54 protein-coding genes and 5 tRNA genes (1 of these 59 cut by a window edge) are annotated in these 56,470 nt (G+C 57.0%); 25 read left to right on the forward strand and 34 right to left on the reverse strand.

Annotation, left to right across the window (positions count from 1 at the left end; all coding sequences use genetic code 11):
* Window positions 1-552 carry the 3' portion of an arylesterase gene (locus NMD14_14705; protein XEI32003.1) on the forward strand. 60 nt of this gene lie to the left of the window's left edge, so only the last 552 of its 612 coding nucleotides appear in the window; its start codon lies beyond the left edge, outside the window; it ends in the stop codon at window positions 550-552.
* A 181-nt stretch (window positions 553-733) separates the two neighbouring features.
* Here NMD14_14705 and NMD14_14710 read toward each other — a convergent pair whose 3' ends face one another.
* The 11 genes from NMD14_14710 to NMD14_14760 form a co-directional block, all read right to left on the reverse strand.
* Window positions 734-1,678 carry a chemotaxis protein CheV gene (locus NMD14_14710; protein XEI32004.1) on the reverse strand — a complete coding sequence of 315 codons (945 nt, stop codon included), beginning with the start codon at window positions 1,676-1,678 and terminating at the stop codon, window positions 734-736.
* A 185-nt stretch (window positions 1,679-1,863) separates the two neighbouring features.
* Window positions 1,864-1,939, reverse strand: a tRNA-Ala gene (locus NMD14_14715).
* A gap of 34 nt (window positions 1,940-1,973) precedes the next feature.
* Window positions 1,974-2,049 (reverse strand) — tRNA-Ala (locus NMD14_14720).
* Window positions 2,050-2,097: 48 nt separating this feature from the next.
* Window positions 2,098-2,173, reverse strand: a tRNA-Ala gene (locus tag NMD14_14725).
* A gap of 65 nt (window positions 2,174-2,238) precedes the next feature.
* Window positions 2,239-2,314, reverse strand: a tRNA-Ala gene (locus NMD14_14730).
* Between the two features lie 28 nt (window positions 2,315-2,342).
* A tRNA-Ala gene (locus NMD14_14735) sits at window positions 2,343-2,418 on the reverse strand.
* A gap of 759 nt (window positions 2,419-3,177) precedes the next feature.
* On the reverse strand, window positions 3,178-6,633 hold the full coding sequence (locus tag NMD14_14740; GenBank protein XEI32005.1) for a hybrid sensor histidine kinase/response regulator: 3,456 nt from the start codon (window positions 6,631-6,633) through the stop codon (window positions 3,178-3,180).
* Between the two features lie 323 nt (window positions 6,634-6,956).
* Complete coding sequence (folA, locus tag NMD14_14745) at window positions 6,957-7,448, reverse strand: type 3 dihydrofolate reductase (protein XEI32006.1); 492 nt, start codon at window positions 7,446-7,448, stop codon at window positions 6,957-6,959.
* 18 nt (window positions 7,449-7,466) lie between these two features.
* Window positions 7,467-7,934, reverse strand: coding sequence for a threonine/serine exporter family protein (locus NMD14_14750; protein ID XEI34776.1), 468 nt, complete (start codon window positions 7,932-7,934; stop codon window positions 7,467-7,469).
* A complete protein-coding gene (locus NMD14_14755) occupies window positions 7,931-8,728 on the reverse strand; it encodes a threonine/serine exporter family protein (GenBank protein ID XEI32007.1) in 798 nt (265 codons plus the stop codon). Before NMD14_14755 ends, NMD14_14750 begins: the two co-directional genes overlap by 4 nt.
* A gap of 233 nt (window positions 8,729-8,961) precedes the next feature.
* On the reverse strand, window positions 8,962-9,297 hold the full coding sequence (locus NMD14_14760) for a DUF3135 domain-containing protein (GenBank protein XEI32008.1): 336 nt from the start codon (window positions 9,295-9,297) through the stop codon (window positions 8,962-8,964).
* Between the two features lie 405 nt (window positions 9,298-9,702).
* Here NMD14_14760 and mog point away from each other — a divergent pair, with 405 nt between their 5' ends.
* Window positions 9,703-10,233: a molybdopterin adenylyltransferase gene (mog, locus tag NMD14_14765; protein ID XEI32009.1), complete on the forward strand. Its 531-nt coding sequence runs from the start codon at window positions 9,703-9,705 to the stop codon at window positions 10,231-10,233.
* An 83-nt stretch (window positions 10,234-10,316) separates the two neighbouring features.
* On the opposite strand, the gene NMD14_14770 is transcribed toward mog, so the two are convergent.
* The 7 genes from NMD14_14770 to NMD14_14800 form a co-directional block, all read right to left on the reverse strand.
* Window positions 10,317-10,718 (reverse strand): DUF2541 family protein, encoded by a 402-nt coding sequence (locus NMD14_14770; GenBank protein XEI32010.1) that lies wholly within the window; start codon window positions 10,716-10,718, stop codon window positions 10,317-10,319.
* 179 nt (window positions 10,719-10,897) lie between these two features.
* Complete coding sequence (locus tag NMD14_14775) at window positions 10,898-11,107, reverse strand: YgdI/YgdR family lipoprotein (GenBank protein XEI32011.1); 210 nt, start codon at window positions 11,105-11,107, stop codon at window positions 10,898-10,900.
* 332 nt (window positions 11,108-11,439) lie between these two features.
* Window positions 11,440-13,674 carry a hypothetical protein gene (locus NMD14_14780; GenBank protein ID XEI32012.1) on the reverse strand — a complete coding sequence of 745 codons (2,235 nt, stop codon included), beginning with the start codon at window positions 13,672-13,674 and terminating at the stop codon, window positions 11,440-11,442.
* A 193-nt stretch (window positions 13,675-13,867) separates the two neighbouring features.
* The gene (locus NMD14_14785) at window positions 13,868-14,617 is read right to left on the reverse strand and encodes an oligogalacturonate-specific porin KdgM family protein (GenBank protein ID XEI32013.1); all 750 of its coding nucleotides are present in this window, start codon (window positions 14,615-14,617) and stop codon (window positions 13,868-13,870) included.
* 419 nt (window positions 14,618-15,036) lie between these two features.
* Window positions 15,037-15,366, reverse strand: a complete 330-nt coding sequence (locus NMD14_14790) for a cupin domain-containing protein (GenBank protein XEI32014.1) — start codon at window positions 15,364-15,366, stop codon at window positions 15,037-15,039.
* Between the two features lie 12 nt (window positions 15,367-15,378).
* On the reverse strand, window positions 15,379-15,999 hold the full coding sequence (locus NMD14_14795) for a bifunctional 4-hydroxy-2-oxoglutarate aldolase/2-dehydro-3-deoxy-phosphogluconate aldolase (GenBank protein ID XEI32015.1): 621 nt from the start codon (window positions 15,997-15,999) through the stop codon (window positions 15,379-15,381).
* A gap of 8 nt (window positions 16,000-16,007) precedes the next feature.
* A complete protein-coding gene (locus tag NMD14_14800) occupies window positions 16,008-16,946 on the reverse strand; it encodes a sugar kinase (protein ID XEI32016.1) in 939 nt (312 codons plus the stop codon).
* Window positions 16,947-17,336: 390 nt separating this feature from the next.
* Between NMD14_14800 and NMD14_14805 the strand changes: the two genes are divergently transcribed.
* The 5 genes from NMD14_14805 (at window position 17,337) to NMD14_14825 (ending at window position 23,418) form a co-directional block, all read left to right on the forward strand.
* Window positions 17,337-19,130, forward strand: a complete 1,794-nt coding sequence (locus tag NMD14_14805; protein XEI32017.1) for a hypothetical protein — start codon at window positions 17,337-17,339, stop codon at window positions 19,128-19,130.
* 109 nt (window positions 19,131-19,239) lie between these two features.
* Entirely contained in the window at window positions 19,240-20,988 is a 1,749-nt protein-coding gene (locus tag NMD14_14810; protein ID XEI32018.1) for a hypothetical protein, read from the forward strand.
* Between the two features lie 166 nt (window positions 20,989-21,154).
* On the forward strand, window positions 21,155-21,991 hold the full coding sequence (gene kduI / locus NMD14_14815) for a 5-dehydro-4-deoxy-D-glucuronate isomerase (GenBank protein ID XEI32019.1): 837 nt from the start codon (window positions 21,155-21,157) through the stop codon (window positions 21,989-21,991).
* 71 nt (window positions 21,992-22,062) lie between these two features.
* Window positions 22,063-22,842: a 2-dehydro-3-deoxy-D-gluconate 5-dehydrogenase KduD gene (kduD, locus tag NMD14_14820; GenBank protein XEI32020.1), complete on the forward strand. Its 780-nt coding sequence runs from the start codon at window positions 22,063-22,065 to the stop codon at window positions 22,840-22,842.
* A gap of 66 nt (window positions 22,843-22,908) precedes the next feature.
* Window positions 22,909-23,418: a YgjV family protein gene (locus tag NMD14_14825; protein ID XEI32021.1), complete on the forward strand. Its 510-nt coding sequence runs from the start codon at window positions 22,909-22,911 to the stop codon at window positions 23,416-23,418.
* Between the two features lie 105 nt (window positions 23,419-23,523).
* On the opposite strand, the gene kdgR is transcribed toward NMD14_14825, so the two are convergent.
* Complete coding sequence (gene kdgR / locus NMD14_14830) at window positions 23,524-24,321, reverse strand: DNA-binding transcriptional regulator KdgR (GenBank protein ID XEI32022.1); 798 nt, start codon at window positions 24,319-24,321, stop codon at window positions 23,524-23,526.
* A gap of 362 nt (window positions 24,322-24,683) precedes the next feature.
* Here kdgR and NMD14_14835 point away from each other — a divergent pair, with 362 nt between their 5' ends.
* Window positions 24,684-25,655, forward strand: a complete 972-nt coding sequence (locus NMD14_14835) for a sugar kinase (GenBank protein ID XEI32023.1) — start codon at window positions 24,684-24,686, stop codon at window positions 25,653-25,655.
* A gap of 177 nt (window positions 25,656-25,832) precedes the next feature.
* Here the strand turns inward: NMD14_14835 and NMD14_14840 are convergent, their stop codons facing one another.
* The 3 genes from NMD14_14840 to NMD14_14850 form a co-directional block, all read right to left on the reverse strand.
* Complete coding sequence (locus tag NMD14_14840) at window positions 25,833-26,273, reverse strand: flavodoxin (GenBank protein ID XEI32024.1); 441 nt, start codon at window positions 26,271-26,273, stop codon at window positions 25,833-25,835.
* A 90-nt stretch (window positions 26,274-26,363) separates the two neighbouring features.
* The gene (truC, locus tag NMD14_14845; GenBank protein ID XEI32025.1) at window positions 26,364-27,137 is read right to left on the reverse strand and encodes a tRNA pseudouridine(65) synthase TruC; all 774 of its coding nucleotides are present in this window, start codon (window positions 27,135-27,137) and stop codon (window positions 26,364-26,366) included.
* Window positions 27,134-27,469 carry a YqcC family protein gene (locus NMD14_14850; protein ID XEI32026.1) on the reverse strand — a complete coding sequence of 112 codons (336 nt, stop codon included), beginning with the start codon at window positions 27,467-27,469 and terminating at the stop codon, window positions 27,134-27,136. The genes truC and NMD14_14850 overlap by 4 nt, the downstream gene beginning before the upstream one ends.
* Window positions 27,470-27,746: 277 nt before the next feature.
* On the opposite strand from NMD14_14850, the gene NMD14_14855 reads away from it, so the two are divergent.
* From NMD14_14855 to NMD14_14875, 5 genes are all read left to right on the forward strand, one after another.
* Window positions 27,747-28,787: a DUF3549 family protein gene (locus NMD14_14855; GenBank protein ID XEI32027.1), complete on the forward strand. Its 1,041-nt coding sequence runs from the start codon at window positions 27,747-27,749 to the stop codon at window positions 28,785-28,787.
* A 105-nt stretch (window positions 28,788-28,892) separates the two neighbouring features.
* Window positions 28,893-29,192 (forward strand): DUF3301 domain-containing protein, encoded by a 300-nt coding sequence (locus NMD14_14860; protein XEI32028.1) that lies wholly within the window; start codon window positions 28,893-28,895, stop codon window positions 29,190-29,192.
* 74 nt (window positions 29,193-29,266) lie between these two features.
* Complete coding sequence (locus NMD14_14865) at window positions 29,267-29,503, forward strand: DUF2789 domain-containing protein (GenBank protein XEI32029.1); 237 nt, start codon at window positions 29,267-29,269, stop codon at window positions 29,501-29,503.
* Window positions 29,504-29,587: 84 nt separating this feature from the next.
* Window positions 29,588-29,884 carry a hypothetical protein gene (locus NMD14_14870; GenBank protein ID XEI32030.1) on the forward strand — a complete coding sequence of 99 codons (297 nt, stop codon included), beginning with the start codon at window positions 29,588-29,590 and terminating at the stop codon, window positions 29,882-29,884.
* 3 nt (window positions 29,885-29,887) lie between these two features.
* Entirely contained in the window at window positions 29,888-30,673 is a 786-nt protein-coding gene (locus tag NMD14_14875) for a Zn-ribbon-containing protein (GenBank protein ID XEI32031.1), read from the forward strand.
* A gap of 94 nt (window positions 30,674-30,767) precedes the next feature.
* On the opposite strand, the gene syd is transcribed toward NMD14_14875, so the two are convergent.
* Window positions 30,768-31,316, reverse strand: coding sequence for a SecY-interacting protein (gene syd / locus NMD14_14880; GenBank protein XEI32032.1), 549 nt, complete (start codon window positions 31,314-31,316; stop codon window positions 30,768-30,770).
* Window positions 31,317-31,520: 204 nt separating this feature from the next.
* On the opposite strand from syd, the gene queF reads away from it, so the two are divergent.
* The 6 genes from queF to NMD14_14910 all read left to right on the forward strand — a co-directional run bounded on the left by queF (window position 31,521) and on the right by NMD14_14910 (window position 39,627).
* Window positions 31,521-32,369: an NADPH-dependent 7-cyano-7-deazaguanine reductase QueF gene (gene queF, locus NMD14_14885; GenBank protein XEI32033.1), complete on the forward strand. Its 849-nt coding sequence runs from the start codon at window positions 31,521-31,523 to the stop codon at window positions 32,367-32,369.
* A 210-nt stretch (window positions 32,370-32,579) separates the two neighbouring features.
* Entirely contained in the window at window positions 32,580-34,859 is a 2,280-nt protein-coding gene (locus NMD14_14890; protein ID XEI32034.1) for a hypothetical protein, read from the forward strand.
* Between the two features lie 83 nt (window positions 34,860-34,942).
* On the forward strand, window positions 34,943-36,559 hold the full coding sequence (locus NMD14_14895) for a GGDEF domain-containing protein (GenBank protein XEI32035.1): 1,617 nt from the start codon (window positions 34,943-34,945) through the stop codon (window positions 36,557-36,559).
* Between the two features lie 147 nt (window positions 36,560-36,706).
* On the forward strand, window positions 36,707-38,062 hold the full coding sequence (ppnN, locus tag NMD14_14900) for a nucleotide 5'-monophosphate nucleosidase PpnN (protein ID XEI32036.1): 1,356 nt from the start codon (window positions 36,707-36,709) through the stop codon (window positions 38,060-38,062).
* A 289-nt stretch (window positions 38,063-38,351) separates the two neighbouring features.
* Window positions 38,352-39,305, forward strand: coding sequence for an IS1595 family transposase (locus NMD14_14905; protein XEI32037.1), 954 nt, complete (start codon window positions 38,352-38,354; stop codon window positions 39,303-39,305).
* A 40-nt stretch (window positions 39,306-39,345) separates the two neighbouring features.
* A complete protein-coding gene (locus NMD14_14910; protein ID XEI32038.1) occupies window positions 39,346-39,627 on the forward strand; it encodes a helix-turn-helix domain-containing protein in 282 nt (93 codons plus the stop codon).
* Here the strand turns inward: NMD14_14910 and NMD14_14915 are convergent.
* A protein-coding gene (locus tag NMD14_14915) for an IS3 family transposase (GenBank protein XEI32039.1) occupies window positions 39,620-40,797 on the reverse strand; the annotation gives its coding sequence in 2 pieces (ribosomal slippage) (window positions 39,620-40,539 and window positions 40,539-40,797; 1,179 coding nt in all). The genes NMD14_14910 and NMD14_14915 overlap by 8 nt on opposite strands.
* Before the next feature lie 61 nt (window positions 40,798-40,858).
* On the opposite strand from NMD14_14915, the gene NMD14_14920 reads away from it, so the two are divergent.
* From NMD14_14920 to NMD14_14935, 4 genes are all read left to right on the forward strand, one after another.
* Window positions 40,859-41,773 carry a transposase gene (locus tag NMD14_14920; protein ID XEI32040.1) on the forward strand — a complete coding sequence of 305 codons (915 nt, stop codon included), beginning with the start codon at window positions 40,859-40,861 and terminating at the stop codon, window positions 41,771-41,773.
* A 123-nt stretch (window positions 41,774-41,896) separates the two neighbouring features.
* On the forward strand, window positions 41,897-42,697 hold the full coding sequence (xni, locus tag NMD14_14925) for a flap endonuclease Xni (GenBank protein XEI32041.1): 801 nt from the start codon (window positions 41,897-41,899) through the stop codon (window positions 42,695-42,697).
* A 159-nt stretch (window positions 42,698-42,856) separates the two neighbouring features.
* A complete protein-coding gene (locus NMD14_14930; protein ID XEI32042.1) occupies window positions 42,857-43,864 on the forward strand; it encodes an isocitrate dehydrogenase in 1,008 nt (335 codons plus the stop codon).
* A 118-nt stretch (window positions 43,865-43,982) separates the two neighbouring features.
* Window positions 43,983-44,441, forward strand: coding sequence for a hypothetical protein (locus NMD14_14935; GenBank protein XEI32043.1), 459 nt, complete (start codon window positions 43,983-43,985; stop codon window positions 44,439-44,441).
* 80 nt (window positions 44,442-44,521) lie between these two features.
* Here NMD14_14935 and rlmM read toward each other — a convergent pair whose 3' ends face one another.
* The 6 genes from rlmM to dinB form a co-directional block, all read right to left on the reverse strand.
* On the reverse strand, window positions 44,522-45,616 hold the full coding sequence (rlmM, locus tag NMD14_14940; protein ID XEI32044.1) for a 23S rRNA (cytidine(2498)-2'-O)-methyltransferase RlmM: 1,095 nt from the start codon (window positions 45,614-45,616) through the stop codon (window positions 44,522-44,524).
* Entirely contained in the window at window positions 45,609-46,007 is a 399-nt protein-coding gene (locus tag NMD14_14945) for a DUF423 domain-containing protein (GenBank protein ID XEI32045.1), read from the reverse strand. The genes rlmM and NMD14_14945 overlap by 8 nt, the downstream gene beginning before the upstream one ends.
* 51 nt (window positions 46,008-46,058) lie before the next feature.
* Window positions 46,059-46,688, reverse strand: a complete 630-nt coding sequence (locus NMD14_14950) for an alpha/beta fold hydrolase (protein ID XEI32046.1) — start codon at window positions 46,686-46,688, stop codon at window positions 46,059-46,061.
* Complete coding sequence (locus NMD14_14955) at window positions 46,681-47,601, reverse strand: transcriptional regulator GcvA (GenBank protein XEI32047.1); 921 nt, start codon at window positions 47,599-47,601, stop codon at window positions 46,681-46,683. Before NMD14_14955 ends, NMD14_14950 begins: the two co-directional genes overlap by 8 nt.
* A 283-nt stretch (window positions 47,602-47,884) precedes the next feature.
* Window positions 47,885-50,026 (reverse strand): methyl-accepting chemotaxis protein, encoded by a 2,142-nt coding sequence (locus NMD14_14960; protein ID XEI32048.1) that lies wholly within the window; start codon window positions 50,024-50,026, stop codon window positions 47,885-47,887.
* A 70-nt stretch (window positions 50,027-50,096) separates the two neighbouring features.
* On the reverse strand, window positions 50,097-51,152 hold the full coding sequence (dinB, locus tag NMD14_14965) for a DNA polymerase IV (GenBank protein XEI34777.1): 1,056 nt from the start codon (window positions 51,150-51,152) through the stop codon (window positions 50,097-50,099).
* Between the two features lie 131 nt (window positions 51,153-51,283).
* Here dinB and NMD14_14970 point away from each other — a divergent pair, with 131 nt between their 5' ends.
* Window positions 51,284-51,490 (forward strand): hypothetical protein, encoded by a 207-nt coding sequence (locus NMD14_14970; protein XEI32049.1) that lies wholly within the window; start codon window positions 51,284-51,286, stop codon window positions 51,488-51,490.
* A gap of 111 nt (window positions 51,491-51,601) precedes the next feature.
* Here NMD14_14970 and NMD14_14975 read toward each other — a convergent pair whose 3' ends face one another.
* Window positions 51,602-52,162, reverse strand: a complete 561-nt coding sequence (locus NMD14_14975; protein ID XEI32050.1) for a DJ-1/PfpI family protein — start codon at window positions 52,160-52,162, stop codon at window positions 51,602-51,604.
* A 37-nt stretch (window positions 52,163-52,199) separates the two neighbouring features.
* Window positions 52,200-53,153, reverse strand: coding sequence for a 2-dehydropantoate 2-reductase (locus NMD14_14980; protein XEI32051.1), 954 nt, complete (start codon window positions 53,151-53,153; stop codon window positions 52,200-52,202).
* A 200-nt stretch (window positions 53,154-53,353) separates the two neighbouring features.
* Here NMD14_14980 and NMD14_14985 point away from each other — a divergent pair, with 200 nt between their 5' ends.
* Window positions 53,354-53,836: a YajQ family cyclic di-GMP-binding protein gene (locus tag NMD14_14985; GenBank protein XEI32052.1), complete on the forward strand. Its 483-nt coding sequence runs from the start codon at window positions 53,354-53,356 to the stop codon at window positions 53,834-53,836.
* A 94-nt stretch (window positions 53,837-53,930) separates the two neighbouring features.
* On the opposite strand, the gene NMD14_14990 is transcribed toward NMD14_14985, so the two are convergent.
* Both NMD14_14990 and NMD14_14995 read right to left on the reverse strand, forming a co-directional pair.
* Window positions 53,931-54,788 (reverse strand): outer membrane protein OmpK, encoded by an 858-nt coding sequence (locus NMD14_14990; protein XEI32053.1) that lies wholly within the window; start codon window positions 54,786-54,788, stop codon window positions 53,931-53,933.
* Window positions 54,789-54,944: 156 nt separating this feature from the next.
* The gene (locus NMD14_14995) at window positions 54,945-56,324 is read right to left on the reverse strand and encodes an MFS transporter (protein ID XEI32054.1); all 1,380 of its coding nucleotides are present in this window, start codon (window positions 56,322-56,324) and stop codon (window positions 54,945-54,947) included.
* Between the last annotated feature and the right edge of the window lie 146 nt (window positions 56,325-56,470).

Genomic DNA, 56,470 nt, shown 5'->3' on the forward strand with positions numbered 1-56,470 from the left:
GCCCAGACCCTGCTGGTGCTGGGAGACAGCCTGAGCGCCGGCTATCAGATGCAGGTTGAGCAGAGCTGGCCCGCCCTGCTCAACCAGAAATGGCAAGAGGAGGGGGGCAAGCACACCCTGCTCAATGCCAGCATCAGCGGTGAAACGACGCAAGGGGCGCTGGCCCGTCTGCCCGCCCTGCTGAAGGAGCACAAGCCGGACTGGTTGCTGATCGAACTGGGAGGCAACGACGGCCTGCGCGGTTTCGCGCCGACCATTACCCGCCAGAATCTGGCCAGCATGATCGCGCTAGCCAAGGAGCAGCAGACCCGTGTGGTGTTGACCCAGATCCAGCTGCCCCGCAACTACGGTGCCCGCTATCTGCGCCAGTTCGAGCAGATCTTCCCTGAACTGGCAGAGATCAACGATCTGCCGCTGCTGCCCTTCTTCATGGATGATATTGCGCTGCGCCCTGAACTTATGATGAACGATGGCATTCATCCCACCCCGGCGGCCCAGCCCCAAATCCGCGATAAAGTGGCCCGCTTTATGGAGCCGCTGCTCAGCCAATAAGCCCGCCTCTCCGGCCAATACCCCATAACAAAACATCCCGCCCAAATCGGATGTTTTGGGCAGTCGACGATCTCTGCGTGGCACCTTGATTCAACCAATCCATCGCCAATACCCAATAACAAAACATCCCGCCGAAGCGGGATGTTTTGTTATTGATTGAGCATAACCGGCAGGCAGCTTATCAGCTTTCCAGCACCTGACGCAGCCGCTCCTGCGTGACCCCCACCAGCAAGTCTGGCTGGAACTTGGAGATAAAGCGGTCACAGCCTACTTTCTTGACCATGGCCTCGTTGAAATTGCCACTGAGTGAAGTATTGAGGGTGATAAAAAGATCGGCCATGCGCGGATCACTGCGCACCTCGTGGGTCAGACGGTAGCCGTCCATCTCCGGCATCTCGGCATCGGTGATCATCAAGAGGATCTCGTCGGTCACCTTCTTGCCGGCATCGCACCACCCCTTGAGCAGGGTCAGCGCCTGCAAGCCATCCTGGCACTCGATCACCTCAAGCCCAAGCTGGCCCAGGGTCTCGCGCACCTGATTGCGGGCGGTGCTGGAGTCATCGACGATCAGCACCTTGCGGCCATGCATCTCGGGCAGGATCTCCCGATCCAGCACCTCTTCGGAGATCCGAATGTCATAGGTGATGATCTCCGCCAGCACCTTCTCCACGTCGATGATCTCGACGATCTGATCGACCCCGTTTTCCGGGATGCGGGTGATGGCGGTGAGATAATTGGCGCGCCCGGCCGAACGCGGCGGCGGTAGGATATCCTTCCAGGTCATATTGACGATATGGGCCACCTGCCCCACCAGGAAGCCCTGAATAGTGCGGTTGTATTCGGTGATGATAAGGTTGGACTCGCAGTCGATGGGCATGGGGCGCATGCCGATGGCGCTGCGCAGGTTGATCACCGGGATCGAACTGCCACGGATGTTGGCCACCCCGCTGATATTGTGATGGGAGCCCGGCATCTTGTTGAGATGGGGCAGCTTGACCACTTCCCGCACCTTGAACACGTTGATAGCGAACATCTGGCGGGTGCCGAGACGAAACATCAACAACTCGAGGCGGTTTTCCCCCACCAGTTGAGTTCGTTGATCAACGGAATCCAATATACTCGCCATACGCTGATATCCATCTGATTATGAACCGACTCTATTATAAAGACTGCCCGCCAGGAAAGGCAGACGCATTTTCAACCAGAGCAACGAACAAATTTCATTGTGGAGACGTGTGGGGAAAATAAATGACGGAGAAAACAAAAAGACCACCGTGATGCGGTGGTCTTTTGCTTCTTGTAACAAGAATTTGGTGGAGCTACGCGGGATCGAACCGCGGACCTCTTGCATGCCATGCAAGCGCTCTCCCAGCTGAGCTATAACCCCGATGTGTGTGAATGACTGGAAGCCATTCTGAATTTGGTGGAGCTACGCGGGATCGAACCGCGGACCTCTTGCATGCCATGCAAGCGCTCTCCCAGCTGAGCTATAACCCCAAATTCGGTACTGAATGAATGGTTCTGGCGGCCATTCATCCTAAATAATGGTGGAGCTACGCGGGATCGAACCGCGGACCTCTTGCATGCCATGCAAGCGCTCTCCCAGCTGAGCTATAACCCCACAAAGGTCGGCTTGGGTGACATACACCGCACTGCCCTGGGTATTCAATACAACAATCAAGAATCTGGTGGAGCTACGCGGGATCGAACCGCGGACCTCTTGCATGCCATGCAAGCGCTCTCCCAGCTGAGCTATAACCCCTTTGATTCCAGATTGTGCGAGGAGAATTTGGTGGAGCTACGCGGGATCGAACCGCGGACCTCTTGCATGCCATGCAAGCGCTCTCCCAGCTGAGCTATAACCCCAACTCACCTCGGCGCTGACGAAGTTATCTCCGGCAACGGAGGCGCATGATAGGCATCACCCGCTTTGCTGTCAACCCTAAAATAACCGAGGTTGATTCGTTTAGTCAAAATTGCAGCAGTTCGCTGTTTTTACCAGCAAGGAGCGTGCTATCTCTCTGTTTTATGACACAAATCGGCACAAGCTCCGATGCTCAAGCCCCGATAAGGTGCGGCTGTGAAGCACGTCATCTTCTCGATCCAACACGGCCGCGAGCTGGTCTCTTTGCTGGCTGGTCATCAGGTCTTCCCCCGCCACCCCAGGAAAGCCTTTCCATGAAGGGCATTGCATTTGAAAACCTTTTCCATGATTTTTGTAAATTTACAACACAAAAAGTTGATCTAGCTCACAGATGGCCATAGGATCAAACCGTGACCCAGGTCACACACCATAACCATGAATGACAGAGCGATGAGGTAAACCATGTTTGAGAATCTGGCAGTCCTGTTCCGCCTCAAGGGCGCAACCACCAAAAACACCGGCATTGTAGAGAAAGATGCCTATGCACCGTCCACCCGTGAATACTACTTCCGTTACGGTAAGTAATTGCTGAAAGCCTTTCACGACAAACGTAATAAAACTACAACACACACATCATCACACAGCCCTCGAGAGGTGCTGCCCAGTCCGGGCCAGATGTTCCACGGCCAAACCTGAACTCCACCAAACAAGAATGGGGCCCGCAGGCCCCACTTTTTTTAGTTATTTTGCCTGAGATACCACTATCGCAGCAGCAGGCTGTTCATCAGAGCCCGCAATTTGAGCGGTTTAACCGGCTTGCTGATGTAGCCATACCCCCCTTCGCGGATCTGCGCCTGCAACTCGCTCTTGCGATCGGCGCTGATGATGATCCCTCCCAGCTCGTCGCTACACACCTGGCGCAGCGCAGCCAGCGCCTCCAGCCCGGTCTTGCCGTCGTCGAGGTGATAATCCGAGAGCACCAGTCTCGGCACAAACCCTTCAGCCAGCAGTGCCTCGGCTTCAGCCAGATCGACGGCGCAACGCACCTCGCAGCCCCAACGTCCGAGCAAAGTGCTCATGGCGGTCAGAATGTCCCGCTCATTGTCGATACAGAGTACGGCGACCCCCTCCAACTGGCTGTCGCGCACCACTGGCGCCGCCAGCTGATGGGCTGTGACCGGCCGGGTCGCCAGATTGAGGGTCACCGCAAAAACCGACCCCTTGCCCGGCCAGCTCTGCAGGGTGAGCTGATGACCGAGCACCTGCGAGATGCCGCGGGCGATGGCAAGCCCCAGACCCAACCCCTGCTCCTTGGCGGTGCGGGAGTGATCGAGGCGGGAGAACTCGTCGAAGATCGCCTCCTGCTTGTCTTGCGGGATGCCGGGGCCGTTGTCCCATACCTCGATGCGGATCTTATCCCCCATCCGGCGGCAACCGAGCAGCACCCGGCCACCCGGGTTATAGCGAAACGCATTGGTCAGGAAGTTCTGCAGTACCCGGCGCAGCAGCCGCACATCGCTGTGCACTGCATGCTTGCTCTCCACCACCGAGAAGTGGATCCCCCCCGCCTGCGCCAGCACGCCAAACTCCGCCTTCAGGTTGTCGAACAGATCGCGCAGGGCGAAGTCGAGCTTTTTGGCCTTGAACTTGCCCGCTTCGAGTCGCGAAATATCGAGCAGGTCGGTGATAAGATCCTCGGTCGCCCCCAACGCATCATCGATATGACGGGCGATACGGGCCTGCTCGCCAGCTGCGGGCAGCATCTCCAGCAAGGAGGAGGTAAACAGCTTGGCGGCATTGAGGGGCTGGGTCAGATCGTGGCTGACCGCCGCCAGAAAACGGCTCTTGGAGTGGTTGGCCCGCTCCACCTGCTGGTTCACCAGCAGTAGTTGGCGGTTGAGTTCGGAGAGCTCGTGGGTACGCTCGGCCACCCGCGCCTCCAGATGTTCGTTGGCTTCGCGCAGCACCCGCTCGGCATCGCGAAACGGGGTGATGTCGGTAAAGGTCATGACGAAGCCGCCGGCGGGCATGGGGTTGCCCTGCATCTCGATCACCCGGCCATCCGGGCGCTCCCGCGCAGAGATATGGGCGCTGCCGCGCTTCATAAAAGCGACCCGCCGCGCCACGTGATCCTCGATATCACCGGGGCCACAGAGCCCTTGCTGGGCGTTGTAGCGGATGATCTCCTCGATGGAGCGCCCCGCCTGAATAAGCCCCGGCGGATAGTGGAACAGCTCGATGTAACGGCGGTTCCAGGCCACCAGTTTGAGATCCCTGTCCACCACCGAGATCCCCTGCCCGATATGCTCGATCGCTCCCTGCAGCAGGCCGCGGTTGAAGCGAAACACGTCGGAGGCCTCATCGACGATGGTGGCGATCTCCTCGAGCTGCATGTTGCGCCCCTGCAGGGCAGAGGCGAGCACCAACCGTGCCGACGAGGTGCCAAACACCCCCGCCAGCAGCCGCTCGGTGTGGGCGATCAATTCGGCCGAGGCCTGCATCTGGGGCGCCAGGGTGCCGCCCCGCTCACCGGCGAAGCGGCCAAAGGCGCGCTTGACCCGGCTTGAACCGACAAAGCGGGCCGCCAGCATCTCCAGCTCCTTGACCGAAACCCGCGCCTGATAGAGAGCGGCAGTATCACGGCTCGGCTTGCCGACAAAGTTAGCCGCCTGCAGCCGCTCGCTCACCGCCGGACGGGAGAGCAGGGATCCGGCCACATAGCCAAGCAGGTTGAAGAGCAGGCTCAGGAAGGTGCACCAGGCCCCGAGACTCAGCTCGCGAAACGCAGGCCAGTCAGGCGGCGCCAGCAGCTCGGCCAATGGCGAACCGGCCAGCAAGCCACTCTCCACCAGCAGGGTCACAAACCAGAGGCTCACTCCTAGGCTCAACCCAAGATAGACCCCCTTGCGATTGCCGTGACGCCAGTAAAGGCCGAGCAGCAGGGCTGGCGCAAACTGGGCCACCGCGCCAAAGGAGAGATAGCCGATACGGGAAAGACTGGTGAGATCGCCGAGCCAAAGGTAGAGCCCCCAGGCCGCCAGCAAGATCAGCAGGATGGCGCCACGGCGCACCTGCAACAGCAGCCGCACCAGCCGCTCGTCGCGCCCCTGCCGCCAGAAGCGGCGCAGCAGCACCGGCAACACCAGATCGTTGCTCACCATGATCGCCAGTGCTATGGTGCAGACGATCACCATACCGGTGGCCGCCGAGGTACCGCCGAGGAAGGCCAGCATCGCCATGCCATCGAACCCGAGGGCCATCGGCAGGCTGATCACATAGGTGTCGGAGGCCATGTCGGCCCCCACCCACTGCTTGCCCGCCAGCGCCAGCGGCCAGATAAACAGCCCCATCACGAACAGGTAGAGCGGGAAGATCCAGCGCGCCCAGTGCAGATCCTGCCCCTGATTGTTCTCCACCACAGTCACATGAAACTGGCGCGGCAGGCAGATGACGGCGCACATCGCCAGCACCGTATAGATGGCGAGCTCCAGCAGGTTGCCGGGGCTCACCGCCACCACCTGCGCAAAGAAGTCGCGGGTCACCTGCTCGTGGGCAACGCCGGGTTTGCTAAAAATCAGCCAGAGGGCGAAGCCACCCACCGCGATAAAGGCCAGCAATTTGACCACCGACTCGAAGGCGATGGCCACCACCATCCCCCTGTGGTGCTCGGTGGCATCGAGATGGCGGGTACCGAACAATATGCTGAACAGTGCCAGCAGCAGGGTGACCCCGAGCGCCAACTCGCTGGTGTTGCTGGTCGGGCTGATGCCACCGCTGTTGGCCATCAGCAGATCCAGCCCGGTGACGATGGCTTTGAGCTGCAACACCAGATAGGGGAGGATCCCCATGATGGCGATGAGGGAGATCACCATGGCGAGCCGTTGGGATTTGCCGTAACGGGCGGCGATAAAGTCGGCGATGGAGGTGATGTGCTCGCGCTTGGCCACCAGAATGAGGCGGGCCAGCAGCCGCCAGCCAAACAGAAAGACCAGCATGGGGCCAAGGTAGATGGGCACCGGCGACCAGGGGGATTCACTCGCCTGCCCCACGGTGCCGAAGAAGGTCCAGGAGGTGCAGTAGACCGCCAGCGACAGGCTGTAGAGCAGCGGCTGCCCCGTCATGCGATGCCGCTTGTACTTGTCCGCCACGAAGGCGATCAGAAACAGCAGCCCCAGATAGGTGAGCGACAATCCGATCAGCAGCCATCCCTGGTGCATCGATAACTCCTTGTCTATGTTGATTTTTTGTATACAACCTCGCCAGTCTAGAGAGGCGGCAGCCAAAAGTCATCCTCTTCGGACAGGCTCATGGTGCTGGCGATGCGCGAGGCCACACTGCGGGCCGAACACCAGATGACCGCCCGCGAGCTGGCGCTGGCTCATCGAGGATTATCACAAGATCTGGTAGCGTGCGGGCACTCGGACGAAGTGCTAAGGATGCAGAATCGGGATAATCTGACGCGTCTGACGCAGATGTGCGTGTTCCTAGCGTTCTCTCTTAAGCGTCCCTGCTGTTGCTACGGTTTTGTCGAGAAAAGCAGTCAGCGCCGCTGCCAACTCTCGAAACAGTAGGAGTGCGGGTTCTTCTCGTCGGCAGGGTGGCTCTCGCTGTCGATGCGCAGCCACTGGCCATCGTCAAAAACGGGGAAGCGGGTATCCCCTTCAACGGCCAGATCGATTTGCGTCAGGTAGAGGCAATCCGCACTCGGTAACATCTCGGCATAGAGATGACCGCCACCGATCACCATCAACTCCGCCACCGAGCTGCTAGCCAACAGAGCCAGCGCCGCCTCGACGGAGCCCACCACCTCGATGCCCTCGGCCTGATAGCCGGGATTGCGGCTGATCACCAGATTGCGCCGTCCGGGCAACGGTCGACCGATCGATTCAAAGGTCTTGCGTCCCATCAATACCGGTTTGCCGAGGGTCAGCCGTTTGAAGTGGGCCAGATCGGCAGGCAGATGCCAGGGCATCTGGTTGTCCTTGCCGATCACCCGGTCGCGGGCCATGGCGGCAATCATGGAAATCTTCATGGGGCCTCTCACCGTCTGTCAGATTATGGGGCGGTTACGGTACACGACCAGAGAGGGGATCGCCAAACCGAAACTGAGGGCGCCAACGATAAAGAGCGCCTTGAGGCCGTTCTCCACCGCACTCTGGATAAGCTCCATGCTCACCCCCGAGATATTGAGCTCCACCACCGCAATCATGGTCTTGAACGCATAGCTGCCCGGGATCATCGGAATGATGGAGGCGACGCTGAACACCGGACGCGGCGCCAGCAGACGGCGCGACCAGTAGACACAGACAAAGCCGACCGTGGTCGCCGCCGCCAGCGTCGCCCACTCGATGGGCATACCGTAGTGAATGAGCAAGGTGCGCAGACTGTGAGCCAGCGCCCCGCCCATGGCGCAATATTTCAGCATCCGCGGCGGCACGTTGAACAGCATGGCAAAGCCCACCGCCGGGATGGAGGACCAGAAGGCATCCTTGGCCAGTAACCAGAGCAGATCCGTCATACTTTCCACCCCCAGATCCCGGTCAACGACATGGCGAGAATGATGCCGATGGCAGCGCTGATGGTCAGCAGGGTTGCCGTGCCCCAGCGGGCCAGCCCCATGTTGAAGTAGCCCTTGACCATATCGGAGACAGCATTGATGAGCGGAAACCCCGGCACCAACAGCAGCACGCTGGCCGCCATGGCGAGGTAGGGCTGACTGCCCCAGCCAAAGAAGGTGGCGCTGGAGGAGAGCAAGGTGGCAATAAAGCCGGTGGCAGCAAAGTTGATGAGCGGGCTATGGTGATGACGAGCAATCAGCTGGCGCACCCGCATCGCCACGGCAGACGAGAAGCTGGTCACCAGGAAGATGGGCCAGTCACCGCCAAACAGCAGGCTGAAAGCGCCACAAGAGAGCCCGACCATGGTGACCACCAGCCAGGGGTGATAGTGGAAGGGGACGATGGCTTCGAGGCGCTGGCGCACTTCACGGGCACCAATCAGCTCTTTCTCCGCCATGATGCAGATCCGTTGGATCTCGCACACCACCTGCATATTGATGCCATGTTCACGCACCCGCCGGGTCGTGGTGACACAGCCCCCCTGATAGAGGCTGGTGAGCACGATGGCGCTCGAGGAGATGGCCATTTCGACACTCTCCAGCCCCAGCGCCATCCCCAGCCGCACCGTGGTCTGCTCGATGATCCGGCTCTCCGCCCCGAACTGAGCCAACATCTGGCCCACCTTGACGATAATGCGGGTGATCTCTGTCTGTTGCTCCCGCGACAACACCCGTCTTGGTGTGATACTTCTCATAATCCCTTCGAGTCGTAGCAATAAAAATTTCGGCCATATTAGCCTAACTTTTACTGTTATTCATCCACCCCTATCACAACCTGGTTGATGAGTTATTACATGAAGGGGAAAGATGTTACATTACAAATACATTACGACTAACATTAAAAACCATAACAATCAGGGCGCCATCAACCCCTTTATTTTGCCCCCCCCTATCTCGCTCAAATATCAGCAAGTGGGGTTATTGCAGATTATTTATGACGTCGATAGTCTGCCAGATGGATTATTTTACCACTGCCATCGTTTTCAGGCGGAGAGCCACCCTTTTCTCTGAATTGGATCATTTCGCTGCGCATCACATAAAAGGATTCCCACATCATGTTGGCAATCCGGATACAGCTATCGAGATTGTTTTTCGCCAAGCGGCGCTGGCCATCAATCTTGAACTGCAACCCGCGCAAACGGCGCTGCTGATCGGGGCTCGCTCGTGCAATCAACAGGTCGACCTGCTGCTCCAGGATCGCATCCAGCCGGGAAGGCTCACGCGCAGCCAACTCCTTCAGGGTGTCAAAATCAGGCAACTCCATATGCCCTCCCAGGTAACGCCAAAGGGCAGCACAAGCCTGTGCTGCATCCCTATCTCACACTGAACCCGCGCTCATTCTATTCTCTGTATACGATGCCGATATAAAGGGTTCAATCAACCAGATAGCGACCTTCAGGGTATTATCGATATTGGCAGCATCTCTCTATTTAAATTTCGTTAAGGATCAAACGATTATTTTTATTAATCGGCTCACCGGTTACTTATAAAATTTTGTCTGATGCAATTTGTTTTTTATTGCCTATCAATAAGTGGCAGCTCGCAATTTTCGCTTCATTCGACGCTGGATAATCGGAATCCGGAAGGCTCGACTTTTCTGACGATTTAACTTATCTCACTGATTATGCTATTTTAATTTCCACTTTTATCCGACATTCAAGAGCAGACCATGAGCAAGGCAAAAATCGGTATCGTCACCGTCAGCGATCGCGCCAGCGCGGGCATCTATGAAGACCTTTCCGGCAAGGCCATCATCGACACCCTGAACGCCTATCTGACCTCGGCGTGGGAGCCCGTCTATCAGGTGATCCCCGATGAGCAGGATCAGATTGAAGCGACCCTGATCCGGCTGGCGGATCAGGAGCAGTGTTGTCTCATCGTCACCACCGGCGGCACCGGCCCGGCCAAGCGGGATGTCACGCCGGAAGCGACCGAAGCGGTGTGTGATCGCATGATGCCGGGCTTTGGCGAGTTGATGCGGGCCGAATCCCTCAAGTTTGTGCCGACCGCCATTCTGTCGCGCCAGACCGCCGGACTGCGCGATGACACCCTGATCGTCAATCTGCCGGGCAAACCCAAATCGATCCGCGAGTGTCTGGATGCGGTCTTCCCCGCCATCCCCTACTGCATCGATTTGATGGAGGGGCCTTATCTCGAATGCGATGAAACCGTCATCAAGCCATTTCGGCCGAAAAAATAGCGAACCCGACCATAAAAAATAATGGCGAGCCACGGCTCGCCATTATTTTTTACTCATCTGTGTGCGCAGACAACCTGCATCGATTATTTTCGGCCGAATACTTTTACGCCCGCTTTGCTGCGCTCTGAATTACCGTACACTTCGATTTTTTTCACACAACGACGTGAGCCCAGTGATTTCCACTCGGTCTCTTTATCACTGCTCATATCCCGATCGAAACGAATGGTCTTGGTACGATCACCACCATAGGTCACCACCACCCGATCCAGGGTCAAATCACGCTCCGCCTTCACCTTGATATATTTGGTCTGACGGCAAATCACCAAAGGAATTGTCGCTCCATGATCACCGGCCCCCAGCAAGATTGTCCGCCCCAGCGTGAACTGATCATCGCCAGCTTGGCTAGCAGACGCCACGACCAACAGGATGCCACCCAGCAGGGTGCGCGCGGAAAAACGGGAATTCCAGATAGACATCAAGGACATAACACCTCCAATAAAAAACGGAGTGTCATGATACGGAGCAAACCCTAACAGAAGCTGTATCACTGCTGAATTTGCTGCGAATTTGCTGCGAATGTGCGGAAATAATCAGAGAAAACAGCGCGACTTGCCGGCAAAAATAAAAAAGGCCGCAGATAGCGGCCCTTGCGGCACGACAGCGCTTATCGCTCCAGGATTTGGGTCACATCATCTTTTTTGATCATCACTTCACGCCCTTCATGATCGTAATAGCGATACATGCCGGTACTCTCGTCCAGCTTGGGCTTGCTCTCGGTGGTGATCATCTTGCCATCCTTGGTGCTCATGATGTATTGGGAGCTGCATGCCACCAGCCCCAGGGCGCACACCAGGATCATCATCAGTTTTTTCATAGGCGCACTCTTCTCCTTTCACCCTCACCACGAGGGTGTCATATCCAGCCTACTCCAATCCGACAGACAGTCGGCAATTTGCGCATAAAGTGAGATCACTATCAAAAATCAGCTACTTGCGGCCACCCGGTTTGCCACTGCCACCCGTGCAGAGGACTGCAGCCAAGAGCCAGCCGATCAGAGGCGGGTGATGGTGTGCTTGACGACAACCCGTTTACCTGTCCCTGTTTATCAACGTCCTCTTCCCCACGCTTCCGCGAAGAACCAAAAAAAGGGTCCGGTGACAGGCACCGGACCCAAAGGTCTCACAGGACACAGGAGCTAAATGTGTATCAGGAGGCGTTGCCCGGCTTGATGGTCAGCACGCCAGCGTCGTCACGGCTAAAGCTAAGCTCGCTAGCGCGCATGAGCCACTCCTGACGCAACGCCTTCTCTTCTGCTGCAAACGCCTTGCCTTTTTTCACCTCAACCTGATTACCCAGGTAGTCGGCCAGCTTGTGGGCGTCGCTTCGCAGCGAATGGTTGCTGTCAAAGTGCACGCTCACCTTGCTCTTCGGATAGGGATTGCTGCGCACGATATAGTTGTAACGGGCGTTATCCACGGCCACGTTCCCCTGCAAGTCCAGCGCACCGGTGTTGAAGTTGTCGGTAAAGCCATCCATGTTGTTGGCGATCGCCTGCGAATTTTTGACCACATGGGCCACCGGCTGGCCTTCACCACCGAGCTTAAAGCCGTTACCAATGGTGCCGGTCGGCGCCTGGTGACCAAACGGTAGACCGTTGCGATACGCCACGCTGTTAACAATGGTCACCGGCTGGTTGGGGCCATCTTCAATCTTGTTAAACAGATCCCAACCATCGTCGGCGTTGTTGTAAGCGAGGCAACCGTCAAACAGGTTACCGGCACCGACCCCCAGCTTGGCCGCAAAACCGTCGGCGTTGATGCCGGAATCATCGCGGTTGTTGTACGAATCGCTGTTTAGCACCAGGTTATGGGACGGCCACAGGCTCGCGCTGGTGTAAACGCCGTTGGCGGTGATCCAGATACCGGTGTCGGCATTGTTGCGGGCCACCAGACGCTCGAGGCGGTTGTGGCTGCCGGCAACGCGCAGGAAGGCCGGGTTGTTGCTCTTAAGCGAGCCATCCGGGTTACCGTCGAACACCAGACCATCGAGCGTCCAGTAACTGGCGTTGAGCACCGAGGTGGTCTTGGTAAAGACTGCCTTGTGGCGATTGACCGCCTGCAGGCGCTTGGGCTCGGCCGGCAGGCCGCTTTGCGCAGCAGTCAGCTCAAAGCCCTGATACTCGCCGTCAGCCAGCCAGATGGTGCCACCCGGTTGCAGCTGGGCCAGTGCGGTGGCCAAATCCACCGGAGACGTCTCGGTGCCATTGTTGCCAGCGACCCCGGCTGGGGCCACATGGATAGCACGGGTATCTGCCACCGTCGCCGCTTGCTGGGTGATGGTAAAGGTCTGCTCGACCGCCTTGCCTGTGCTCGGCCCTTCATTGGCGGTAAAGGTCACCTTCAACGCGTTCTCACCGTCTTTCAGCGCCACCGGCAGTTGCAGGAACTCGCCGCCTTGGGCCGGGTGGTCCTTACCATTAAAAGAGACAACCCCGTCATAGTTGGGGCGCAGTTGCAGCAGATAAGAGCCGCCCACGTTGGTGGCGGCAGAGGCGAGCTCAAGGGCTGCAGCATCCTGCACCGCCTTCAGGGCGGTGGCCTGCTTGCCATCCTTGATGGTCTCCCCCAGGGTCAGTTTGGCGTTGTCGAAACGGGCCTTGGCGTTACGGGAGGCAAAGAAGCCGACAAAGGCGTTCTCATCCTGAGTAGTCAGAAAATCCGGGCGATCCGGGGTCTGCTGCTGGGCGTGCAGTTTACCGGCTTGGTCATACCAGGAGAGCAGGAAGCCATCGGCATTGCGCTCCAATTTCAGGTGGAAGCTGGTTTTGCTGAAATCCACCCCCTTTTGGTAGGGCTTGCGCTCAATGGCCACCCCCTTGTTACCCCAAGGCTGCGCTACGCCGCCACGCTGCACCGAGACCAGATTGACCAGATTGTCGTTGGCCTTGTTGGTGGTCAGCGCGGCGTTGAGCAGCATGTTGGAGGCGTGCGGGAACTCTTCAAACCCGGTGGGCTGCGGCATCAGACGGCTCTGACCCAGGCTGTCACGCACAAACAGGCCGGCGCCTTCCTGCGCGTTCGGGGTTTTGCCGTTTTCCGGGCCAAGCTGCAGGATGGTCATGTCCGCTTCCAGCACGAATGCCCGATCTGCCGGGATCTGGCTGTAATAGACGGTCATACCATCGTGAGAGTTGGCCAGCTTGCCACCGCGACTTTCAATCAGAAACGACGGGTAGAGCGGGCCACTGACACCTGGCTTGATGGCGGGGCCATCGTCCTTGAGCTGAACCTGATTCACACCGACCTTGGTCGGCAGAACGTTGGAGGAGAAATTAAGATCGGTCGACTGGCCGAAGGTGAGTGCTTGCCAGCTGCCATCGGCAGCCATCACAGCGGAGCAACCCAGAACAGAGGTCAACAGGGCCAGAGTTTTGATTTTCATCGTGCATTCCTTGTTCGATGTGTCAGGGGCGACACCATCAGTGCAAAGCAGATGACGAGCCTTATTCGAGATAACAGCCCGACACGTTGAAATAACGGAGCATCTCTTGCGATCTATTTTTATCAATAAACCGCACAAATAAATAAAGGCAGCCACTGCGTGGCAAGGGCTGCCTTATTGATGCTGATTGGGATTAGAAGTTGTACTTCAGACCAACGCGGTAGCGGGGGATATATGTATCCTTGTAACCAGGTGTATCACCACGCTCATTACCTTGGATCCAACCAAACTCAACAAACGGCTCCCATTCTTTATTGATTTTGTAGCCTAGGCTCAAATTGTGATCCCAAGTTTTACTCTTGTTAGCAAAACCACCAGAATAGATACCATTACTTCCAGCTGCATCTCGGTCCAAGTCATTATAATCCAACTCGTAACCTACAGTAATTGCGGGAGTCAATTTATAGCCAAGATTAAGAGTCAAATTGTCACGATGTGGCTTATCATAGTTACCATGACCACCTTCGTTTGTCATACGCCAGCGATAGCGCAGACTGGTCGAGAAATCTTTGGTTACATTATAACCAGCTCTGACAAATACCTGATAATCAGATCTTGAAGTTCCACTATCAAGTTGAACACCCGGTTGGAAGGACCATTGGTCGTTCAATTTATATTGGTAATTAAGAGTGAAGACCGAACCATCAGCTTTGATATTGTTAAAGAAATCCAAATAACTTTCGCCTTTCCCTTCATTTCTCCACTTTGCTTCTGCGCCAAAACCAACGCCATTGGCCAGACGATGGCTGATAGCAACGCGATCCTTATGCTCACCCTTATCAGGGGTATATTCATGACGATAGTTAAGAGTTGCAGCATGTGCAGTGGCGGCGGAACCCAGCAATCCCAACAAGGTCAGCGCAGCGATACGGCTTACTTTCATTTAAGTCACCCTTCGTGTTTGTTGTATCTATTGGGGTCATATTAAACAATTGCAAAAATAAAAAATAAGATCTCGCACACATAAAAATGAAACAATATTCCACAAAACTTCAAATAGTGATCCAACTCAACAATCCCAATAAAAAACGCACTATCGTCAAAAGACCTGAGGAAAGAGGATCAGCCAGCGTAAACGCGACCGGGCCTTGCAACATGATGCCAACACCCTAGTGAGGCTCATGTCCGTTGTGTCAGTACCACAAGCCGCTTGGTAGCTACACTCATGCAGACGTGGAGGAAAATCGGGGGCAGGCTGGCAAACGTAGCACCTCTCATCCATCCAATAACGAGAGGCGAATTACACGAAAAAAATCAGGGCGCATCCAAGATGCGCCCTGTCAATTCAATCAGCGATAACGCTTATTTGGCGGCGAGAAAATCTTCCCGCTGCGGCGTAAAGGTATCGAGCAGCACGCCAGCGGCGCGGCAGACACAGCCGTGCACCACATTTGGCTTTTTATAGAGGGTGTCGCCAGCCTTGACCAGATGGGTCACGCCATCGATGGTGAAGTCAAACTCGCCGGAGAGCACATAGGTCAACTGCTCATGGGGGTGCTGATGCAAAGGACCGATCGCGCCGGTTTCAAAATGCACCTCAACGCCCATCATGGTGCCACCGTGGGCCAGGATCTTGCGCTTTACACCGTTACCGAGATCGTCCATCTCGATCTTGTCATTAAATACAAACATCTTGCTCTCCTGTTACAGGGCGGCCATGGCTTCGCGGGCCAGTTCGCGGATGGTGTCCCACTCGCCAGCATCGATCAGATCGCCTGGCACCATCCAGGTGCCCCCGCACGCAAACACGGAGCCAAGGCCCAGGTACTGCTTGATGTTTTGCGGGCTCACGCCACCGGTCGGCATAAACTTGACCGGATACACAGCGCTCAGCGCCTTGAGCATGGCCACGCCACCGGAGGGCTCCGCCGGGAAGAACTTGAGGGTCTTCAGACCCATCTCCATGGCCTGCTCGACCAGACTCGGGTTGTTGACGCCCGGCACAATCGGCATGCCGCGCTGCTGGCAGTAACGCACTGTGGTGGGGTTAAAACCGGGGCTGACCACGAAATCGACACCGGCCTCGATGGCTTCGTCGACTTGCGCAGTGGTCAGCACGGTACCGGCACCAATCACCATGTCGGGGAACTCGGCGCGCAGGTTGCGAATGGCCTGGGCGGCCGCCGGAGTACGGAAGGTGATCTCGGCGCTCGGCATGCCGCCTTCAATCAGGGCGCGGCCCAGTGCTACGGCATCATCGGCATTCTTGATGGCGATGACGGGGATGATTTTGAGCTCGGAGAGTCTTTCAACCAGAGTGGACATGTCATTCCTCATGCTACAGAAACAGGTGAAGTGGGCATCAGGGCCTTGGCAATGATGGCGCCACGATGCTGAATTACGGTGCCCGCCAACTGGTGGGCATAACGGGCGGACTGTTCGGGTGAGCCGCCAGCCAGGCGAATCGCCAGGTATCCGGCACTGAACGAGTCACCGGCCGCGGTGGTATCGACGATCTGTTCGGCCTTGAGCGGCTCGGCAGCCACCAGCAGCGGCTCGGCGGCAGTGATCACCATGCAGGGCTCGCCACCCCGCTTGATGACAATTTCGCTCACGCCCCATTCGCGGCTGCGCTCGATGCAGGCAAGCTCGCCATGCTCGCCCCACAGGGCCAGCTCGTCATCAAAGGTGAGGAAGGCGATATCGGTGCGCTTCATCACCTCGCGATACCAGTGCTGGGCCGTGTCGAGATCTTCCCACAGGCGCGGACGATAGTTGTTGTCAAACACCACCTTGCCGCCACGGGCACGGCAAGTATCTAGCAGCGTCAGTAAACGCATGCGATCGGCGGCCGGCAAAATCGCCAGGGTGATGCCGCTCAGATAGAGATAATCCATTGCGACCAGACGCTCACACACCGCGTCGGTCTGCTCACTTTGCAGCCAGTAACGGGCGGCGGCATCGTTGCGCCAATAGTGGAATGTACGCTCCCCGGTTTCATCGGTTTCAATCAGATAGAGTCCAGGCAACTTGTCTGCCCTGCGCTGCACCAGATCGGTATAGATTCCCTCTGCTTGCCACTGGGTCAGCATGTCACTACTCATGCTATCGCCCCCCAAAGCAGTAACATAGTGCACCGCTAACGATGGGTTAGCGCGACGCAGATACACCGCCGTATTGAGGGTATCCCCTCCAAAACCACGCACGATGCCTTTGCTGTGCTCTGCCAGCTCAACCATACATTCACCAATCACGGCAATTTTGACAGTCATAGGCCCCCCCTTCAGGTAAGCCGCTATTTTATTACTAAAAACGCACGCGTCAAAACAAATGAAATGATATTTCATTTTTTGTGATAGTGCGCAAACCTTCATCTTACCTCGCAAGAAAAGCCTTATCATGCGCTGCCACATCCACACACCATCATGCAAGAGAAAAATGAATTGCCTTTTAAAAATCAGATCAATATCTCAATTTGCAGCATGTCAAATGTCATCATTAACGTTTTGGGAATCTCATCACCTTTTTTTTGGAACGGCGTTTCTAAAATGAGGCATCTTGTTTTAAGTTTCCTAGAAATTTTTAAAGATGCACCTATCGGCAACTCATCACTTTCCTGATGAGGATAGGATTACCCTGAATTGACCTGAGTGAGTGAACCTATGAATACAGATATGTTGGTGGTGGGAGGCTATTTCATACTGATGATCCTCATCAGTGTTGCCTTCAAGAAAATGGCGAGCAAATCAGCCAGTGACTACTTCCGTGGTGGTGGCCGCATGCTTTGGTGGATGGTGGGGGCGACCGCGTTCATGACCCAATTCTCGGCCTGGACCTTCACCGGTGCGGCCGGTAAAGCGTTTAACGATGGTTTTGCTGTTACCTTTGTGTTTCTTGGCAATATCGCAGCTTACATCCTCTCTTACTGGTGGTTCAGCCATCGCTTCCGCCAGATGCGAGTGGATACCCCTACCGAAGCGGTCAATCGTCGCTTTGGCAAAGGAAACGAGCAATTTTTCACCTGGGCGATCATTCCTCTGAGCATCCTCAGTGGCGGTGTCTGGTTGAACGGCCTGGCCATCTTTGTGGGTGCCGTGTTTGGCTATGACATGACCACCACTATCTGGGTAACCGGTCTCTCTGTACTGCTTATCTCCATGTTAAGTGGAGCCTGGGGCGTGGTCGCCAGTGACTTTGTACAAACCCTGGTCGTCGCCGTTATCTCAGTGGCCTGCGCCGCGGTAGCCCTCTTTGCCGTTGGTGGCCCGAGCGAGATCATCACCAAGTTCCCGACCGACTTCATCATGGGGCCGGACATGAACTACGGCGTGCTGCTGGTTGGCTCCTTCCTGTTCTTCATCGTCAAGCAGATGCAGAGCATCAATAACATCCAGGACTCTTACCGCTTCCTCAACGCCAAGGATTCCAACAATGCCCGTAAAGCGGCACTGCTGGCGATGGGCTTAATGGTCTGTGGCACCCTGATTTGGTTCATCCCGCCCTGGGCTATGGCCATCCTGGTACCGGACGCCGCCGCCTCTCACGCAGAGCTGGGTAACAAAGCAAGCGATGCTGTCTATCTGGTGTTTGCCGAGAAGTACATGCCACTGGGCACCATCGGTCTGCTGGTAGCCGGTCTGTTTGCCGCGACCATGTCCTCTATGGACTCCGCCCTTTGCCGTAACGCCGGTATCTTTGTGCGCAGCTTCTGGGCACCGATCATTTGCCGCAACAAACCCATGAGCGAGACCAGCGTGCTGCGTCTGAGCCAGGGGGTAACGCTGATCAACGGTATTCTGGTGATCCTCATTGCCCAGTTGTTTGCCCAACTCAAAGGACTGAGTCTGTTTGATCTGACCATGCGCGTCGCCACCTTGCTGCAATCCCCCATGCTGGTGCCGCTCTTCTTTGGTGTCTTCATTCGTAAAACCCCGAAATGGGCAGCTTGGGGCACAGTCTGCTTCGGTATGTTTGTCTCCTGGCTGGTGATGAATGTGTTCACCGCCCAGTGGGCTGCCGGCCTGTTTGGCGTGGAGCTGACCAAGCGTGAACTGTCTGAGCTGACCACTACCATGACGGTAGCGGCCCACCTGGTCCTGACCGGCGGCTTCTTCTGGGCGACCAGCCTCTTCTATAAAGAGGAGTCCTTCACGGCAGAAGAGCTCAAGCGTACGGCTGATTTCTTCCAGGATGTCGAGACCCCGGTCGTCGCCGATGATGAGCAGGATGAGTTTGACCGTCTGCAGCGCAGCAAGCTGGGTCATATCACCTTGATGATGGGCGCAGGTCTGATGCTTATGGTTCTGCTGCCCAACCCACTCTGGGGCCGGCTGCTGTTCGCCACCTGTGCAGGCGCCATCCTGTTGGTCGGTTATCTGCTTAAGCGCAGTGCGAGCAGCGCACCGCAGGCAAAAACCATACTCAAACCAAGCATGGCAAGCCACTCAACATCATGATCCATTACTAAACCCATTTTTTGTGGCGCCTTTCCAAAGGCGCCCTTTTTCGTTAGCACGACCACAGTGCCACCCCTTCCTCTCTTTTACTGCAAGCAGGCCAACTGCCATGGAGTTCATCGATTTTGCCATCGTCATCGGCTACTTTATCTTTATCGTACTGGCGGCATTAGGTTTTCGCCGGTTCGCTCTCAACAGCCGCCACTTTATCAATGGAGGCAATGCCATGCCCTGGTGGATGGCCGGGGCCACCGCCTTCATGACCCAATTTTCAGCGTGGACCTTCACCGGTGCGGCAGGCAAGGCGTTCACTGACGGCGCCACCATCCTGGCCCTGTTTTGGGGCAATGCGCTGGGCTTTTTCATCGCGGCTCGTTTCTTCGCGGCCCGTTACCGAAAATTGCGGGTAGAAACCCCGATGGATATCATTGCCCAGCGCTTCGGCCGCCCGACTGAACGTCTCTTTACTTGGCTACAGTTTCCACTCTCCACCTTGACGGCGGCCATCTGGCTCAACGGGCTGGCCTATATCATCTCGGCCATCAGCGGCATTAGCATCGCCCCCACCCTGTTGGTAACCGGTCTCTCCATCACCCTTATTTCTGCCAGCGGCGGCGCCTGGGCCGTCAATGCCACCAATGTCATCCAGCTGGTGCTGATCTTGGCCATTACCCTGATCACGGGGGCCTATGCCCTCTGGCTCGCAGGCGGTCCTGGCCCACTCATCAGCCACTTTCCTGGCAATTTCTGGCAGGGCAGCGACATATCACACAGCTCTCTACTGTTGGGATGGGTTGCCATGGTGTTGCTGCAACAGACGGTTTCGACCAACAATGCCAACGCCTGCTACCGCTTCCTGGTCACTCGTAATGAACCGGATGCCCGCAAGGCGGCGCGACTGGCTGGCGTACTGTTCATCATAGGGCCTGTGATGTGGTTCATTCCCCCCTGGTTCAGCGCTGGCCAAGGGGTCGATCTTAATAGCAGCTATCCTCAACTGGGTGCTCAAGCGATCAATGGTGCCTACCTGTACTTCGTCAGCCATATGATGCCAGCGGGCACCCTTGGACTGGCGCTGGCAGCCATGCTGGCGGCCACCATCTCACCCATGAGTACCGCACTCAATCGCAATGCCGGGATCTTTATCCGCAACATCTACCAAGCCCCCCATCACAGTGATGCCCATCTGCTCAAAGCCGGGCGCTGGGTAACCCTGCTCAATGGCCTGCTTGCAACCGTGCTGGCCTGGGTCATCGCGCAGCAAGACTCGATCGGTTTCTTCGAACTGGTTATGGCCATTAGCTCCCTGATCCAAATGCCACTGACCATTCCAGCCTTGCTAGCCGTGATCGTACGCCGCACTCCGGATTGGGCGGGATGGAGTACCGTATTGGTCGGTGCGATCGTCTCAACTAGCCTCCATCTTGGCTTTCACCCCACCCACCTCCCCACCTGGCTGGGTGGCGCAGAGCTCACCCCGCGGGAGGTAACCGATCTGACATTTGCCGTGACGGTGCTGGCTCACCTGGTTGTGACCTGCGGCTTTTTCTTGCTCACTCGTCTCTGGTATCAACCACAAGGGTACCCCCCTCACCGCGCTCGTCAGGTGGCTCAATTTTTTGCCAATCTCAAAAGGCCCCTGCGGCCCTCCGAGATAACGCTTGGCAATCCACAGCAGACCCTGCTGCTTGGCCGACTGTTACTACTGCTCTCGATCCTGATCGCCCCCCTGTTCTTGCTCACAACAAACTACCTGCATGGCCTGATCGCGCTGGCAGTACTACTAGCGGGCATCATCTTGTCTCTAAGCGCTCGTCGGGAAATGCGGTCTATCCACGGCTCAGAGCCCATAAAGTGAAAGGGGTGTCTGACGAACAGAGCAATTTCACAATCTACATCACAAAACATGAAACGTAGTTTCACTTTAATTTGATCGCGTTTTTTTGTTTTGCTATTGTTTCCACATCAAAGGGTGTTCATGACGCGTCATGAACACCAACAATGACCAAGAATTGAGGTTCAATATGCAAATTCGTCAGAGTATCCACAGCGACCACGCCAAACAACTGGACACCCAAGGGCTACGCCGCGAGTTTCTGGTTGAACAGGTGTTTGTTCCCAACGAACTGACGATGACCTACAGCCACATCGACCGGATCGTATTCGGCGGTATCATGCCGGGTCAGGCGCCACTTGCCTTCTCTAGCGATCTTGGCACTGCATTTGGAGTAAGCTACTTCCTCGAACGCCGCGAGCTGGGACTGATCAATATCGGGGGACCCGGTGTGATCGTGGTCGATGGCACCACCTATGAGATCGGTCATGCAGAAGCACTTTATGTAGGACAAGGAGCCCGTGAGCTCAGCTTTGCCAGCGTGTCCGCGACTCAGCCGGCCAAGTTCTACTACAACAGCGCGCCCGCCCACACCCACTACCCCACCCGCAAGGTTACCCAGGGTCAGGCCTCTCCAGCCACGTTGGGCGATGCATCCACCAGCAACCGTCGCACCATCTACAAGTATCTGGTACCTGACGTGCTGCCGACCTGCCAACTGGTGATGGGCATGACCCAGCTGGAAGAGGGCAGCCTGTGGAACACCATGCCCTGCCACACCCACGAGCGCCGCATGGAGGTCTACTTCTACTTCAACATGCAAGAAGAGGCCGCGGTGTTCCACATGATGGGCAAACCAGATGAAACCCGTCACCTGCTGGTACACAACGAACAAGCTGTCATCTCACCGAGCTGGTCCATCCACTCAGGTGTGGGTACTCAGGCCTACACCTTCATTTGGGGCATGGTCGGTGAGAACCAAGTGTTCGGTGATATGGACCATCTCGCAGTTAAAGACCTGCGCTAGTACTGATAATTCGCCTTACGGGGCGCGTCATCGCGCCCTGCTCATCACAACAAAGAAAGCATACTCATTCTGTGCTTAAAGGAAAAAACATGATTCTTAACGCATTCGATCTGAAAGGTAAGGTTGCCATCGTCACCGGTTGTGATACCGGACTGGGTCAGGGCATGGCTCTGGGACTCGCCCAGGCAGGCTGCGACATCGTTGGTATTAACATCGTCGAACCGACCGAGACCATCGCCAAAGTTGAAGCTATCGGCCGCCGCTTTTTAAGCCTGAAAGCCGACGTCAGTAAGGTGGAAAACTTGCCCGCGCTGGTAGACCAAGCAGTTTCACACTTCGGTCACGTGGACGTACTGGTAAACAATGCGGGTATCATTCGCCGGGAAGATGCGATCAATTTCAGCGAAAAAGATTGGGACGATGTGATGAATATCAACATCAAAAGCGTCTTCTTCATGTCCCAGGCAGTGGCCAGACAGTTTATCGCTCAAGGCAACGGCGGCAAGATTGTCAACATCGCTTCGATGCTCTCTTATCAGGGCGGGATCCGCGTGCCTTCTTATACCGCCTCCAAAAGCGGCGTCATGGGCATCACTCGCTTACTGGCCAACGAATGGGGCAACAAGGGGATCAACGTTAACGCCATCGCCCCAGGCTACATGGCTACCAACAACACGACTGCCCTGCGGGCCGATGAAGATCGCAATGCCGCCATTCTGGAGCGGATCCCGGCTGGGCGTTGGGGTGTACCAGACGACATGATGGGGCCTGTGGTATTCCTGGCCTCCGCCGCCTCTGACTACATCAATGGATACACAGTTGCCGTTGATGGCGGCTGGCTGGCACGCTAAATCCAATACCGTTTAATGAGGCGCCGCAAGGCGCCTTTTGTCATTCTCCCCTGACTGGAGAGTAAGATGTTTTTCGCTAGTGATTGGTTTGCCCAGTCAGTGGGGCTGTTGGCCTGTCTCGTTGGTACTGTGGCCTTCATGCAGCGCCAGGACAACAAGCTCAGACTCCACCTGACGCTCAACGGCACTCTGATGAGTCTGCACTTCCTGCTGCTGGGCTCTTCCGTGGCCGCCATCAACTGCTTACTTTGTGCGGTGCGCAATTGGGTATCGGGTTACTATCGAGGGATCGGCGTCATGCTGCTGTTCCTAACGCTGGCCTGGCTGCTGGTGATCCCTCAAATGACCCATCCGGTACAGATACTGACGCTGATCGGCACCACTCTGAGCACCTATGCCCTGTTTCGTCTCAACGGTATTGCGCTGAGACTGTGTATGTTAAGTAGTACCATCTGCTGGCTGAGCCACAATATCTGGGCGGGATCCATAGGTGGCATCTTGCAGGAGAGCATCTTCTTCGTCATCAACAGCCACACCATCTTCAAACTCTACCGGGCGGCCCCGCAAAATGCCTGACGATGCGGGCGAAAGCCTGCTTCTGGTATTAGCCATCGGCACCCACAGATGAAAAAAGAGCAGGCCAAGCCTGCTCTTTTCACGACAGATAAACCTCATTCGTGCTTATTGCTTGTTTCCGAACGGATAACTGTGAAAACCCAAACTGTCAGAGATCTTGGCGGCAGCATCGTGCAGTTGGGCCACCAGCGTCTCCTTGTTTTCTTCATGGAAACGCACCAGGGGCAGCGACAGGGAGAGCCCCGCGATGATCCGTCCCATGCGGTTGTAGATGGGCGCGGCGAAGCAGCGTAAACCATGCTCCATCTCTTCCCTGTCTTCGGCGTAACCCTGTTCCCGTACCTGCGCCAGCTCCACCAGCAGCTCATCGATATCCTTCAGTGTGTGCTCGGTGAAACGCTCGAAAGTGACATCCGCCAGCATGGCACGCACCTCGGTTTCGGGCCGCCAAGCCATCATCACCTTGCCAAGACCGGTACTGTATAGCGGGCGACGGCGGCCAATGCGAGAATACATTCGCAAATTGTATTCGGAGTCGATTTTGTGCAGATAGACGATGCTGTCTTCATCCAGGGTCCCCAGATGCAGTGTCTCTTTGGTCAGCTTGCCAAGACGGTACATCTGCTCATCGGCGATCTTGACCAGATCTTGGTGCTCCAGCGCCTTGGCCCCGAGTTCGAACAGTCTCAGACTGAGGACATATTTGTCGGTATCCCCCTCCTGAGAGACATATCCTAGGGTCTTCATGGTTTGCAAAAAGCGGTAGACGGTGCTTTTGGACATCATGATGCGCTGGGAGAGCTCCGTCACCCCGATCTCTTTTTGTTCCCCGAGTGCCTGTAGAATGCCAAACACCTTGAGCACTGATGAGACTGAATCGGGTGAGTTATCTAGCACAGACATATCTCCTTACAAAAAATGATTTATTGTTTCATTGTATTTGAAATACGCTGATAGTCATAGCTTCAGCAACCCCAACAGGGGTAACTCATTAAATAATAATAATAATATGTGCGATTACTCACATTCTCGCACCATTGAATTCTCACATGACCCCCTGCCAACTCAGGCTCGCTGACCTCATGTCCCTGCCGAGCCCTCTTTCCCGCTGATAAACACCCAACCTTCGCGACAAGAGAGTCGTGATCATATCCAGACACAAGACCATCGTCACAATTTAATGAAATTGTGTTTCAATTTATTTAAATCAAATCAAAAATAAATAAAATGATTGTATTACCAACACGAATTCAGCGAGAAAACGTATGTCTATCAAAGTTGCCGTCATTGGCGAGTGTATGATTGAGTTGTCCGAAAACCGGGATGGCATAGTGCGCCACTTCGGAGGGGACACCCTCAATACTGCCGTCTATCTGACACGCGCCAACCCGGATGTCGCCGTACACTATGTCAGTGCGTTGGGCACAGATCACATGAGCAGTGCCATGCTGGCCCACTGGCAACAGGAAGGCGTACACACAGAGCTGGTACAACGACTCGACCACAAACTGCCCGGCCTCTACCTCATCGAGACCGACGAACTCGGGGAGCGCACCTTCCACTACTGGCGCAACAACGCAGCGGCCCGTTACTGGCTGCAGACCCCACAGAGCGGCGAGATATGCCGCCAGTTGCAGGCATTTGACTACCTCTATCTTAGTGGCATCAGCCTCGCCATCTTGTCCGCAGAGGATCGCCAGACCCTGCTACAGCGGCTGGCCGAGTGCCGTGCGACTGGCGTCCGGATCGCTTTTGACAACAACTATCGACCGCGACTGTGGGAGAGCCAGGAAGCGGCCAGGCAAGCTTATCGCGCCATGCTGGCCTTGACCGATATTGCCTTCCTGACCCTGGATGATGAGTTCGCCCTGTGGGGCGACAGCGAAGAGGCCCAATGTCTGACCCGCACTCGCGAGCTGGGTGTCGAAGAGATCGTCATCAAGCGCGGTGCCGAGCCCTGTCTCATCGTCAAACAGGCATACCACTGCGAAGTGCCCGCCGTCGCGCTGGCAAAAGAGCGTGTGCTTGACACGACCGCAGCCGGCGACTCGTTCAGCGCAGGTTACCTTGCCGCCAGACTAGCAGGGCAATCCCTGGCCGACTCGGCGCATTATGCCCACCAGCTGGCCAGCACCGTTATTCAGCACCGTGGCGCCATCATCCCCTTGACGGCAATGCCACCCCACATGACGCCTGATCACTCCACCAACGAGACTGCCCATATCCACATGGTGTGAGCAACTCTCCGCGCTCAAGATCATCCCCGCCATCGCCATCAAGAATGCTGATGAAGTCCCCACGTTGGCACAATGCGGTTCACTTAAGCGGATCGGCATAAGATGGCGTTTATGCCAATAACAATCCCCTGCCGGTTAAGGAGCAGGGGATTGATATGGCTCTATTTCAGAGAATATTCAGGGCTGAATATCCCACTTTTTCAGCCAGCTGAGTGCCACCTGTTCGGGTTCATCGTGCACGGTGGCATCCAGCTCCAGCGGGGGAATCACTCGCGTGGCCCCCAGCTCTTGCAGCAATCCGTCCAGCCGACGGCCCGCACCACAAAAATGGTCATAGCTACTGTCTCCCATGGCAATCAGGGTATAACGCAGCCCTTTGAGCCAGGGGGCCTTGTCGGCCAGCTCGCTGGCAAAGGGCTGCAGATTGGGAGGAATGTCCCCCTGCCCTGTGGTGGCACTGACCAGCAATAAAAAACGGCCGGGGTCGATGTCCACCAGCCGTGCTTCTTCGTGCAGGGTGCAGTGATGCCCCTTGCGTTCCAGCTCATCTACCAGGGTCTCGGCCACCAGCATGGCTGCGCCATAGACAGTTCCTACCACGATATCGATCTGCGCCATTCTCCTCTCCCTGCTTGAGTCACTCTTTTTAGCAACTCTATCAGCAAGATGGCGTCAGATGCCACCGGTTCAGGGCTGAGGATCAGGCGCTTAGTAGTCGCTCTCGCTGGCGGGCCAGCCCAGCTCGGCAAACAGCCGTAGCACATCCTGACCGAGCGGCGCCTGGATCCGCATCGGCACCTTGAGCACCGGATGGGTAAAGCTCAGGGTGCGGGCCACCAGCAGCAGCCGTTCACAGCCAAAGTGGTCGCGAAAGAAGCGGTTGTGACGGCCATCGCCGTGGGTGGTATCCCCGACAATGGGGTGGAACAGGTGATCCATATGACGGCGCAGCTGATGCTTGCGGCCGGTCTTCGGGAACAATCTGACCAGGCTGTAGCGACTGGTGGGGTGCTTCTTGGAGACAGCATGAGGCAGCTCGACCTGATGCAGGCGACGGAAAGTGGTGACGGCATCCTGCGCCGGACGATCCGGGTTACTCATGGCATCGGCAATCTTGTCCAGCTGCTCCTTGAGGGGATAGTCGATCACCCCCTGCTCGGGTGCCCAGCCGCGCACCAATGCCAGGTACTCCTTGTGCACCTGACGTTGGGTAAAGGCTTCAGTCAGTGCGCGGGCAATCACCGGATCGAGCGCAAACAACAGCACGCCGGAGGTAGGACGGTCGAGGCGATGCACCGGATAGACATGGCGGCCGCCGATGAGATCCCGGGTCATCTGCATGGCAAAACGAGTCTCACCCTTGTCGAGCCAGCTGCGGTGCACCAGCAGACCGGAGGGCTTGTTGACCGCCACCAGCCACTCATCCTGATAGAGCAAGGTCAGCTTCAGGTCACTCTCTTCTCGGGTTTGCGCTGGCATCATTGTTCGATCACTTTGCCGGAGAGCAGCAGATCGAATCGGGCGATCAGCCGCAGCAGCGCTTCCACCTCGGCCAGCTGCTCTTTGTACACTTCGCTGGCCATGGGATAGAGGGAGACGCTGGTGGGCAACGGCGCCTGCAACATCACCAGTTGCTCCATGCGCGGGATCAGCACGAACTGCAGCCACTGATCAAAGCTCAGGGTATCGACACAAAAGGGCAGGGTACTTGCCAGGGCGTCGTCACCGGGATGGTCAGCTTGCCAGCGCTCGAGGCGCTGCAACTCGGCGGTGAGTTCCCCCAACAGGCCAGCTACCAGCAAATATTGATTCATCTCGCTCTCTTCCTCATAACCACAGATTGATCCGCCGACCCGACAGGGTCAGCCAGGATACCGATACATTCAGTCGCACAGCACCGGCGGTTCAGCCGGTTCTATCGACATACACGGCAGCCAGTGCAGCCTGCCGCCGTTAAAAAAGGGCGATACTATACACCTCCCCCCGCATGGCTGCCATGTTGATATCTGCCACAGCGCGCGTCTGCTGCCACTGGCTATCCTCGGCAAGGGCCTTATAATCGGCCCGCATCACCCTTAGCCGGATCTCACCATGTCTGCGACGCCGAACGCCATCAATACCTTGACCGAATTTCTGACTCAGGCTGGCACCCAGTTCCAGCTGTTTGACATGGGCCGCCAGGTGCGGCCACTGGCAAACGATACCTTTGTCCGCATCGAACAGCAGCAGGAGCCCTACCCCTGGCCGCTACAACAGCACGCCTGGCTGGGTGTGCACTTCTTCCAGCCGAGCGAGTCTCGCCACTACCTCTGGTTCCTCAAGTTTGCCCTCGATGAGCGCGGCCTGCTGATGTCAAACGGCCCCAAGTTGTTCATGGATCAGGTGGTCGAGACCCTGGGCTACAAGCTCACCGGTGATCTGAATGAGGAAAAAGCCCAGCGCTTGGCCGACAATCCCTACACCTTCCGCCCGGCAGAGGCCAAAATGGCCAGTCTGCACGCCAAGCTGGCGCGCCAGTTGGAGCAGGCCCCTTCTGCCTATTACGATGCCCTCTGCCACTATCTGGCCGCCCCCAACGACACCGGTTGGCAGACGCTGGGGCTGCAGGGCTTTGCCGATCTGGCCGAGCGGCTGCATGATGAGCGCAATCTGGCGCTGATCTGCAAGGCGCTGCCCAAGCTGCCGCAAGAGCCGCTCTATGCCCTCTGCCAGAGCCTTGAAAACGCCCCGCTGCCGCCGGCAGTACAAGGTGCCCTGCTTGAGCGGATCGGCAAGGAGCAGGAGTGCGCCGCCCCCAACCCTGAGACCCTGGCCTATCTCTGCCGCGCCATGGCCTCCTGCCCCGGCAGCACGCTGCGCAGCAACAAGCTGCTGACCCTGCTGCAAACCCAGCCGAGCCCGGCGCTGCTGCTCGCCATCGCCGGTCGGCTCTGGCCCGATCTGAAAGATGCCAATCTGCTCAGCCACTATCTGGAACAGCTCGCCTTGCAACCGACCCAGTTCTTCAATCAGGTTTTTGCCGAGTTGGTCACTTTACCGGCCCTGCGCAATGATATGCTGGCCAGACTGCGCGACCCCGACCGCAGCGATGCGCTGGGCAAGGCCATCGGTCGTCTGTTTGCCTCGGCCTGATCCCTCGCCTCACGCCACGAGGCAACACGGCGGGAAATAGAAAAGGAGATCGGGAGGACCGAGCAGGACTCCCGGTTATCGACATCACGATAAGGAAGCCCGCCTATGGGAGAGATGCTCGGAATTTTGTTGCTGATTGCCGTTGCCGGCCTGTTCTGGCTGCAACGCCAACAGGCAGAAGTGGCCTGGCAATATATGCGCCGCTACTGCCAGCACCATGATCTGCAACTGCTGTCGCTGGCCCGCCATCGGCGAGAGCTGGCCCGCAATCCCCTACGTCTGCTGACCCACTATCAGTTTGAATTCTCCAGCGATGGCGAGAGCCACTATCAGGGCACCCTCAAGATGCAGGGGCTGCACGTTGTGGGCGTTGATCTGCCACCCCATCGAATCCCCTCGGTCTGATCGCTCGTCTCGTCTCAACGCCCGGAGGCTATGCCTGTCTATAATCTCAGGGATTAAACAAAGGGAGAGACGAGATGGCACTCCTTGTCCACGATCTGCCAGCCCTGTTTGCCCAACTCGGGATAGCCAACGACGAGCTGAGCCTGCACCGCTTTGTGCACGACCATCACCTCGACAACAAGACCCTGTTGCCGGAGGCCAGTTTCTGGAATGCCGCCCAGGCCAGCTTTCTGCGCGACGCCCTGTGGCACGACTCCGACTGGTGCGAAGCGATCGACCTGCTTGATGTGATGCTGCGCCAGCCCCGCTAAGCCGCCCGCCCCTTTCCTCCCCTGCCGGCTTTGGTTAAGATCCCGCCCCGATATCGAACTCTCCTTCTCACCCAGAGCATGCTTATGTCCGCCCACGAGATCATCCGAATTGCCAACGAGCTGGCCGCCAAGGGCCTGACGCCCACCACCGCCATGATCAAGGCCCGCCTCACCCAGCCCGTGCCGATGGCCGAGCTGCTGAAAGTGCTGAGCCAGTGGAAGCAGCAGCCCGTTGCGACCGCCGAGAGCGAGATCCTGCCCGAAGCAGCGCCCCAGCCAGCACCGGCGCTCACCCTGCAGCAACTCGCCGAACAGCTCGCGCGCATCGAACAGAAGGTGGATCGCCTGACCGACCTGCTCCTCCAGCAGGGGCAGCGCTGAACCATGTATATCGTCGAACTCTGCTTTGAGTGTTACCGCGATACCTCCCTAGGCGACGCCGAGCGGGCCATCGTCAACTACCTCGACATGCTGCGTTATCAGGGCCAGATCCTCGGGCGGGAGTTCCCCACCAGCATGCACGACGACTATTTCGTCAGTCGGGTAGTCTGCCCGGAGCAGGATAGCCTGCACCCGGACAACCAGAGCGATCAGGTCAAACTGGCCGAACAGCAGCTCAATCAGGCCGGGTTATTGGCGCCAAAGCTCCATCTTCAAGGGGCGGATCTGCTCTCCGACAGCACAGATCCTTGCGGCGAGCAGGGTGAACGGCCGAGCTGGATGCTGCTCTATACCAGCTTTTTGCACAGCTGCTCGCCGCTGCGCTGTGGCGACCACTTCGCCCCCATTCCGCTCTACCAACTGCCCGCCGTCGCCAACGGCGATCAGAAACAGATCATCAAGTGGCAAGAGGATTGGGAGGCATGTGATCAGTTGCAGATGAACGGCTCCATCGCCGAACATGCGGCGCTGCACGAAATCGGCGACGTGGGCAGCCGCCTCTACCGGCGCGGCAGCGATCTGGCCAAACGGCTGGAAGTGCTGAGCGGCATCCCCACCTACTACTACCTCTACCGGGTGGGCGGGCTGAGCGCCGCCGACGAGAAGGCGCGCCCCTGTCCCAGCTGTGGCGGTGAGTGGGCACTGGCCGAGCCGCTGCACGAGATCTTCGACTTCAAGTGCGACAGCTGCCGCCTGGTCTCCAACCTCTCCTGGGATTTCAAGGATTAAGCGCGCTCCCTGCACGCGACGCCATAACAAAAGAGCCTTGCCGCATGGCAAGGCTCTTTTCGTTCCGATGAGTCACGTTGGCTCAAACCAGCATCTATTGCGGCAATGTCTCGAGCCGTTCCAGAAACGCCGGCAAGGAGGGAGCCAGTGGCAGACGGCGGCCGGAGTCGAGCCACTCCAGCCACACCTGACCACTCTCGTTATCCAGCGAGATGAGCGTCATCTCGTGGCGGGTGGTGGCGATGAAAATAGATGGCGTGCGTTTGAGCTTGCGCAGCATCAGCAGGTGACCGATGAGGTTCTCCCTGAGCAGGTCGAGATCCGCCTCGTTCCACGGCAAGATCAGTTCAAGGCGCAGCCCCTTGAAGAGGCAGGGGATGGGGCGACTGAACCAGTGCCCGAACAGGGCGATGGCGCTGGGATGAATTGTCAGCTCAAGGGCATCGGCCATGGCCATAAAATCGGCGGGTTCGGGGCGATGGTGAGGACGCCAGGCCACCCGACCATCGGCGGGCTCACCAAGTTGGCACGGAGAACGCCAGTCCGCCTCCCACTCGCACAAGGGCAGGCCTCGTCTGGCCTCGCCATCCCGTTGCCAGCGGGCAAAAAAGTGCGCCAGGGCAGACAAAACTTGATCCGACATCGAAAATCCCCACAATTGCTGGCAAAGTCCGCTATTGCACCACCAAACCCGGTAACAGACAAGGTTGTCAGCCGACCTTGCGAACCAGGATACCGAATCCGTGATACAGAGAGGCCGGCGCCCAAGCCAAACGGCTGCAACCATCCGGCCCTGCAATGGCCCGTTTTATTCCACTCATCATGAGCACATTACGTGAGCAACCCTGTGAGCAAACAAGAGAGATACGCCGGGGCCAGCGCCCTGACCGGCCTGAGCCTGGGCCAGCAATCCGATTACATCAGCCAGTACACCCCCTCCCTGCTGCAGCCGGTTCCCCGCAGCCTGAACCGGGACGACCTCCAGCTCGGTGACGACCTCCCCTTTACCGGTTGCGATGTCTGGACCCTCTATGAGATCTCCTGGCTCAACGCCAAAGGCAAGCCAATGGTGGCGGTGGGTGAAGTGACCATTCCGGCCACCAGCGCGAACCTGATCGAATCCAAATCGTTCAAGCTCTATCTCAACTCGTTCAACCAGACCCGTTGCGACTCCATCGAGGCAGTCGCCGCCATGCTGACCAAGGATCTGAGCGCCTGTGCCGGCAAGACCGTCAAGGTGACCCTGTTCCCCCTCGACAAGGCGCCACATCAGATTGCCCTGCTGCCTGGCGAGTGCATCGACGAGCAGGATATCGAGGTAAACAATTACGAGTTTGATGCGTCCCTGCTGCATGGGGCAGCCGGTAGCGAACAGGTAGAAGAGACCCTGCACAGCCACCTGCTCAAATCCAACTGTCTGGTGACCAGCCAACCGGACTGGGGCTCCGTGGTGATCCGCTACAAGGGGCCGAAACTCGATCGGGAGAAGCTGCTGCGCTACCTCATTTCGTTTCGCCAGCACAACGAGTTCCACGAGCAGTGCATCGAGCGGATCTTTATCGACCTCAAGCACTATTGCCAACCCGAGCAGTTGACCGTCTATGCCCGCTATACCCGCCGCGGCGGCCTCGACATCAACCCGTTCCGCTCCGATTTCGAAGCGGTGCCCGCCAACCTGCGTCTGATCCGCCAATAAAGGCGAGTTGCAGTAGACAGGGCAGGACACTGCCCTGTACAAGTGGCTGAAAGGATTCGATTAACCCCTTTTTCCAGCAGAAATAAGAGTGCTGGATAATAAACTCCAGACGAAACCCACTTGCTGGCCACCTGCAAACCACAGTAAACGCTGGACTCGCAGGGGGGGGCTTGGATAACATGCCAACACCTCTGCGCCGTCCTTAATCCAATGAATCAACTGTTTTTTCTGGCCATGATGATGTCCTCCCTGTCAGCTCCGAATCTGGATCTGGACAAGGAGCAACTCTCTATCGATCTGCAACAAGCGCAATCGATGGTACTGACCGATCCTGCCAGATGTGTCCAGATCACCACCGCCTTTTTGACGCGCGCAGCCAATAATCCCCAGCAAATCATCAGCAATCACCAGGAATTCGGTTATCGCGAACCCATCCTGAGTTACGGCACGGTAGCCCAGAACATCGGCGCACATCTGCTCAAAGGAGAGTGTCTGCTGCAACTTGGCCAGTATCAGGCCACCCAGCAAGCGCTCGACAAGGCTATAGCTCTGGCAGACAAAGAGGGGCAGCCGGAACTCAAGGCCCACGGCCTCTATCTCAAGATCCGCAGTCAGGCCCTCAAAGCGGATAACCAGAACACCCTCCGCGCCCTGATGGATCAACTGGACAAACAGCTGGCCGCCCCCACTCTCAAGCAGAGCCAGTTGCAGATCTATGGCCGCCTGCAGCGCACCAGCTACGACATCGAGAACCAGCACTTCGATGATGCCAAGGCCCATCTGGCAGCCGCACGGATCTGGGCAGCCAAGATGCCCAATCCCCTCGCCAGTGCCTGGGTCAGCGCCATCAGCGGCGACCTTTATCGCGCGCTGCAGCAGCCACAGCTGGCGCTGGGGGAATATATCGATGCCCAGCAACAGGCCAAAAGCCTCAACGACCCGCTCTTCCTCGGCCTGCTGTCGAACCAGATCGTCAAACTCTACCAGCAGGAGCAGGAGCCCCAGAAAGCGTTGCAATATGCCAATGAGGCGGCCAACTACTTCCACACCATCGGCAACCCTGCCCTGCTGTGCGACTCCCTGATGGTGCTGGCGCGACTCAACCGCGAGCAGGGCGACCTCAATATGGCGCTGGTCTACTTCTTCAATGCGCTGGATTTGCTCGATGAGGGGAGCAACCGGCCGCAAGCCTCCCTGCTCAAATACGAGATTGGCAAAACCTACCTGCAAAGCGGTAATCTGTCGCTGGCCAGTAACTATCTCAATGCGGCCCGTCAGTCCCACGAGCTGAGCAATGCCAAAGAGCCGCTGATCGATACCCTGCTGCTGCTCGGCGAGCTCTATCTGAAGAAACAGGAAGCCGCCATCGCCATCCTGCAGTTGGAACGTGCCCGGGCGCTGGCCAATCAGCTCGGCGATGCGCGCCGTCAGTACGAGGTATTCCGCCTGCTTTCGCTCGCCTATGAGCAGAAGGGGTATCTGCGCCAAGCCCTCGACAGCTACAAGCTCTTCCACCGTCTGGGCGAAGAGGTGCGCCAGCAGGAGCTGGCCATGGAACAGGCGGCGATCCGCGACAACTATGTCCAGGTCGAACGGGTACAGCACATCAAGGAGCTGGAACAGCGTCTGAACAACAGCCAGCACCAGCAGGAGCGCTATCTCTGGTCGAGCATCACCACCAGCCTGTTGCTGGCGCTCTTTATCTACCTCTTTTTCACCCTTTGGCTCAAGCTGCGCACTGCCCGCCTGCAACTGAAGCGGGCCGGTGAAGCCTTGCTGATCGAACCGCGCTCGGGGCTGGCCAACTGGCAGCGGCTGATGAACCGCTGGCCACGTGAGATGGCCAAACGCCAGCTGAAATCGGATCGCTGGTATCTCAGTGAACAGCCCTCCAGCGAGTTCGATGACAAGCTGCACTACCTGCTGTTCCGGGTGCCCTTTTTGGTCAACACGCTGGAGCAGCACGGCTATCAGGCCAGCAGCGAGATCGAACAGGCATTCGGTGCCTATATGAACACCCTGACCCCGCAAGATGGCCGTATTTATGACTTGCGCGAAGGACACATGCTCTACGTGGTGCCACAGCGCCACGTCAACAACCTGCATCAACTGGCGGGAGACCTGCTGACCGCCATCGCGGCCTTCCCTTGCCAATACCCGCTGGATCGCTGTATCAGCCTAGGCATCGTCAGTCATCCGTTCCTGCCCAAGGCAGCCACGGCACTCGATCACCATGGTCTGTTTGACCTCTGCTATCTCGCCCTGGCGGGAGCCATTCAGCTCAGTGTAAAATATCAGCAAAACGCTTGGCTGGAGCTGGCCGCCATCGATTGCCAGCAGGCGGCATTTTTTAATGGGGATGTGTGGCAATGCGGCCTGATGGCAATTGACAAGGGGCTGGTAAAAGTCAATTCTTCTCATGAAAAGCAATGGGTTAATTGGCCCTGCCTGGCAAGGAAGCCGGCTGCTGATAACCACCAAAAAATGTAGATAACAGACGAGGCTCGAAACCCGGTTCGACCACTGTTGCTATCCGACACCAAAAACAAGAATGACAACAGGGCGACCTGATAATGAATGACATCGCTGCAGTAGCAGGACAATTGGCCAGGCTCAGGGAATCCCTTCAGCAGAAACAGCTGGAACTTGACGGCGTGCTGTCGTTTTCCGATGCAGAGCGTGCCCGCGGCATCCAGTTTATCAACAAGTTGATGCTCACCTGCCGTGGCTTCGACCGCGAGCTGGACAATCGCTTCGCCAAGCTCAAGCAGAAACTGGATAACAATCCCGCATTTACCTCGCTGGACGACGATCTGCTGGCCATTGAAAAGCTGCTGCAGCAGCACAGCAATGCGCTGGAAGAGTCGATCACCCTGACCCAGAACGCCATCGACCTTGGCTCCAAACAGCTGAAAACTATCAAGGGATTCCCGGAAGAGACCCGCAAGTACCTCAAGGAATTTCTGGCAAGTCCCGCCGGTTACGGCATTGCCGATCACCAGAAGAAGGTGATCAAGCTGCTGGAGTTCTACCAGCAGGCGATCAAGATCCAGCTGTTGCCAAGCCAGCCCCTGTTGGCGCCGTCAGGTGCAACTCAACAAGAAAGCGATACTGCCAGCAATGATGGCCAGCCCGATGTCGACCCGTTTGATCTCAAGGATCACGTTCGCATCGCCGATGAGCTGCAGCGGCTCATCACCGAACTCGATTTTGCCGGCGCCATCGGCGAGAGCCTGAGCGATATTCGCCGCCAACTGCTGATCGGGATCAACCCTGCCTTGCTGGCGGAAACCTGCCTGCAGGTGATCGAGCTCATCATCGAAGGCACTCGCGAGGAGCGCAAAGCCTCCCGCGCCTTCCTCAGTACCCTCAACGAGAGCCTGTCCGCAGTACATATCGGATTTACCGAATCCCTCGACGAGGGGCGCGCGCTGCAAAACGAAACCCGAGAGACCCGCGAGGCGCTGGCCAACGAGTTGCAGGCGATCGATCACTCCCTGGCCAGCCATAATTCCCTCGATGCGCTCAAGCGCGCCATTTCTGGCCATATGGGCGCCATCAATCTGCTGCTGCAGGAGCGTGACAACACAGCGGCGCGGGAGCGACACCTGCTCACCCACCTCTCCACCATGGAGTCCAAGCTGCGGTTGATGAAGGAGGAGACCGCCGAGTACAAGAAGCGGCTGACCATTCAAAAGCACAAGCTGTTCCTCGACAGCCTGACCCAGGTGCACAACCGGGCCGCCCTCGACGAACGGCTGGAGCAGGAGTTCAAACGTTGGCTTCGCTACAGCACACCGCTCTGCATGGCGATCATCGACATCGATCACTTCAAGAACATCAACGACAACTACGGCCATATGGCGGGTGACAAAGCGCTGAAAGTGGTCGCCAAGGCGCTGCAGGGCGCCCTGCGTGACACAGACTTCATCGCCCGTTTTGGTGGCGAAGAGTTCGTGGTGTTGCTGCCCAACATCAACCCGGACAAGTTCCAGAAGCCGCTGGAGACCCTGCGCCAGACCATCAAGAGCATCCCGTTCCGTTTTCGCGATGCCAAGGTGGAGATCACTATCTCCATTGGCGCAACCCTCTTCAAGGAGGGGGACAACCCCTCCGATGTGTTCGAGCGGGCGGACAAGGCACTCTACCACTCCAAGAACGCAGGCCGGGATCAAGTGACACTGGCCTGACAAGCGGTTTAAAAACAGCGAACACTCTTTTCCCTATTTCCCTCCCCCCTCTGTTACCACTACTATCGATCTCAGGGGATGCCACATGGCGTCCCCTTTTCTCCCCAGGGAAAAACACAATGATAACAAATGAGTAAAGGGGAACTTATGATTACGCACATCAATCCCGTTGGCAGCATGGATTTGCTGTCACAGCTTGAGGTGGATCGCCTCAAACAGACTGCCTCCAGCGATATCTATCAACTGTTTCGCAACTGCTCGCTGGCGGTGCTCAATTCCGGTAGCCATACCGACAGCTCCAAGGAGATCCTGGAACGCTTCAAATCGTTCGATATTCATGTGATCCGGCGCGAGCGCGGGGTCAAGCTGGAACTGTTCAATGCCCCCGAGCACGCCTTTGTTGATGGCGAGATCATTCGCGGCATTCAGGAGCACCTCTTCTCGGTGCTGCGCGACATACTGTATGTCTCCAACCAGCTCGAATCGAACCGGCTGGTCAATCTGACCAACTCCACCCATATCTCCAACGTGGTGTTCGCCATTCTGCGCAACGCCAAAGTGATCCTGCCCGGCGCCGATCCCAACCTGATCGTCTGCTGGGGGGGCCACTCCATCAACGAGATCGAGTACCAGTACACCCGCGCGGTGGGCAGCGAACTGGGCTTGCGCGAGCTGAACATCTGTACCGGTTGTGGCCCGGGCGCCATGGAGGGGCCGATGAAGGGCGCCGCCGTCGGCCATGCCAAACAGCGGGTACGAAACGGGCGCTACATCGGCCTCACCGAACCCTCCATCATCGCCGCCGAACCCCCCAATCCCATCGTCAACGAGCTGGTGATCCTGCCGGATATCGAGAAGCGACTGGAGGCCTTCGTGCGTCTGGGCCACGGCATCATCATCTTCCCGGGCGGAGTTGGCACCGCCGAAGAGCTGCTCTATCTGCTCGGCATCATGATGCACCCGGCGAATGAACGGCAACCGATGCCCATCATCCTGACCGGCCCGAAAGAGAGTGCAGACTACTTCCGCGCCATCGATGACTTCATCAAGGCAACCCTGGGCGAGTCTGCGACCCGGCTCTACCAGATCATTGTCGGCGATGCGCCGGAAGTGGCCCGGGTGATGAAAGAGGCAATGCCGAAAATCCGCGAATATCGCAAATCGGTCGGCGATGCCTACTCCTTCAACTGGTCCCTCAAGATTGAGCCAGAGTTCCAGCTCCCCTTCGAGCCGGATCACGCCAGCATGGCCAGTCTGGATCTGCACCGCAACCAGCCGCCGCAACTGCTGGCTGCCAACCTGCGTCGCGCCTTCTCCGGCATCGTAGCTGGCAACGTCAAGGAAGGGGGCATTCGCGCCATCGAGAAGAAGGGCCCCTTCAGGCTGCACGGTGACAAGGAGCTGATGCACCTGATGGACAAGCTGCTGGAAAGCTTCGTCAAGCAGCAGCGGATGAAGCTGCCGGGCAGCCAGTATGTGCCCTGCTACGAAATCGTCCGCTAGGGTACAGACAGCCACATCATCGACAGAGGGGCCCATCGGGGCCCCTCTTTATTAGCAGATGCCCCGTAAACCCTAGCCCAATCGGGCGGGGATATAAGGGGAGCTAATCTGATGCGTTTGCGAGCCCGCCTATGTCTTCAGTGTCTCGATAGTCGCGCCTGCCGCACGTCCGCAGCGGTTGTTGATTTCACTGGCATGCGCTATAACTGTGCTTATATGGCGCTGTTCCAGAGCCGTATTGGTGGCAAGCGTTATACTTATTTCAGGTTATTTGAGTAAGGAGCTTGCCATGGACAGCCAAGCGTTTTCCTCAATGCTGCGTTCTTTTGCCCAGCTCGACCCAATCCAACTAGAACGCGCCCAGGAACAACTTCGTCACCATCTGCAACGTGATCAACTCCATCAGGCATTGGCAAACCAGAGCGAGGCTGTCGCAGCATGCCCCTGTTGCAATTCCTCCCATGTCATTCATTGGGGACGTGCTCGTGGTCAGCAGCGGTTCCGTTGTAAGGCATGCGGCAAAACATTCAATCAATTGGATGGTTCTGCTTTGGCGGGGCTTCATCACAAGCACAAGTGGGCTGCCTATGCTGACTGCCTCAGTCGTGGGTTGTCGCTGCGAGCCGCTGCCAGAGAGTGCGCCATCAACCTGAAGACCGCATTTCGTTGGCGCCATCGCTTTCTGCGCTACGCACTGACCACTCGAGCCAAGCAATTGGCCGGGATCGTCGAGGCCGATGAGGTATTTGTAGCCGAATCATTTAAGGGACGACGTCATCTGGATCGTCCAGCAAGGCGCCGGGGCGCGAAGGGTAAAAAACGTGGGCATATACCCTTGGTCCCGCTCTTAATCGCGCTAGATCGATATGGTCGAGAAAGTGATGCTGTGTTGTTAGATAAAAGCTTGAGTCAAATCGAACCTTCCCTAAAACCACTCCTCACGGCGGGAACAATCCTGTGCACGGATGGCAATCTAAGTTACAGCACGATTGCACAGAACGCGCCGGGCGTGATCCATAAGCGGTTGATCGCCAGCGCTCATCATCGAGTAGAAGATGATGTTTTCCACATCCAGACCCTCAATAACTACGTGAGTCGTTGGCGGGAATGGATGGCCAAATTTCACGGAGTAGGGACAGACTACCTGGAAAACTACCTTGCTTGGTTTCGAGTGGTGAACCAGGAGCCGAATACATCCTGTTCATGGCTGCTTGGCGGAGTCACTCGGCTCACCTACACGTAAAGGGAACAGCGCCGCTTATATACAGCCTGTGTTTTTAATCATGAAAAGAGCCACAAAAGTACGTATTTACCCCACCGACGAACAAGCGGCATTCCTCAATGCTCAGTTCGGCGCGGTGCGGTTCGCGTACAACAAAGCCCTTCATATTCAGCGGCACATGTTCCAGCGCCACGGGGTTTCACTGAAACCCAAACGCGACTTGAAACCCCTGCTCGCTGTGGCAAAAAAATCGCGCAAATACAGCTGGCTGAAAGAGTACGATTCACAAGCCTTACAGCAGGCGGTGATCAACCTGGATAAGGCATTTGTAGTGGTCAAGTAAAACTGGCCACGGTTTTATAAGCAGCCCAATACTGCCGCTCAGATTCATTTGGTGTCAAACCACCGTTGTAGTGATGGGGGCGAATGCTACTGTAATAGCCCATCAAATACTCACTGATGCTCTCCCTGGCATCGACCACATTTTTGTAACCATGCTCAGGAACCCATTCACTTTTCAAACTACGAAATAGCCGCTCCATCGGCGCGTTATCCCAGCAATTACCACGTCGACTCATGCTCGGTTTTATCCGATACCGCCATAACAGTTGTTGATATCGACGACTGCTGTAATGGCTGCCCTGATCAGAGTGGAACATCACCCCCTGTGGTTGCCCTCGTTGCTCATAGGCCATGGTCAGAGCCTTCATCGTCAACTCACTATCAGGCGCGAGCGAGAACGCCCATCCAATCGGTTTTCTGGCAAACAAATCCATTACTACCGCCAGATAGCCCCAGCGTTGGCCAGTCCAGATGTACGTCACATCGCCGCACCACACCTGATTGGGGGCCGTCACAGCAAACTGCCGCTCCAGTAAATTAGGGATAGTAACGTGCTCTCGTTGTGCCTTACGGTACTTGTGCTGTGGTTGCTGTCGACTCACTAATCCCAATACTTTCATTAGCTTACTTGCTCGATAACGACTGAGAGGCAATCCCCTCTCAGTCACGATCCCCGCTATCGTGCGTGCGCCAGCAGACTCATTGCTGAGTTCATGCGCACGGCGTATTTCGCTGCGCAGTTCGACAAGCTGGGGAGAAATGGTCGTTACCCTGCCAGCCCAATATTTATAACTGCTGCGGTGGATCCCGAACACCTCGCAAACACGGGCAACTGCATGGCTCTGCTTGAGTTTCTCGACTAGCGAGAACTGTTCAGGGAGTCGGACATCAAGAGAGCAGTAGCCTTTTTTAGGATGGTATTTTCCTCTTCCAAGCGACGTAAGCGCTTTTCGAGCTCACGGATCCGAAGTTGTTCTGGGGTCAGAGGTGTCGCCTTGGGAGAGTTCCCAGCTCGCTCGGAACGTAATTGACGCACCCATAGTTCCATGGCTGATTTGCTAACGCCCATCGCTTCGCAGGCCGCGCGAATGGCGTATCCCTGGTCTAGGACGAGCTGTGCGCACTCAAGTTTGAACTGAGGAGTAAAAGTACGTCGTTTTGATTGCGTCATCATGTCACCTGTCAGTGTATGAGGTGAGAGTATCACCTCTAATCAGGTGGCCAAATTCACTATGCCACTACAATTCGCCAATTTTTTCAACCCCAAGCTCAAGGCCAGGATGCCCACCTTCAAGAGCAAGCGAGGCAGGCAATCGAGCTACCACCCCAATGGCAAAGTGCTGACCGATGCCATCCTGTTACCGAAGATGACGCCCATCCGAGCTGTCATTCACCGAGATATTATCGGCGTGGTCTCCAGCATCACGGTCAGCCGTGGCCCGACAGGGAAATACTATGCCTCCATCCTTTGCGATGATGGCCGTGAGGCTCCCGCCAAGCCCTCCCTCATCACAGCGGTGACAGGCTATGATATGGGGCTGTCCCACTACCTCATTGCGTCGAGTGGCAAAAAGATGGCCAACCCGCGCCATCTTATCAACGCCAGTCACAATCTGCGGCGAAAGCAAAAAGCACTGTCTCGCAAGACAAAAGGCAGTGCCAATCGTAGTAAGGCCAAATTACAGCTGGCCGCCCTGCACGAGCGGGTAGCCCATGCTCGCGCTGATTTTCAGCACAAACTCTCTCGCACGATAGTTGACGATAACCAAGCGATCATCGTGGAGACGCTTAAAACAACCAATATGATGAAAAACCACAAGCTGGCCCGCGCCATTGGCGATGCTGGCTGGCATGGTTTTATCATGAGGCTGGAGTACAAAGCCCAAGCGGTGGGCTGCCACCTAATCAAACTCGATCAGTGGTTTGCCAGCTCTAAACCATGTAGCGAGTGCGGCCACAAGATGCCGGAGATGCCACTTCACCAACGACAGTGGGTATGTCCAGCGTGTGGGGCAGAGCATGACCGCGACATCAACGCGGCCATGAACATTCGACAGCAAGGAATATTGGAATTAAAAGCGGCGGGGCTCGCCGTTTCTGCCCATGGAGGCCAGCGTAAATCCGTCAATCTGACGGTAGCGGCCTAAGAAGTGGGAAGCCTCGCCGCTTGCGGCGGGGTGCAGTCACCTCTATGCCTCTCCGAATAGCATCAATCCCCATCAGGCGAGCGGTTTGTTACAATGGAGCGTCCCGATCGCCAAGAGTGCCCCATGTCAACTATCCGGCCACACCTGCTTATCATCGATGCCCTCAACCTCATTCGCCGTCTGCACGCGGTCCAGGCCCAGCAGGCGCTGACCCCTGCCCAGGCGCTGGTCGCCACCCGTGCCAACCTCATCAATACCTGCCGCAAGCTGCTGACCCATAGCGAGCCGACCCATGTCATCGCGGTCTTTGACGGCGAGGTGCATAGCTGGCGCAAAGAGGTCTATCCAGCCTACAAGGAGGGGCGCACCCCCATGCCCCCCGAGCTGCGGGAAGGGCTGGCGACCCTGCAGGATGCCTTCTGGGAGTGTGGGGTCGATGCCCTGCTCTCCGAGACCGATGAGGCGGATGATCTTATCGCCACGTTAGCCAGTGGGATTGCCCAGCACGGGGCAAGGGCCACCATCATCTCCACCGACAAGGGATTCTGCCAGCTCATCTGCCCGCAGATCCGGGTGCGCGACTACTTCAACAAACGCTGGCTGGATGCCGCCTTCGTCCAGCAGCAATATGGGGTCACCCCCGCTCAGCTGGTCGACTTCTGGGCCCTGACCGGTATCGGCGGTTCCAATATCAAGGGAGTACCCGGTATTGGCCCCAAAACAGCCACCCAACTGTTGCAGCAGTATGGCAATCTGGCCGCCATGCTCGAGGCCTGCCAGCAAGAGGATGCCGCCAAACCGTTGCTCAAGCTGCGCCAGCATCAGGATGAGGCGCTGCTGGCCCAGCGACTGGTACGCTTGCAGCGGGATATTGTGCTGGGATTCAACCTGCGGGACATCCGCTACCCGCCCCAGCCGGAATAGATGGCCGAACAAAAATGCAGGCAAGGGCGTGAACCATGACGAGACTCACCCTCGCTGTTGATGAAAGTAAGTAGAATGTAACGGAATGTGGTTGGTTTGCTGAGTAAATGCTATAAAGCAGCCCCATCCTCCCCTATACCCTGGAAGTGGAATCCTCTCATGTCCAAAAGAAAAATTACCGTGATCCCCGGCGACGGCATCGGCCCCAGCATCATTGAATCAGCCATCCAGATCCTGACCCATGCGGGTTGCGACTTTGAGTACGAATATGCTGATGCGGGTCTGGTTGCCCTCGAAAAGCATGGCGAGCTGCTGCCCCAGGCTACCCTGGATCTGATTGAGAAGAACAAGGTGAGTCTGAAAGGGCCATTGACCACGCCGGTCGGCGGCGGTTTTACCTCCATCAACGTATCCCTGCGTAAGAAGTTCAACCTTTACGCCAACGTGCGTCCGGTCATCTCCTTCAAGGGCACCCGAAGCCGTTACGACAACATCGACATCATCACGGTGCGTGAAAACACCGAAGGGATGTACTCGGGTGCCGGTCAGAAGCGCAGCGATGACAACAACAGCGCCGAAGCAATGAGCATCATCACCCGCGAAGGGGCCGAGCGCATCGTCAAGTTCGCCTTCGAGCTGGCCCGTCAGGAGGGCCGCAAGAAGGTCACCATCATCCACAAGGCGAACATCCTCAAGTCGACCTCCGGCCTGTTCCTCGAAGTGGCCCGTGAAATCGCCAGCCACTACCCGGATATCCAGAGCGAAGAGATGATCGTCGATGCCGCCTGCATGAATCTGGTGATGTATCCGGAGCGTTTCGATGTCATGGTCACTACCAACCTGTTCGGCGACATTCTCTCGGATCTCTGCGCCGGTCTGGTCGGCGGGCTGGGCATGGCACCGGGTGCCAACATCGGCGATGGCGCCGCCATTTTCGAAGCGGTACATGGCTCTGCGCCAGACATCGCAGGCAAGAACATTGCCAACCCGACCTCGGTGATCCTCGCCGCCATCCAGATGCTGGAGTACCTCGGCATGCAGGATCAAGCAGAGCGGATCCGCGAAGCAGTACGAGCGACCATCGAATCCGGTGATCGGGTCACTCGCGATCTGGGCGGCAGTGCATCCACCAGCGAATTCACCCAGGCCATCATCGATCGACTGTGAGTTAATTCATTGCTTTTAAAAGGGAGCTTCGGCTCCTTTTTTTTATGTTTACGATTACGTTGCCACTCCCGAAACAACAACTATGTTCAATAGATAAGAAGAACAGGGAGTGTTTTTCATGAAGGGATACGGGTGCTATCTGGTTTCGGGTCTGCTGCTGGTGTGTGGCACTGCAAGTGCCTTCGAACAGAGCCAATCAACCCAAACCGCCAAACTGCCGCAGCAGGAAAAGCAGACTGCCACCGAGGTATGGCGCTCAAGCCTGGATACCAACGACCTGCTGAAAGCGCCCAAGCCCTTGTCTTTCGGCATAGAGGTGACCACCGACAATTTTGGCAACCAGAAGGTCACCTCCTATCAGCAACTCAATTTGACCCCGGAAAAAAGCGTCAGCCTCTCGTTTGATCGCTACAAACCCAGAGTAAAGTTCAAGGCAGGCAGCATGAATACCGCCATCAAGCTCAGAGGAGACGGGGTCAAGATGCAGTTCAATCCGGTCGATAAAACCATCCCGCTGCAGATCGAGATCAAGGTGACCGACGACGAGTCATCCCTGCGCGTCGATTACCGTTTCTGATTCTCCAAGCCCCGGATAGCAAAAGGCCGACAGGTTTCCCTGTCGGCCTTGGTATTTATCGTACGGGCTGAACGCCTACATCACGCCTTGGGTTCGAGTTTGGAGACCCAGTACTTGTTGTAAACATGCACGGTGATCTCTTCCCGATCGTGATAGAGCTGCTTGGCCTGGATCACGAACGCGTTGTCGATCTCCTTGAGCATCTCGCGCAGCACTTCGATATTGTGTACCGATTCGGCATATCGCTTCTTCATCGGCAGCTTGAGGTTGAACATCGCCTCCTGACAGTCGCCCTCACGGAACCAGTCCGCAATCATGTGAACGACCCGCGCCGGTTTATCGACCATGTCGCACACCAGCCAGTAGGTGTTCTTCTTGCTCGGACGCCAGACGAAACCGTCATCCCGGATATGCTTGACCTGACCGGTATCCATCAGGGATTGGGCCATCATGCCGTTGTCGACCGCCGTCACCATCATGCCACGACGCACCAGCTGATAGGTCCAACCGCCCGGGCAAGCGCCCAGATCCACCGCCTTCATGCCGGAGCAGAGACGCACATCCCACTCTTCCCGCGGCACGAACACGTAAAACGCCTCTTCCAGCTTGAGGCTGGAGCGGCTCGGTGCATCGGCCGGGAAGCGCAGGCGCGGGATCCCCATGTGGAATCCGGAGTTGTTGAACGAGTAGGAGTAGCCCAGCAATACATGATCATTGGCCATGAAGAAGGCGTGGAACACCGGACGGTTCGGCGTCTCCTTCTTGGTCAGGATCTCATTGCTGCGAAGCGCCTGACGCAGCGGCACGGTGAACTTGCGGCAGAAGGCCGACAGCTCTTTCGCTTCGTTGGTATCCGCAGTCTCGACCCGCAGATCGCCGCAAATAGTGTAGTCACTCACGGCGTCGATGATGGGGGAGATCCTGTCGGCGACATCCAGCGCTTTCAGCTCATGGGTGACTACCAGCATCTGACGGATGAAGATGAGCTCGCGGAACGGCAGCTTGCGAGCCAGCAGGTCCGCCTGCTCCTCGTCATACAGTTCGAAGATCACATAACCGCTGTCGTCCTTGACCCGGGCGAAACCGTAGCACTGCATGTTACCGGCACGCTCGGTGATCTCTGCAGCCGCCTCTTTCTCAAAACCGGGGCGGCAATAAAGCAGCAGATTATTCATTTTTTCCTCCAAGACGACAGCCGGCCCAGATCAGGGCCGCCCATCCCAACATAAAACAGAGGCCACCGGCCGGGGTAATCAACCCCAGCCCCTTGCTGCCAAGCAGCACCATGGCGTAAATACTGCCGGAGAATCCGATGATCCCCAGCACAAAGGCGGTGCCAGCCAGGTGGATCACCTTGCTGCGCACACCACACCAACCCAGAACCAGCAGGGCCAATGCGTGAAAAAACTGATATTGCACGGCGGTATTGAACACCGCCAGACGCTCGGGCGTAATGCCGGTCGCTGCCAATCCATGGGCGCCATACGCTCCCAGCATGGTGGCCGTCAACCCGAAGAGACCGGCCAGTATCAGCCAGTGTCGATGAACATGTCGATGGATCTGCATCCTCACTCTCCCTCTCTCATCACGGCTGGCAATAAAGCCAACCCTCTCGTGCTATCCGTGCCGGGCCACAAAATGGCTGATGACCGCCGCCGCATGCTGCATATTCTCCTGCTCACTCACGCCACTGGCTTTACGCGGTTTGAAACCATGATCACCATCGGTCAACCAATGGACCGATACGGCGGGTGAGAAGGGGAAATCGGCCAGTTCGGCGCGACGACCGAAGGTATCGCGCTCCCCCTGTAACAGCAGGGTTGGCACCGCAATATGCTTGAGTACCTCGCCTCGCCAACTGTCGGGCTTGGCCGGAGGGTGGAAAGGATACCCGAGAATGAGCAATCCTGCAGCATTCATCTCACCCCCGCCTTCACGATACAGCTCTGCCGCCATCCGCCCGCCCATCGACTTGCCCGCCAGGAACAGTCTGGGATGAGCAAATGTCCGGATCATTTCACGCCAGTGTTCAAGCAATACCGGCTGCCGATCAGGCGGCCTGCGTATGCCATCCAAAGCCCGTTTGGCCATATAGGGAAAGTTGAAGCGCACCACTTCGATATCGGGGCCAGCCAGCAAGCGTGACAACTCGGCAAGAAAGGCGTGCTCCATCCCGGCGCCTGCGCCGTGAGCCAGCAAAATGCGAACGGGGGCATCAATTGCCCCCTCGCGGATCACCTCAGGCATCGGCAAGCCTTGCCCTGCGACGCGCCTCTTCCTGCTCCACCAGCTCCAGCATCCAGTCGCGGAAGGCAACGATCTTGCCCTGATCCGACTGTTGCTCCTGGCACACCAGATAGAAGGCATTTTTGCTCACCAGTACCTGCTCGAACGGGCAGATAAGGCGGCCGGCCTCAATCTCGGGTTGTGCCAGCACGCTGTGGCCGAGCGCCACCCCCTGGCCGTGGATCGCAGCCTGGATCACCATGGTGGAGTGGCTGAAGATGGGCCCCTGATTGACGTTGGGCGCATCGATGTCCAGCTGGCGGAACCAGGCCTTCCAGTCGCGGCGGGAGGTATCGTGCAGCAGGGTATGAAGGGTCAAATCCTGCGGCGTACGCAGTGGCTTGGGCCCGGTCAGCAGCAAGGGGGAACAGACCGGGATCAGGTATTCGGTATGCAGCTTGTCGCAACGTAGGCCCGGCCAGTTGCCGCGCCCGTAGTAGATAGCCACATCCACATCGTCGGTAAGCGACCCTTCGTCGAGATCAACCGCCTTGATCCGCACGTCGATATCGGGGTGGCGCTCGCTGAACTTGACCAACCGCGGCACCAGCCACTGGATGGCGAAACTCGGCTGCAAACTGACAGTCAACGCCCCCTTGGCACTGCGGGCCAGCAGCTTGTCGGTCGCCTCCGAGATGGAGGCAAAGATGTCCTTGATATCCAGGAAATAGCCCTGCCCTTCTTCTGTCAGCAATAAGGAGCGGTTTTTTCGGCGGAACAGCTTGATGCCAAGATACTCCTCCAGCGCCTTGATCTGGTGACTGATGGCAGCCTGAGTCACAAACAACTCTTCTGCTGCGCGGGTAAAGCTTAAGTGACGAGCCGCTGCTTCAAACGCCTTGAGGGCATTGAGCGGAGGTAAACGACGAGACATGACACCAGCCGACGATGAGTTTTTCTAATGGGGCGCATTATAATTTGTCGGTTGCGGGTCGACCAGTGAATAAACATAATTCGCCCAGCAATCAGTCGTCATATGGCTCACATTTTCTACTACATGTTGGTTTACATGGGTTTTTCGTGAGTCTTTCGACTGTGATTGTGGTGTTGTGTTGCTTCCTCTGCGGGAAGAGGGGCTCAAATCTCACCGGTTTGACCCAGTCTGTCATCTGAATGTGTTTGGCGCCTCCAGCTGGATGGCGCCTTTTTTGATCCCGCTATACCTTGAACTGCCCCACCAGTTGCTGCTGTTTGTCAGCCAGCGCAGCGAGCTCGCGGCCATTTTCGGCGGACGTTGCCGCTTCAGCCCGGATGGTGTGGCTCACATCGCGAATGTTGCTGACGTTGCGGTTGATCTCGTCTGCCACCCGGCTCTGCTCCTGTGCCGCCCGGGCAATCTGCTCGTTCATCTGATGGATGGTGGAGACCGACTGGATGATCTGCTCCAGCACCTGCACCGAGAGATCCACCTTGGTGAGCGTCTCGTCAGCCTGGTCATGGCCATCGCGGATCGCCTTGACCACGGCGCCGGTACCGGATTGCAGCTGGCTGATCAGGTTCTGGATCTCGACGATGGCATTCTGGGTGCGGCCTGCCAGATTGCGCACCTCATCGGCCACCACGGCAAAACCTCGCCCCTGTTCACCGGCTCGCGCCGCTTCGATGGCCGCATTGAGTGCCAACAGGTTGGTCTGCTCGGCAATCCCCTGGATCACGATGAGGATGTCATTGATGTTACCGCTGTTGGCCGAAAGCCGCTCCACCACCGGCTGGGCATCGTTGATGATGGTCATCAACTTGCGCATCGCCTCCTGGGTATCGGCCACCACATACTTGCCCTCTTGCGCCGCGGCGTCAGTGGTATTGGCAGCCTCCACCGCCGAACCAGCATTACCGGAGACTTGCAACGCCGTGGCGCTCAGCTCTTCAAATGCGGTCGCCACCAGATCGATCTCCTGATACTGGGCCTGCATGCCGCTGCTGGTACGCTCAGCCACCTGTGCGGCTCGCTCGGCACTGTTGCGCGTACCGGAGACGGTATCAATCACCTGACTGATGGTGGATTGCAACTTGTTGAGGAAGCTGTTGAACCACTTGGCCAGCTCGCCGATCTCGTCTTGCCGCTGGATCTCGATGCGCTGGGTCAAGTCCCCCTCGCCACTGGCGATATCCTTGAGGCGGGCAACCACGGCGCGGATGGGCGCCACAATCTGGCGCGCCATCAACCAGATAAAGCTCAGGGCCAATAGCGAGATCAACACCCCGATCGACAGCTGCGAGACCACGCTGCGATTGGCCTCACTGGCCAGTTCATCCTGCAGTTGCTGGGCCGAGGCCAGCACCACAGTGCGTGGCAATTCAATGTAGATACCCCATTTACGGTCGGTGCCACGCATGGATACCGGGACAAAGGTCTGCAACAGGGCGCCGTCGCTGCTCCAGCGAGTCAGCTCCTGGCCCTGAGCAAGCCACCCTTGCAGTTCACCAGCCAGCGCCTGATTGATTTGGGCAAGTTTCTCCCCCAGCGTCACGGCAAACTCGTCCGCGCCAGCCACAAGCCCATCGTGACTCACCAACAATATTTTTCCCTTACCTTCATAGAGCTCCTTGTCCATGGAGGAGACCAGATTCTGCAAGGTGGTCAGAGAGATATCGACACCCACCATCCCCAGCATGGTCTCCTGCTCCAGCAGCGGGACCGTCACCGAGGTCATCAGTATCTGCTTATCGCCCACATTATCGAAATAAGGCTCCAGCAGGCAGAGGGCCCGGGAACGAATGCTGCAGCGATACCATTCGTTTTCAACGCCACCGGCCGCGGTTGGGCTCTCGTCAGCCAGCACCTCCTCATTTTGCACCTCGGGCACCAGCTTGCCGTTGTCGTACGCCCAATAACTGGCGAAGCGCCCCTTGTCGTTGGAACCCAACGCCGTTGAGCCCTGATAATTGCTGTCCTCCCCATCCAGCTGGTCAGGCTCGAACACTGCATAGACACCGAGCAGGTTGGTCGATGAGGCCGCCGCATCTTGCAGTTGCTGATTGATCGCCCCGCGCAGCGCCTCCGAATGAACGAAGTTGTCGGCTGCATTCTTGCGCTGGAACAACACGCTCTCGGCCAGCAAGCTAGCCCGGAAATAGGCCTCATCGAGATAGCTGGTCACCTTGGCCGCCTGCTCCGAGCCCATCGCCTTCATCCAGTTCTCGGCCGACTGCTGCGCCTCGTGCATGGTGGCTTGCCGCACCTGCTGCTGCATGTTGTTCGCGTTGTAAATCGAAGAGGCAACCAAGGCCGCGGCTGTCACTAACAGGCAGCAACCGGCGATCAGGGTAATCCGACCCTGGACAGAAAGAGCGCTCATGCCAATATTCCTACGTCATACAGAGAGAGATGGATAGATTATCGACTTTATAAACAAAAACTTAACCATCTCACAGCAAATCCAGCGAGAGTTGATTAACTTCCCCCTCTTTTGGCAAACCCACCACCAATCCCAACAGGCGAACCGAACGTCCTTGTGCCCGTTGCAGCCCCTCTTTGAGCAGGGGAACAAACAAGGCGGGCAAATAGCCACCCTGACTGCGATAGACGGTGGTCTGGTGGAAGTCGGCAAACTTGAGCTTGATCCCCTGCCCCATCACCTGCTCGGCAGGACACGCCAGCTGAAATCGCCGCTCCAGCTCTGGCAGCAGTTGCTGTAATACCGCCAGGCAGGCGGCTTCGTCACAGAGATCACTTGCCAACGTGGTCTCCACCCCGATGGTTTTACGGATCCGGTGCGCCTGCACCGGTTGCTCGTCCAGTCCCCAGATCCGGGTCGTCAGCATCGCCCCCAGCTTGCCAAAATGACTGCACAGCTCATCCTCCGACAAGGCCCGCGCATCCTCGCAGGTGTAGAGCCCCTGCGCCTCCAGCCGCTCGGCGGTCTTGCGCCCCACCCCGGGCAGTTTGCCGAGGGGCAACTGGCAGACAAACTCCGCCACCTCGTCGGGACGAATGACAAACAGACCATCGGGCTTGCGCTGCTCCGAGGCGAGCTTGGCGAGAAACTTGTTGGGGGCCACACCGGCCGAGGCGGTCAATCCCAGTTCGGTGACGATGGCTTGCCGGATCTCTTGTGCCATCAGGGTGGCACTGCCACCACAACAGCGGCTGTGGGTTACATCGAGATAGGCTTCATCCAGCGACAGCGGTTCAACCTGATCGGTATAACGGAGGAAAATGGCCCTGAGCTGGCGGGAGATATCCTTGTACACCGCCATCCGTCCCGGGATCAGTACCAGCGGTGGGCAGAGTTTTTTCGCCAGTGCACTCGGCATGGCGGAGCGCACCCCGAACCGGCGCGCCACATAGTTGCAGGTCGAGATGACACCGCGCCGCTCGGAGGCCCCACCGATGGCAAGCGGTACCTCCCGCAACGCCGGATTGTCCCGCATCTCCACCGCGGCAAAAAAGCAGTCCATGTCGATATGGATGATCTTGCGCATACCACTGTATAAATAAACAGACATGGCACCATCTTACTCCAAGGATAACCGCAGCTCTATCTCTCTCGTTGCGGCTAAAGTGGTAGACTCCAAAGAGACCTTTACTACCACAATGACAAGGAGCGTTCGGGATGAAATATCTTTGGCTGGGACTCTGTTTGCTGCCGTTGACCGGCATCGGCAAGAACAACCCGACGGCAGAGTGCCGCTGGCTGTACGACCGGATTGAGATACTGGAGCAGGCCATCAAGAAAGGGGACACGCTCGGCACAGAGCAGGAGTTGTCACGCTGGCGTGAAGAGTTTCGCAAGAAGAAGTGCAAACTGTACGACTACTGAGCCGGACAAGATGGCGTGACCGACAACGCCTGATAGCAAACGGGCCCCGCTCAAGATGACCGGGGCCCGTTTTTCAACGCATGGCCAGCTTGATTCAGCAGCAGAGTGCGCTCAAGGCAGCACCATAGGGCCAGCGACAGTGGCTGCCACCTCATCCCCGCGCAGCACCCGAACCAGTTCGAGCGCAAACTCGATGGCACTGCCCGGCCCCTGACTAGTGATAAGGCGATGAGTCTCATCCCTGACGACCCGCTCATGTGACAGCTGCGATGTCGGTAGTCGGGACTGAAAGCCGGGATGACAGGTGACGATGGTACCCTCCAGCAGACCATGATGTTGCAACACCACCACCGGGGCGGCGCAGATGGCCGCACGCCAGCGACCAAGAGCAGCCTGCTCTTTGAGCAGATCGATGGCCAGCGGGGTATCGCGGATCACTTCACTGCCGGGCAAGCCGCCGGGCACCACGATGGCTTCAAAGTCCCGACGGGTCAGCTCGTCGATATGACAATCGGCCACCAGCTGTACCCCGCGCGACGCTTTCACCTGCCGGGATCCGGCTGGGCAGCAAGAAGCCAGCACCACCTCGATGCTGGCGCGCACCAGGGTATCGACAATGGCGACCGTCTCTATCTCTTCCGACCCGGGGGCCACCAGCACCAATACGCTCATTCCTGCCTCCTTGCTGCTTGCTCTGCCATGTAAAAGGTCAGGCGGCCTGACTCTTCTCTTTGATCGCCTGATAGAGACCCTGATTGACCGGTACGGCGATGCCATGCCGGGCCGCTTTGGCCAGCAGGAAGCCAGTGATAGCCTCAATCTCGGTCTCGCGTCCCAGCTCCATATCCTGATACATGGAGGAGTAATTGTCAGCGGTCAGTTCCACCACTGTCATCACCCGGCGCTGCAACTCGTCGGCCGTGGTCGCAATCCCTTCGGCGCACATCACATCCGCCACTTCCACGCAGATCTGCTGCAGGGCATCGGCAAAACGGGGGCCTGCCAGCTCGCCGTTTTTCAGCTTGTAGAGGGCAGTGAGGGGATTGATGACACAGTTGATGGCCAGCTTTTGCCACTGGCGCGCCAATACCTGCTCATCCCAACCCGCCTGACCCAATGCCAGCGCCAGCTCATCCGCGAGCGCGGCGTGGGCCTTGGCGGCTTCATTGATCGGGCCGAGCCAGGTTTCGCCCTTGCCAGTATGTCGGAAGACAAAATGGCCGCACTGCATGGCGCCATGGCTGGTGACACCGGCAATCACCGGATTGTGCGGGAACATCTCGACCACTTGCTCGGCAATGCCCATCCCGTTGTGCAGCAGCACGATCGGCACGCCGGCATCGAGCTTACCCACCAGCGGCGTCAGTGCGGCCATCAGCTGACTGGCCTTGGTCATCACCAGCAGACGCTGGATCTTGCCGGGTTTGCTGACAAATCCGCGCTCGATATTGAGCAGTTGAACATGCCCCTCCAGCGAGGTGAAATCGATCCCCGGATGGAGCGTGGACTTATGATGTTCGCGCAACAAGACACGGGTAGATTGACCGCTGATGGTCAGCAGGGAGGCAAAAACGCCGCCGAGGGCGCCACAACCCAACAGTGACCACTGCGGGATCACAGGTGGCATAACAGGCTGTCGGGAATTTTTTAATCCGCTTGGCATGGTGTGACTCTGTCAGGGTAAGGGTTGCAATCCTCTCAACCTGTTACCGGGGATAAGTGAAGAACTCGCAGGCGGACACTAACGGGTCCATCCATCCTGTGCGCAGGGGATTCTAGCAGAGCAACCCCATCAAAATCAGCAAATTTGCCTGTTTTCTGGTAGATTTGCCCCCCGATAACGCAACATGAGGAGCTCCGGCTATGCCGTCATTCGATATTGTCTCTGAAGTCAAAATGAACGAGGTGTTGAACGCAGTCGACAACGCCAATCGTGAACTGGCCACCCGTTTCGATTTTCGTGGGGTAGAAGCCAGCTTCGAGTTGAACAAGGAAGAGGTAAAACTGGAAGCCGATGCCGATTTCCAGCTCAAGCAGATGGTCGAAATCCTGCGCGCAGCTCTGCTCAAGCGCAACATCGAAAACAGCTCCATGGAAGTGGGTGACTCCGTTCACTCCGGTAAGCGCTTCCACCTGACCGTCAAATTCAAGCAGGGGATCGAGAAAGAGATCGCCAAGAAACTGGTCAAGCTGATCAAGGACTCCAAGATCAAGGTACAGGTCGCCATCCAGGGTGATGAAGTACGTGTCACCGGCAAGAAGCGCGACGATCTGCAAGAGACCATGGCACTGGTCCGTGGCGCCGAACTGGGTCAACCGATGCAGTTCCAGAACTTCCGCGACTGATTGGCCCGGGCGCTTTCTCTCTTCGCGCCCATCCAATCGAGCAGAAATAAAAAAACCGGAGCCAAGGCTCCGGTTTTTTGTACCCCAAGTTTTATTAGAACTTGTAGGTAACAGAGAAGTAGTGACTGAAACCGGTAGTCTTCAGGTGATTGGTTCCATCGAAAGAGTGACCATTATCGATACCGTAGATTTCGTTGAAGTACTTCAGACCGTAACCAACGGCGTAACGGTCGGAATGCCAGTAGATACCGTGGAAGGTACCCAGGCCGTCGGAGTGAGTAGACTCTTTCATGCCCCAGGTGTAATCCAGATAACCTTGGTAGGAGACGAAGCTACCGTTAGAGAAGGTGTAGAAGGGTTTAAACCAGTTCATGGAGAACTGTTGACCATTCCAACCTTCACCACCAGTGTATACTTTCTCACCTTTATCATTGATGATGCCTGATTCGTTGACATGGCGTTTGTACAGGTTCATGCCAACCTTGCCAAACCAAGGTACCTGTACGTCAGTACCCAGACCAACCATGGATTCAAACAATCCATGTGGGCCACCCACGCTAAACAGAGAGGCAACATAGACTTCTTGCACCGGACCAAAAGAGAGATCCTGGCCAGTCAGTGCATCCAGAGACACTCGCGGTGCAAACTTCATGTAAAGGTTGTCACCATCGTGCTTGTCACTGTGCTTAGAGTCGAAAATATCGAAAACGTCGACATAACCATACAGATCAAAAATACCGGAACGACCACCAAACTCCATCTCGAAATAAGTGTCGTTATAGCCGCCTTTTTCGTTGCTATAAGGCATCTGGTCAATGGTATGCATAACGTTGAACTGCATCCATTTGTAGTCATTCTTGTGGATATCACCGCTGTAGTCAGCAGCAAAGGCTGGGGTAGCGGCAGCAGCCAGCAGACCGGCAGCGATCAGAGTCTTGGTAAATTTGGCCATTTTATTGGTCTCTTGTGCGTTAGTTGAGGTTTTCCGTAGCCTGCCCACAAGGAGCGAGAGGGATTCTAATCAAATAAAATTGGGGGTGAAACAACTTCTCGGGAACTTTATCCGGAAGTGTGAATCTAATCACCCCCGATTCTACGCAAACGCTTGCTATTTGTCAGCCGTTGAGAGCAACTCACGCCCTTTTCTGGCTACTAGCACAATCAACAACAACACCGGCAAGCCCAATAAACTGGTTCCGATAAAGAAGGCACTGTAGCCAATCTGCTCCACAACCTGCCCGGAAAAACCGGCCAGCAACTTGGGTAGCAGCAACATCACCGAGCTGAACAGGGCGTACTGGGTCGCCGAAAAAGCGACGTTGGTCAGGCTGGAGAGATAGGTCACGAAGGCCGCAGTAGCGATACCGGCACTGAGGTTATCGAGCGAGATGATCAGCGTCAGCAGCTCCAGGTTGTGACCAACCTGATTGAGCAGGGCAAACAGCAGGTTGGTGCTGGCGGTGAGCAGCGCCCCCAAAAACAGGATGCGCAGCGTGCCAAAGCGCATCACCAGCACGCCCCCCAGCGCAGCGCCCACCAGCGTCATGATGACGCCAAACACCTTGGTAATCGTCGCAACCTCGGTCTTGCTGAACTGCATATCCACATAGAAGCTGTTGGACATCACCCCCATCACCACATCGGCAACCCGATAGCAGGCGATAAGCAAAAGGATCAGCAGCGCCGATCTCCCATAGCGACGAAAGAAGTCAGCAAATGGACACCAGACCGCTTCGTAGCCCCAGGCTCCCGCACTCGCCAGCAGCGCAGGCCACCCTTTTTCCAGCAGCAGTGCCTTGCGTTCGGCCTGTTGTTTGCCCTGCCCGGCCAGATCGATATCCGGCTCGTGGCAGAACAGCGTGGTGATGACCCCGAGTGACATCAGGCCCGCCATCACCAGATAGGTGACCTGCCAGCCACGATAGTCATAGCCGCTGTTGCTGCCAAACCAGGCCGCCAGCGCCAGCGCACCGGCACCCGCCATGATCATCGCCAGCCGGTAGCCGGTCATGTAGGAGGCCGCCATCGCCGCCTGCAGCCGCTCGGGGGCGGATTCGATACGATAGGCATCGATAACGATATCCTGCGTGGCCGAGGCAAAGGCCACCAGCAGGGCAAACAGCGCCAGTTGGGCCAGCTCGGTCTTGGGATCGCAGAACGCCATGCCGACCAGCGCGGCGGCAATCAGCAACTGGGAGAAGAACATCCAGCTGCGACGACGCCCCAGCAGCGTGGAGAGCAACGGCAGCGGCATGCGATCCACCAGCGGCGACCACAACCATTTAAAGCCATAGGCGAGCGCCACCCAGCTCATGTAGCCGATATCGGTCAGGCTGACATCGGCCTCACGCAACCAGAATGAGAGGGTACCGAACACCAGCAGCAGCGGCAGACCCGATGAAAAACCCATGGCAAAGAGAATAAACACCCGAAATTCGAGATAGACGGCGAGGGACTCTCTCCAGCTTGGTTTGCGGATCATGTTCAACTACCTGACGACGTTGGAAAAGTGCGTCATTTTGGCAGGTTGATGGCAGATAGCCAAGGCAAGCAAAGCGATAGGCAAAAAGAAGTCCGGATAGAGAAAAGGCACATTCCAAGCGGGATGTGCCTTGCATAGTGTGTGACGAGCGC

This window comes from Aeromonas veronii, from assembly GCA_041319085.1.
Classification (GTDB): Bacteria; Pseudomonadota; Gammaproteobacteria; order Enterobacterales; family Aeromonadaceae; genus Aeromonas; species Aeromonas veronii_F.

Excerpts from the sequence above, each read along its gene's own strand:
- NMD14_14710 (XEI32004.1), bottom strand. The coding sequence starts at position 1,678 with ATGGCGAGTATATTGGATTCCGTTGATCAACGAACTCAACTGGTGGGG.
- NMD14_14740 (XEI32005.1), bottom strand. The coding sequence starts at position 6,633 with ATGCACCAGGGATGGCTGCTGATCGGATTGTCGCTCACCTATCTGGGG.
- folA (XEI32006.1), bottom strand. The coding sequence starts at position 7,448 with ATGAAGATTTCCATGATTGCCGCCATGGCCCGCGACCGGGTGATCGGC.
- NMD14_14750 (XEI34776.1), bottom strand. The coding sequence starts at position 7,934 with ATGACGGATCTGCTCTGGTTACTGGCCAAGGATGCCTTCTGGTCCTCC.
- NMD14_14755 (XEI32007.1), bottom strand. The coding sequence starts at position 8,728 with ATGAGAAGTATCACACCAAGACGGGTGTTGTCGCGGGAGCAACAGACA.
- NMD14_14760 (XEI32008.1), bottom strand. The coding sequence starts at position 9,297 with ATGGAGTTGCCTGATTTTGACACCCTGAAGGAGTTGGCTGCGCGTGAG.
- mog (XEI32009.1), top strand. The coding sequence starts at position 9,703 with ATGAGCAAGGCAAAAATCGGTATCGTCACCGTCAGCGATCGCGCCAGC.
- NMD14_14770 (XEI32010.1), bottom strand. The coding sequence starts at position 10,718 with ATGTCCTTGATGTCTATCTGGAATTCCCGTTTTTCCGCGCGCACCCTG.
- NMD14_14775 (XEI32011.1), bottom strand. The coding sequence starts at position 11,107 with ATGAAAAAACTGATGATGATCCTGGTGTGCGCCCTGGGGCTGGTGGCA.
- NMD14_14780 (XEI32012.1), bottom strand. The coding sequence starts at position 13,674 with ATGAAAATCAAAACTCTGGCCCTGTTGACCTCTGTTCTGGGTTGCTCC.
- NMD14_14785 (XEI32013.1), bottom strand. The coding sequence starts at position 14,617 with ATGAAAGTAAGCCGTATCGCTGCGCTGACCTTGTTGGGATTGCTGGGT.
- NMD14_14790 (XEI32014.1), bottom strand. The coding sequence starts at position 15,366 with ATGTTTGTATTTAATGACAAGATCGAGATGGACGATCTCGGTAACGGT.
- NMD14_14795 (XEI32015.1), bottom strand. The coding sequence starts at position 15,999 with ATGTCCACTCTGGTTGAAAGACTCTCCGAGCTCAAAATCATCCCCGTC.
- NMD14_14800 (XEI32016.1), bottom strand. The coding sequence starts at position 16,946 with ATGACTGTCAAAATTGCCGTGATTGGTGAATGTATGGTTGAGCTGGCA.
- NMD14_14805 (XEI32017.1), top strand. The coding sequence starts at position 17,337 with ATGAATACAGATATGTTGGTGGTGGGAGGCTATTTCATACTGATGATC.
- NMD14_14810 (XEI32018.1), top strand. The coding sequence starts at position 19,240 with ATGGAGTTCATCGATTTTGCCATCGTCATCGGCTACTTTATCTTTATC.
- kduI (XEI32019.1), top strand. The coding sequence starts at position 21,155 with ATGCAAATTCGTCAGAGTATCCACAGCGACCACGCCAAACAACTGGAC.
- NMD14_14825 (XEI32021.1), top strand. The coding sequence starts at position 22,909 with ATGTTTTTCGCTAGTGATTGGTTTGCCCAGTCAGTGGGGCTGTTGGCC.
- kdgR (XEI32022.1), bottom strand. The coding sequence starts at position 24,321 with ATGTCTGTGCTAGATAACTCACCCGATTCAGTCTCATCAGTGCTCAAG.
- NMD14_14835 (XEI32023.1), top strand. The coding sequence starts at position 24,684 with ATGTCTATCAAAGTTGCCGTCATTGGCGAGTGTATGATTGAGTTGTCC.
- NMD14_14840 (XEI32024.1), bottom strand. The coding sequence starts at position 26,273 with ATGGCGCAGATCGATATCGTGGTAGGAACTGTCTATGGCGCAGCCATG.
- truC (XEI32025.1), bottom strand. The coding sequence starts at position 27,137 with ATGATGCCAGCGCAAACCCGAGAAGAGAGTGACCTGAAGCTGACCTTG.
- NMD14_14850 (XEI32026.1), bottom strand. The coding sequence starts at position 27,469 with ATGAATCAATATTTGCTGGTAGCTGGCCTGTTGGGGGAACTCACCGCC.
- NMD14_14855 (XEI32027.1), top strand. The coding sequence starts at position 27,747 with ATGTCTGCGACGCCGAACGCCATCAATACCTTGACCGAATTTCTGACT.
- NMD14_14860 (XEI32028.1), top strand. The coding sequence starts at position 28,893 with ATGGGAGAGATGCTCGGAATTTTGTTGCTGATTGCCGTTGCCGGCCTG.
- NMD14_14865 (XEI32029.1), top strand. The coding sequence starts at position 29,267 with ATGGCACTCCTTGTCCACGATCTGCCAGCCCTGTTTGCCCAACTCGGG.
- NMD14_14870 (XEI32030.1), top strand. The coding sequence starts at position 29,588 with ATGTCCGCCCACGAGATCATCCGAATTGCCAACGAGCTGGCCGCCAAG.
- NMD14_14875 (XEI32031.1), top strand. The coding sequence starts at position 29,888 with ATGTATATCGTCGAACTCTGCTTTGAGTGTTACCGCGATACCTCCCTA.
- syd (XEI32032.1), bottom strand. The coding sequence starts at position 31,316 with ATGTCGGATCAAGTTTTGTCTGCCCTGGCGCACTTTTTTGCCCGCTGG.
- NMD14_14890 (XEI32034.1), top strand. The coding sequence starts at position 32,580 with ATGAATCAACTGTTTTTTCTGGCCATGATGATGTCCTCCCTGTCAGCT.
- NMD14_14895 (XEI32035.1), top strand. The coding sequence starts at position 34,943 with ATGAATGACATCGCTGCAGTAGCAGGACAATTGGCCAGGCTCAGGGAA.
- ppnN (XEI32036.1), top strand. The coding sequence starts at position 36,707 with ATGATTACGCACATCAATCCCGTTGGCAGCATGGATTTGCTGTCACAG.
- NMD14_14905 (XEI32037.1), top strand. The coding sequence starts at position 38,352 with ATGGACAGCCAAGCGTTTTCCTCAATGCTGCGTTCTTTTGCCCAGCTC.
- NMD14_14910 (XEI32038.1), top strand. The coding sequence starts at position 39,346 with ATGAAAAGAGCCACAAAAGTACGTATTTACCCCACCGACGAACAAGCG.
- NMD14_14920 (XEI32040.1), top strand. The coding sequence starts at position 40,859 with ATGCCACTACAATTCGCCAATTTTTTCAACCCCAAGCTCAAGGCCAGG.
- xni (XEI32041.1), top strand. The coding sequence starts at position 41,897 with ATGTCAACTATCCGGCCACACCTGCTTATCATCGATGCCCTCAACCTC.
- NMD14_14930 (XEI32042.1), top strand. The coding sequence starts at position 42,857 with ATGTCCAAAAGAAAAATTACCGTGATCCCCGGCGACGGCATCGGCCCC.
- NMD14_14935 (XEI32043.1), top strand. The coding sequence starts at position 43,983 with ATGAAGGGATACGGGTGCTATCTGGTTTCGGGTCTGCTGCTGGTGTGT.
- rlmM (XEI32044.1), bottom strand. The coding sequence starts at position 45,616 with ATGAATAATCTGCTGCTTTATTGCCGCCCCGGTTTTGAGAAAGAGGCG.
- NMD14_14945 (XEI32045.1), bottom strand. The coding sequence starts at position 46,007 with ATGCAGATCCATCGACATGTTCATCGACACTGGCTGATACTGGCCGGT.
- NMD14_14950 (XEI32046.1), bottom strand. The coding sequence starts at position 46,688 with ATGCCTGAGGTGATCCGCGAGGGGGCAATTGATGCCCCCGTTCGCATT.
- NMD14_14955 (XEI32047.1), bottom strand. The coding sequence starts at position 47,601 with ATGTCTCGTCGTTTACCTCCGCTCAATGCCCTCAAGGCGTTTGAAGCA.
- NMD14_14960 (XEI32048.1), bottom strand. The coding sequence starts at position 50,026 with ATGAGCGCTCTTTCTGTCCAGGGTCGGATTACCCTGATCGCCGGTTGC.
- dinB (XEI34777.1), bottom strand. The coding sequence starts at position 51,152 with ATGCGCAAGATCATCCATATCGACATGGACTGCTTTTTTGCCGCGGTG.
- NMD14_14970 (XEI32049.1), top strand. The coding sequence starts at position 51,284 with ATGAAATATCTTTGGCTGGGACTCTGTTTGCTGCCGTTGACCGGCATC.
- NMD14_14975 (XEI32050.1), bottom strand. The coding sequence starts at position 52,162 with ATGAGCGTATTGGTGCTGGTGGCCCCCGGGTCGGAAGAGATAGAGACG.
- NMD14_14980 (XEI32051.1), bottom strand. The coding sequence starts at position 53,153 with ATGCCAAGCGGATTAAAAAATTCCCGACAGCCTGTTATGCCACCTGTG.
- NMD14_14985 (XEI32052.1), top strand. The coding sequence starts at position 53,354 with ATGCCGTCATTCGATATTGTCTCTGAAGTCAAAATGAACGAGGTGTTG.
- NMD14_14990 (XEI32053.1), bottom strand. The coding sequence starts at position 54,788 with ATGGCCAAATTTACCAAGACTCTGATCGCTGCCGGTCTGCTGGCTGCT.